Origin of the sequence: Kribbella sp. NPDC004875 (genome assembly GCF_042873375.1) — a bacterium.
GTDB lineage: Bacteria > Actinomycetota > Actinomycetes > Propionibacteriales > Kribbellaceae > Kribbella.
This window is the reverse complement of the sequence record NZ_JBIALI010000002.1, coordinates 1,237,369-1,285,247: the sequence shown is the minus strand read 5'-3', so window position 1 is coordinate 1,285,247 and position 47,879 is coordinate 1,237,369. Positions and strand designations below refer to the sequence as shown.

The 47,879-nt window shown below is 70.3% G+C and carries 45 protein-coding genes; 27 read left to right on the top strand and 18 right to left on the bottom strand.

Going from position 1 to position 47,879, the window contains the following annotated elements; genetic code table 11:
- Nucleotides 1–158 precede the first annotated feature (158 nt).
- The gene (locus ACFYRH_RS17230) at nt 159–911 is read left to right on the top strand and encodes a serine/threonine-protein kinase (RefSeq protein ID WP_387775233.1); all 753 of its coding nucleotides are present in this window, start codon (nt 159–161) and stop codon (nt 909–911) included.
- On the opposite strand, the gene ACFYRH_RS17225 is transcribed toward ACFYRH_RS17230, so the two are convergent.
- The gene (locus ACFYRH_RS17225) at nt 901–1,341 is read right to left on the bottom strand and encodes a YybH family protein (protein WP_387775230.1); all 441 of its coding nucleotides are present in this window, start codon (nt 1,339–1,341) and stop codon (nt 901–903) included. The genes ACFYRH_RS17230 and ACFYRH_RS17225 overlap by 11 nt on opposite strands.
- A 92-nt stretch (nt 1,342–1,433) precedes the next feature.
- Between ACFYRH_RS17225 and sigJ the strand changes: the two genes are divergently transcribed.
- Entirely contained in the window at nt 1,434–2,339 is a 906-nt protein-coding gene (gene sigJ, locus ACFYRH_RS17220) for an RNA polymerase sigma factor SigJ (protein WP_387775227.1), read from the top strand.
- On the opposite strand, the gene ACFYRH_RS17215 is transcribed toward sigJ, so the two are convergent.
- Both ACFYRH_RS17215 and ACFYRH_RS17210 read right to left on the bottom strand, forming a co-directional pair.
- Nucleotides 2,302–3,537 (bottom strand): FAD-dependent oxidoreductase, encoded by a 1,236-nt coding sequence (locus ACFYRH_RS17215; RefSeq protein ID WP_387775224.1) that lies wholly within the window; start codon nt 3,535–3,537, stop codon nt 2,302–2,304. The genes sigJ and ACFYRH_RS17215 overlap by 38 nt on opposite strands.
- A complete protein-coding gene (locus ACFYRH_RS17210) occupies nt 3,534–4,400 on the bottom strand; it encodes a diiron oxygenase (RefSeq protein WP_387775221.1) in 867 nt (288 codons plus the stop codon). The genes ACFYRH_RS17215 and ACFYRH_RS17210 overlap by 4 nt, the downstream gene beginning before the upstream one ends.
- A 102-nt stretch (nt 4,401–4,502) precedes the next feature.
- On the opposite strand from ACFYRH_RS17210, the gene ACFYRH_RS17205 reads away from it, so the two are divergent.
- Nucleotides 4,503–5,054: a Chromate resistance protein ChrB gene (locus tag ACFYRH_RS17205; protein ID WP_387775218.1), complete on the top strand. Its 552-nt coding sequence runs from the start codon at nt 4,503–4,505 to the stop codon at nt 5,052–5,054.
- 5 nt (nt 5,055–5,059) lie between these two features.
- Complete coding sequence (locus ACFYRH_RS17200) at nt 5,060–6,184, top strand: MFS transporter (protein ID WP_387775215.1); 1,125 nt, start codon at nt 5,060–5,062, stop codon at nt 6,182–6,184.
- On the opposite strand, the gene ACFYRH_RS17195 is transcribed toward ACFYRH_RS17200, so the two are convergent.
- On the bottom strand, nt 6,159–6,797 hold the full coding sequence (locus ACFYRH_RS17195; RefSeq protein ID WP_387775213.1) for an SAM-dependent methyltransferase: 639 nt from the start codon (nt 6,795–6,797) through the stop codon (nt 6,159–6,161). The genes ACFYRH_RS17200 and ACFYRH_RS17195 overlap by 26 nt on opposite strands.
- Before the next feature lie 182 nt (nt 6,798–6,979).
- Here ACFYRH_RS17195 and ACFYRH_RS17190 point away from each other — a divergent pair, with 182 nt between their 5' ends.
- Genes ACFYRH_RS17190 through ACFYRH_RS17175 form a run of 4 tightly spaced genes read left to right on the top strand, consistent with a single transcriptional unit; the run spans nt 6,980 to nt 9,678 of the window.
- On the top strand, nt 6,980–7,888 hold the full coding sequence (locus tag ACFYRH_RS17190; protein WP_387775210.1) for a DUF929 family protein: 909 nt from the start codon (nt 6,980–6,982) through the stop codon (nt 7,886–7,888).
- Between the two features lie 2 nt (nt 7,889–7,890).
- Nucleotides 7,891–8,370, top strand: a complete 480-nt coding sequence (locus tag ACFYRH_RS17185; RefSeq protein ID WP_387775207.1) for a vitamin K epoxide reductase family protein — start codon at nt 7,891–7,893, stop codon at nt 8,368–8,370.
- A gap of 28 nt (nt 8,371–8,398) precedes the next feature.
- Nucleotides 8,399–9,061 carry a DUF6766 family protein gene (locus ACFYRH_RS17180; RefSeq protein ID WP_387775204.1) on the top strand — a complete coding sequence of 221 codons (663 nt, stop codon included), beginning with the start codon at nt 8,399–8,401 and terminating at the stop codon, nt 9,059–9,061.
- Nucleotides 9,061–9,678, top strand: a complete 618-nt coding sequence (locus tag ACFYRH_RS17175; protein WP_387775201.1) for a UdgX family uracil-DNA binding protein — start codon at nt 9,061–9,063, stop codon at nt 9,676–9,678. The genes ACFYRH_RS17180 and ACFYRH_RS17175 overlap by 1 nt, the downstream gene beginning before the upstream one ends.
- Here the strand turns inward: ACFYRH_RS17175 and ACFYRH_RS17170 are convergent.
- Complete coding sequence (locus ACFYRH_RS17170) at nt 9,641–12,037, bottom strand: phosphoketolase (RefSeq protein WP_387775199.1); 2,397 nt, start codon at nt 12,035–12,037, stop codon at nt 9,641–9,643. The two genes, ACFYRH_RS17175 and ACFYRH_RS17170, sit on opposite strands and share 38 nt — an antisense overlap.
- Before the next feature lie 243 nt (nt 12,038–12,280).
- On the opposite strand from ACFYRH_RS17170, the gene ACFYRH_RS17165 reads away from it, so the two are divergent.
- Nucleotides 12,281–14,434 (top strand): DEAD/DEAH box helicase, encoded by a 2,154-nt coding sequence (locus ACFYRH_RS17165; protein WP_387775196.1) that lies wholly within the window; start codon nt 12,281–12,283, stop codon nt 14,432–14,434.
- Here ACFYRH_RS17165 and ACFYRH_RS17160 read toward each other — a convergent pair.
- Together ACFYRH_RS17160 and ACFYRH_RS17155 are read right to left on the bottom strand one after the other, a co-directional pair.
- Nucleotides 14,426–15,040, bottom strand: a complete 615-nt coding sequence (locus ACFYRH_RS17160) for a DUF1684 domain-containing protein (protein WP_387775193.1) — start codon at nt 15,038–15,040, stop codon at nt 14,426–14,428. The two genes, ACFYRH_RS17165 and ACFYRH_RS17160, sit on opposite strands and share 9 nt — an antisense overlap.
- An 11-nt stretch (nt 15,041–15,051) precedes the next feature.
- Nucleotides 15,052–15,717, bottom strand: coding sequence for a transglycosylase SLT domain-containing protein (locus ACFYRH_RS17155; RefSeq protein ID WP_387775190.1), 666 nt, complete (start codon nt 15,715–15,717; stop codon nt 15,052–15,054).
- A gap of 163 nt (nt 15,718–15,880) precedes the next feature.
- On the opposite strand from ACFYRH_RS17155, the gene ACFYRH_RS17150 reads away from it, so the two are divergent.
- On the top strand, nt 15,881–16,582 hold the full coding sequence (locus ACFYRH_RS17150) for a GAF and ANTAR domain-containing protein (protein ID WP_387775187.1): 702 nt from the start codon (nt 15,881–15,883) through the stop codon (nt 16,580–16,582).
- Here ACFYRH_RS17150 and ACFYRH_RS17145 read toward each other — a convergent pair.
- Nucleotides 16,579–17,523: a helix-turn-helix domain-containing protein gene (locus tag ACFYRH_RS17145; RefSeq protein WP_387775184.1), complete on the bottom strand. Its 945-nt coding sequence runs from the start codon at nt 17,521–17,523 to the stop codon at nt 16,579–16,581. The two genes, ACFYRH_RS17150 and ACFYRH_RS17145, sit on opposite strands and share 4 nt — an antisense overlap.
- Before the next feature lie 95 nt (nt 17,524–17,618).
- Nucleotides 17,619–19,019, bottom strand: a complete 1,401-nt coding sequence (locus tag ACFYRH_RS17140; RefSeq protein WP_387775181.1) for an alkaline phosphatase — start codon at nt 19,017–19,019, stop codon at nt 17,619–17,621.
- Nucleotides 19,020–19,175: 156 nt separating this feature from the next.
- Between ACFYRH_RS17140 and ACFYRH_RS17135 the strand changes: the two genes are divergently transcribed.
- The 6 genes from ACFYRH_RS17135 to ACFYRH_RS17110 all read left to right on the top strand — a co-directional run bounded on the left by ACFYRH_RS17135 (nt 19,176) and on the right by ACFYRH_RS17110 (nt 25,323).
- Complete coding sequence (locus ACFYRH_RS17135) at nt 19,176–19,820, top strand: VOC family protein (protein WP_387775178.1); 645 nt, start codon at nt 19,176–19,178, stop codon at nt 19,818–19,820.
- Between the two features lie 788 nt (nt 19,821–20,608).
- Nucleotides 20,609–21,343 (top strand): class I SAM-dependent methyltransferase, encoded by a 735-nt coding sequence (locus ACFYRH_RS17130; RefSeq protein WP_387775175.1) that lies wholly within the window; start codon nt 20,609–20,611, stop codon nt 21,341–21,343.
- Nucleotides 21,344–21,447: 104 nt separating this feature from the next.
- Nucleotides 21,448–22,023 carry a dihydrofolate reductase family protein gene (locus ACFYRH_RS17125; RefSeq protein ID WP_387775172.1) on the top strand — a complete coding sequence of 192 codons (576 nt, stop codon included), beginning with the start codon at nt 21,448–21,450 and terminating at the stop codon, nt 22,021–22,023.
- 21 nt (nt 22,024–22,044) lie between these two features.
- A complete protein-coding gene (locus ACFYRH_RS17120; protein ID WP_387775169.1) occupies nt 22,045–23,157 on the top strand; it encodes a hypothetical protein in 1,113 nt (370 codons plus the stop codon).
- The gene (locus tag ACFYRH_RS17115; protein WP_387775166.1) at nt 23,147–24,757 is read left to right on the top strand and encodes a RecQ family ATP-dependent DNA helicase; all 1,611 of its coding nucleotides are present in this window, start codon (nt 23,147–23,149) and stop codon (nt 24,755–24,757) included. Before ACFYRH_RS17120 ends, ACFYRH_RS17115 begins: the two co-directional genes overlap by 11 nt.
- On the top strand, nt 24,754–25,323 hold the full coding sequence (locus tag ACFYRH_RS17110; protein WP_387775163.1) for a GNAT family N-acetyltransferase: 570 nt from the start codon (nt 24,754–24,756) through the stop codon (nt 25,321–25,323). Before ACFYRH_RS17115 ends, ACFYRH_RS17110 begins: the two co-directional genes overlap by 4 nt.
- Here ACFYRH_RS17110 and ACFYRH_RS17105 read toward each other — a convergent pair.
- From ACFYRH_RS17105 to ACFYRH_RS17095, 3 genes are all read right to left on the bottom strand, one after another.
- Complete coding sequence (locus ACFYRH_RS17105) at nt 25,320–26,939, bottom strand: alpha-L-arabinofuranosidase C-terminal domain-containing protein (protein WP_387775160.1); 1,620 nt, start codon at nt 26,937–26,939, stop codon at nt 25,320–25,322. The genes ACFYRH_RS17110 and ACFYRH_RS17105 overlap by 4 nt on opposite strands.
- Nucleotides 26,940–26,981: 42 nt before the next feature.
- Nucleotides 26,982–28,103, bottom strand: coding sequence for an ROK family protein (locus ACFYRH_RS17100; RefSeq protein ID WP_387775157.1), 1,122 nt, complete (start codon nt 28,101–28,103; stop codon nt 26,982–26,984).
- A gap of 96 nt (nt 28,104–28,199) precedes the next feature.
- Nucleotides 28,200–29,915, bottom strand: a complete 1,716-nt coding sequence (locus tag ACFYRH_RS17095) for a cation:proton antiporter (RefSeq protein WP_387775154.1) — start codon at nt 29,913–29,915, stop codon at nt 28,200–28,202.
- A 179-nt stretch (nt 29,916–30,094) separates the two neighbouring features.
- On the opposite strand from ACFYRH_RS17095, the gene ACFYRH_RS17090 reads away from it, so the two are divergent.
- The 4 genes from ACFYRH_RS17090 to ACFYRH_RS17075 all read left to right on the top strand — a co-directional run bounded on the left by ACFYRH_RS17090 (nt 30,095) and on the right by ACFYRH_RS17075 (nt 32,494).
- Nucleotides 30,095–30,727 (top strand): VOC family protein, encoded by a 633-nt coding sequence (locus ACFYRH_RS17090; RefSeq protein ID WP_387775151.1) that lies wholly within the window; start codon nt 30,095–30,097, stop codon nt 30,725–30,727.
- Nucleotides 30,728–30,798: 71 nt separating this feature from the next.
- Nucleotides 30,799–31,245: a VOC family protein gene (locus ACFYRH_RS17085; protein ID WP_387775149.1), complete on the top strand. Its 447-nt coding sequence runs from the start codon at nt 30,799–30,801 to the stop codon at nt 31,243–31,245.
- Between the two features lie 66 nt (nt 31,246–31,311).
- Nucleotides 31,312–32,046: a helix-turn-helix transcriptional regulator gene (locus ACFYRH_RS17080; RefSeq protein WP_387775146.1), complete on the top strand. Its 735-nt coding sequence runs from the start codon at nt 31,312–31,314 to the stop codon at nt 32,044–32,046.
- A gap of 64 nt (nt 32,047–32,110) precedes the next feature.
- The gene (locus ACFYRH_RS17075) at nt 32,111–32,494 is read left to right on the top strand and encodes a VOC family protein (protein WP_387775144.1); all 384 of its coding nucleotides are present in this window, start codon (nt 32,111–32,113) and stop codon (nt 32,492–32,494) included.
- A gap of 83 nt (nt 32,495–32,577) precedes the next feature.
- Here ACFYRH_RS17075 and ACFYRH_RS17070 read toward each other — a convergent pair whose 3' ends face one another.
- The 3 genes from ACFYRH_RS17070 to ACFYRH_RS17060 are packed head-to-tail and all read right to left on the bottom strand — an operon-like array spanning nt 32,578 to nt 35,089.
- On the bottom strand, nt 32,578–34,257 hold the full coding sequence (locus tag ACFYRH_RS17070; RefSeq protein WP_387775141.1) for a hypothetical protein: 1,680 nt from the start codon (nt 34,255–34,257) through the stop codon (nt 32,578–32,580).
- Nucleotides 34,258–34,292: 35 nt separating this feature from the next.
- Nucleotides 34,293–34,712: a hypothetical protein gene (locus ACFYRH_RS17065; RefSeq protein ID WP_387775138.1), complete on the bottom strand. Its 420-nt coding sequence runs from the start codon at nt 34,710–34,712 to the stop codon at nt 34,293–34,295.
- On the bottom strand, nt 34,709–35,089 hold the full coding sequence (locus ACFYRH_RS17060; RefSeq protein ID WP_387775135.1) for a cupin domain-containing protein: 381 nt from the start codon (nt 35,087–35,089) through the stop codon (nt 34,709–34,711). Before ACFYRH_RS17060 ends, ACFYRH_RS17065 begins: the two co-directional genes overlap by 4 nt.
- A 118-nt stretch (nt 35,090–35,207) precedes the next feature.
- On the opposite strand from ACFYRH_RS17060, the gene pta reads away from it, so the two are divergent.
- Entirely contained in the window at nt 35,208–37,289 is a 2,082-nt protein-coding gene (gene pta, locus ACFYRH_RS17055) for a phosphate acetyltransferase (protein ID WP_387775132.1), read from the top strand.
- Nucleotides 37,286–38,473 (top strand): acetate/propionate family kinase, encoded by a 1,188-nt coding sequence (locus ACFYRH_RS17050; protein ID WP_387775129.1) that lies wholly within the window; start codon nt 37,286–37,288, stop codon nt 38,471–38,473. Before pta ends, ACFYRH_RS17050 begins: the two co-directional genes overlap by 4 nt.
- Nucleotides 38,474–38,483: 10 nt before the next feature.
- On the opposite strand, the gene ACFYRH_RS17045 is transcribed toward ACFYRH_RS17050, so the two are convergent.
- Nucleotides 38,484–40,157, bottom strand: coding sequence for a SulP family inorganic anion transporter (locus ACFYRH_RS17045; RefSeq protein ID WP_387775126.1), 1,674 nt, complete (start codon nt 40,155–40,157; stop codon nt 38,484–38,486).
- A 483-nt stretch (nt 40,158–40,640) separates the two neighbouring features.
- On the opposite strand from ACFYRH_RS17045, the gene ACFYRH_RS17040 reads away from it, so the two are divergent.
- On the top strand, nt 40,641–41,798 hold the full coding sequence (locus ACFYRH_RS17040) for a site-2 protease family protein (RefSeq protein ID WP_387775123.1): 1,158 nt from the start codon (nt 40,641–40,643) through the stop codon (nt 41,796–41,798).
- Nucleotides 41,799–41,800: 2 nt separating this feature from the next.
- Here the strand turns inward: ACFYRH_RS17040 and ACFYRH_RS17035 are convergent, their stop codons facing one another.
- Complete coding sequence (locus ACFYRH_RS17035; protein WP_387775120.1) at nt 41,801–42,505, bottom strand: CBS domain-containing protein; 705 nt, start codon at nt 42,503–42,505, stop codon at nt 41,801–41,803.
- A 210-nt stretch (nt 42,506–42,715) separates the two neighbouring features.
- Here ACFYRH_RS17035 and ACFYRH_RS17030 point away from each other — a divergent pair, with 210 nt between their 5' ends.
- The 4 genes from ACFYRH_RS17030 (at nt 42,716) to ACFYRH_RS17015 (ending at nt 46,363) form a co-directional block, all read left to right on the top strand.
- A complete protein-coding gene (locus ACFYRH_RS17030; protein WP_387775118.1) occupies nt 42,716–43,174 on the top strand; it encodes a pyridoxamine 5'-phosphate oxidase family protein in 459 nt (152 codons plus the stop codon).
- 19 nt (nt 43,175–43,193) lie between these two features.
- Nucleotides 43,194–44,942, top strand: a complete 1,749-nt coding sequence (locus ACFYRH_RS17025) for a GAF domain-containing protein (RefSeq protein WP_387775115.1) — start codon at nt 43,194–43,196, stop codon at nt 44,940–44,942.
- A gap of 96 nt (nt 44,943–45,038) precedes the next feature.
- Entirely contained in the window at nt 45,039–46,010 is a 972-nt protein-coding gene (locus tag ACFYRH_RS17020) for an Acg family FMN-binding oxidoreductase (protein ID WP_387775112.1), read from the top strand.
- Complete coding sequence (locus ACFYRH_RS17015) at nt 46,007–46,363, top strand: hypothetical protein (protein WP_387775109.1); 357 nt, start codon at nt 46,007–46,009, stop codon at nt 46,361–46,363. The genes ACFYRH_RS17020 and ACFYRH_RS17015 overlap by 4 nt, the downstream gene beginning before the upstream one ends.
- A gap of 3 nt (nt 46,364–46,366) precedes the next feature.
- On the opposite strand, the gene ACFYRH_RS17010 is transcribed toward ACFYRH_RS17015, so the two are convergent.
- On the bottom strand, nt 46,367–47,815 hold the full coding sequence (locus ACFYRH_RS17010) for an acetate--CoA ligase family protein (RefSeq protein WP_387775315.1): 1,449 nt from the start codon (nt 47,813–47,815) through the stop codon (nt 46,367–46,369).
- Nucleotides 47,816–47,879: the final 64 nt, after the last annotated feature.

The window sequence follows — 47,879 nt, the reverse complement described above, 5'->3', positions numbered from 1 at the left end:
GTTTTCACAACAACTTTTTTCGATTGCGCCCGGGGGGTTTTTTTTCGTACCGGGCCCCCCCCGCCCCCCCCCCCCCCGCCCGCGCGCCCCCCCCCCCCCCCCCCCCCCCCGGGCGCCCCCCCGCGGGCGCCAGGCTCCGTACCTCGAGGGAGAGTGCGATGCTCGTCGACACCGAGGACGGCCTGGCCGTCTGGAACTGGGCCGAAGGCTGCGAGCTGCCCGGCGGGACCTTCGCCATCGAGCGCCTCGGCGTAGGCCACCGCTGTGAGACCTGGCTGGTCTGGTCGGTGCCGCTCTGGAGTCCCGCCGTGCTCAAGGCTGCCCGCCCGCATCAGATCCACCACCCGCGGGCCGTCAAGACCCTCCGCCGGGAGACGGCCGCGCTGGCCGGCAACGTGCACCCGGCCCTGCCGCGGTTGCTGGCCGACGGCACGGAGGACCCGATCCCGCACATCCTGCTGGAGTACGTCGACGGTCCGACGCTCGCCGACGAACTGGCGGACAACGGCCTGCTCACCGTGCCGGAAACCGCACTCCTCGGAGCGCAACTGCTACCGGCATTGATGTCGCTGCACCGTCGCGGACTGGCTCATCTGGACGTGAAGCCCGAGAACGTCGTACTGCGCGACGGTCGCCCGGTCCTGATCGACTTCGGCAGTGCCCGGCCGCTGGGCAGCGAACAGCCGGCCGGTCACCCGGTCGGCACACTCGGCTACGCGTCACCCGCGCAGGAGGCGTGTGAACCGGTGTCCGCGGAGATGGACCTGTACAGCCTCGGCCGAACGCTCGCCGAGGCCTGCGCAGAACTCCCCACCGCCCTCCGCACCTTCACGACCGCCGGGGCCGCCCTCGACGCCCTGGCCGATGCGGCCGGCGAGCTCCGTCCCTGGCCGGGCTGGCTCAGGGTGTGAGGTCCATGGCGGCGCGGCCGTCCGGGAAGTGGGTGGGGACCGAAACCTGGTCGTGGACGATCATCCAGTGGCCGTCGAGTTTCCGCCACGCGGCGGTCCAGCGCAGCCAGTAGTCGATCTTCCCGCCGGTGGCGAGCGCGGCGTTCATGTGGTTCACGGCGTACACGACCGCGAGGTTGCCGCCGACGAGCACCGTCAGGTCGCGGACCTCGTACTCCAGGGGGATCTGGAAGGCGGTGAAGACCTGCTCCCAGTTGCCCATCTTGGTCGCGGCGCCGAGGTGCCGCAGCGGTGGCTGAATGTCGAACGAGACGATGTCCGGCGCGAAGATCGTCTTCAGGGTCTCCAGGTCGCCGGTCCGGACGGCGGTGACGAGCGCGTCGACGCGTTCCCGGATGTCGGCTTCGGCGGTGGCGTTCTGTGTGGTCATGATCGGTACGACGGAACACGCGGCCGAACTGTCAGACCTCACACTCGGCCGGACCGTTTCGTCGGACGGGTATGAACGAGGAGAGGACCGACATGACGGACCCGGGTCTGAGCGCGATCATGAGCGAGCGGCGGCAGCTGATCAACCTCGCCTACCGGCTGCTCGGCTCGCTCGCCGACGCGGAGGACGTGGTCCAGGAGACGTACGCCCGCTGGTACGCGATGACGTCCGCCGAGCAGGCAGCGATCGACAACCCGGCCGCCTGGCTGACCAAGGTCGCGAGCCGGATCTGCCTCGACCTGCTCCGCTCCGCCCGCTCGCGCCGGGAGCGGTATGTCGGTGAGTGGATCCCCGAGCCGCTCCCGGAGAGCACCGAGTGGACCAGCGGCCCGGCCGGCTCGGGCGAACTGGCCGACCCCGCCGACCGGGTGACGCTGGACGAATCCGTGAACATGGCGTTCCTCGTCGTTCTGGACGCGATGACGCCGGCCGAGCGGGTGGCGTTCATCCTGCACGACGTGTTCCGGTACCCGTTCCCGGAGGTCGCCGAGATCGTCGGCCGGACGCCCGCCGCGTGCCGGCAGCTGGCGTCCTCGGCGCGGCGCCGGATCCGGGACGCGGAGTCGCCGACGCCGCCGTCCGCCCGGCGGGCCGAGCTCGTCCGCGAGTTCAAGGCGGCCTGGGAGGCGACGGACATCGCCGCGCTGGTCACGCTGCTCGACCCGGACGTGCTGGCCACCGCCGACGGTGGCGGCGTGGTGAGCGCCGCGCTCGAGCCGGTCCGCGGTGGCACGAAGGTCGCCGAGTACTTCACCGGACTGCCGGTGTTCAACCTCGGCCGCTCGATCGTCGAGCGGACGGTCAACGGACAGCCCGGGCTGGTGATCGAGTTCGAGGGTGTGGTCGAGACCGTGATCGCGTTCGACGTCGCCGGCGACCGGATCACCAAGATCTGGGCGATCAGGAACCCGGAGAAACTGCACCCCTGGACGAACTGACCAGCGTCATCACGGTCTCCTGGGCGCAGGCCTTGTTCACGCCGATCCCGCCGCGCGCGCCGCGTTTGATCCAGCCCGCCACGTAGTGGCCCGGCCGGTCGACGACGGCGCCGCGGACGTTCGGGACGATCCCCCGCTCGGCGTCGAACGGCAGCCCGTCGATCGGCCGCCCCGCGAACCCGATCGCGCTGAACAGGTTGCCCGCCGCAATCGTCTCGCCGGTGTCCAGCCGCAGCCCCTCCTCGGTCCAACCAGTCGCCCGTGCGTGGTACCGCAGGTCCACCCGGTCACCGGCGGTGGCCAGCAACTCCTCCAACGCTGACTGCGTGTACGCCGCCTCCTCGGGCCCACGCCGGCCCAGCAGCACGACTTCCTTGATGCCGCTCGTCGCGAGGGTCCGCCGTACTTCCGGCGACACGTCCATCGCGTTCAGGCGCCGCTCGTCGCTCAGCAGCAGGCGCGCGAGGTCGAGCGCGACGTTCCCGTTTCCCACGACGACGGCCCGCGGTCCGGTCAGGTCGACGGGCAGCGTCGCGCCCGGTCGTCCGTTGTACCAGGCAACGAACTCCTCGGCTGTGCACTCGCCGGGGTAGCCGAGCCGACGGCTCTCGTACGCGCCGACGGCATGGATCACCGCGTCGTACCCCGTCAGTCCGGCGGCCTCGGTGCGCGGGCGCCAGCGAACCCGCGGGTGCTGGACGATGCGCTCGAAGGTGGAGATGATCTGCTTGGTCCGCGGGTGATCCGGCGCGACGCCGAACCGCACCAGCCCGCCGACGCGGTCGAACCGATCCACCAGCGTCACCTCGGCCGTTGTCCGCAGCAACAACTCGCGCGTCGCATACATCCCGGCCGGACCGGCGCCGACCACCAGCACGCGACGCGGCCCGCCTCCCCAGGTCTCGTACGACGGCGGTTCCCACGCGTCGAGGTCCAGCCCGTCGAGCGGTACCCGGTCGGCGAAGTACGCCGCGTTCCGCTCGACGTCGTCCGGCGCCGAACGATCGGCGGGTTGTGCCGCGTCGACCGGGCAGATGTCCGCACACGCACCGCAGTCGATGCAGGTCCGCGGGTCGATGAAGAGGCTCGCTCCGGTGCCGAACCCAGGCTCGCCCGGCGCCGGGTGGATGCTGTTCATCGGGCAGACCGCGACGCAGCTCGCGTCCGCGCAGCATTCCCCCGAGATCGCGTAGCTCACAGCAGCCCGGTCCGCCGATACACCCGCGCCGCCGCCGGCGTCAGCAGGCCGATCGACCCGAGGAAGTCCATCAGGTTCGCGCAGCTGGTCCGTAGCAGCGAACGGTGGTGCTCGTTCCCGCGCGCCGCACGGACTGCGCGGTCGACGTCCAGACCGACGTTCGCGTAGACCTCGCGGCCGACCATGCTCGACACGATCATGTCCGCGGCGATGGCGATCACCAGCGCACTCACCCAGCGGCGCCCGCGCCCGGCACCAGCCAGTCGCTCGCGGGTCTCCTCGCGCGCGAACACCATGTGCCGCGACTCCTCGACCACGTGGATGTGGTTGACCTTGCGGACCAGCGGCTCCACCCGGCGGTCGCGCATCCAGTCGCGTTGCATCACGTCGAGCACTTCCTCGGCGACCAGGATCGCGGCGTACGCCGACTCGCCGGTCGCGACGGTCTTGAACGCGCGCCCGAGCTCCCGGGCCAGCAGCCGCGGCCGGTACGACGGTTCGACCATCCGCTCGGTCGCCTTCGCGAACATGATCGAATGCCGGCACTCGTCGGCGATCTCGGTCAGTGCCCACTGGAACTCCGCGCTCCGGGCCGGCTTGTCGTAGACGTCGCGGATGATCAGCTGCTGCAGGATCAGCTCGAACCAGATCCCGGTCGTCGCCACCGAAGCCGCCTCGTGCCGGGTCAGCTCCCGCCGCTGGTCCTCGGACAGCTCGTCCCAGTACGGCGTCCCGTAGAGCGTGCTCCACTCCGGCGACAGCCCGTACCCCGTGCCGATCGGCGCGTCCCAGTCGATCTCGGTCTCGGGGTCCCTCGACAATCGGGTCGCGGACCCCAGCAACCGCTGCGCGGTCTCGTCCATCGCTCACCTCCGGGGCGATATGACATCGTCTATGTAACATAGACGATGTCCGAACGATCTGTCGAGCTACCTGCTGGCGTAACGCCCGCTACACTCACGACTGTGACGGATCGATGGCTGGTCTTGCTGGTGCGGATCCCGGCGGAACCCTCGCGACATCGCGTGGCGGTCTGGCGCGAGCTCCGGAAGGCCGGCGCGCTGTCTCTCGGCCAGGGCGTGTGGGCGGTGCCCGAGCTGCCGGTGTTCGAGGCCGCAGTGCAACGGACGACCGAGCTCGTCGCCCGCGCCGAGGGCGAGGTGACGATGCTCGAGGCGGCCGGCAAGGGCGCCGCCGACAGCGCCCGGCTGCGCCGCCTGTACGACGAGGCGCGGCGCGCGGACTGGACCGAGTTCCTGGCCGACTGCACGAAGTTCGAGGCGGAGATCGCCAAGGAGATCCGGATCGAGAAGTTCACCCTCGCCGAGCTCGAGGAGGAGGAACAGAGCCTCGAACGCCTCCGCCGCTGGCACCGCGACCTGACCGGCCGCGACGTCTTCGGTACGCCGGAAGCCGCCCGCGCGACCGCCCGGCTCAAGGACTGCGTCGCCTGCTGCGAGGACTACGCCGAACGGGTCTTCCGCGCCCTCCACCAACTCCCGGGCGCCGAGCAGTGAACAAGATGTGGCCGCTCTACGCGGCCGGCTTCACCACCGCCTTCGGCGCGCACGCGATCGCGGCGAACCTCGGCGGCTCGTCCTCCGACGCCGTCACCTCGCTGCTCACCCTCGGCTTCCTGCTCGCGCTGTACGACGGCGCCGAGGTGCTGCTCAAGCCTGTCTTCGGCACCATCGCGGACCGTGTCGGCGCGCGACCGGTGCTGCTCTTCGGGCTCGCCGGTTTCGCCGTTGCCTCCGGCACCTATGTGGTCGCGGACCGGCCGGGCTGGCTGTGGGTGGCGCGACTCGGTCAGGGTGCCGCCGCCTCGGCCTTCTCCCCCGCCGCGTCGGCCCTCGTCGCACGCCTGAATCCGTCGTCCAAGCACGGCCGGGCGTTCGGCAGCTACGGGTTCTACAAGAGCCTCGGGTACACCGCCGGCCCGTTGCTCGGCGGTGCGCTCGTGTGGCTCGGTGGATTCCGCCTGCTGTTCGGGGTGATGACCGTTCTTGCCGTCGGCGTTGCCGCGTGGGCGCTGATCGTCGTACCGGTCGTGCCGCCGTTGCCGAAGACTCGGCAGACGGTGGTGGATCTGGCCCGGCGGATCACCGACCCGGTGTTCTTGCGGCCGACTGCCGCGCTGGCCGCGGCGACTGCGGCATTGTCGGTCGGGGTCGGCTTCCTGCCGGTCACGGGCGCTTCGGACGGACTCGCGACGATCGCCACCGGGGCTGCCGTCTCGCTGCTGGCCGCCACGGCGGCGGTCGTGCAGCCGCGGAGCGGGCGCGCCCTCGATGCGGGCAAGCTGTCGACGCGGAACGGGATCACACTCGGACTGGCGCTGGCCGCGGCCGGCTTCGTCTGCGCGGCCTTGCCGGGTGTCGTGTTCCTGTTGATCGCGGCCGCGCTGATCGGCGCGGGCACCGGCGTCATCACACCCCTCGGCTTCGCGGCACTCGCGTCGAGTACGCCGCCGGAGCGGCTCGGGCAGACGATGGGCACCGCCGAACTCGGGCGTGAGCTCGGCGACGCAGGCGGTCCGATCCTGGTCGCCGCGGTCGCGACGATCGCCGTACTGGACGTCGGCTACCTGGCGCTCGCCCTACTGCTGGTGCTCGGGCTGTTCATGCTCCGCCCGGCACGAAACTGAACAGACTTTGCCCCGTCACCAGCGGCTGCGGTACGCCGGTGAAGCGATGCACGCCGACGCCGAACCCACTGTCCCGATCCGACAGCCACACCTGCTCGAACCCGCGCGCCTCGAACCACTCAGAGATCGCCGGCACGAGATCGGGCGCGCCGCGATGCCGCGTCCAGATCACCGTGGCACCGGTCCGGCAGAACTGCGGGGCCGCGTGGATCGTGCGCCGGATGTCGTCGCTGGTGATGTTCCCGAAGATGCCGCAGAGCAGCACCAGCTCGGCCGGCACCATCCCGTCGTACTGATCCGTCAGGGACGCATCGCCAGTGCGGACCTCGACCTGGTCGAGTCCGCGCGATCGCTCGCGGGCCGACTCCGCGAGCTCCGGATGCAGTTCGACAAGTCGAGCCCGTACGTCGTCTCTGCGCGGGTGATCCGCCAGTACCTCGATCAGGTCGCGGCCCTGTCCCGCGCAGAGGCTGACCACTGGCACCGGACCGTCGGGTGCCCGATCGAGTGCCGCCCGTACCTGCGCCTTCACCGCCTCCAGCCGGCGCGACAGTGCGGATTCGGGATCGTCGTACGGCGCATGCCACTGCCGCCAGTCCATCTCGGATTCCATGTCAGGAAAGGCTAGAGAAGGCTTCGTTGACGCCCGCGCCGAGGGCCTGTCCCCCGCAACACCGACCTCCTTCCCGCCGCTGACGAACGGATCTGTAATCTCTCGGTGACGGAGAGGCAGGAACTTCCGGGGGCGATGGATAGTTGTTCTTGGGGAGCACTTGGTGTGAGTGGAGGAGAGTCATGGCACGGCGCGTCGAACAGAAGGCTGCGGCCCGTGAGCGCATCGCGGCGCAGCTGGCGGCTCAGCAGGCGGCCGAGCGGCGACGGCGCCTGCTGCTGGCGGTCGGCGCGGTCGTCCTGGTGGTGGTGATCGTCGGCGGGCTGATCACGATCCGGCTGGCCGGCGGCGGGAAGAAGACCGCGACCGGCGCGTCCGGTTCCGCCGACGCGAGTCTCGTCACCGCGCTCTCCTCGATCCCCGACTCGACGTTCAACGCCGTCGGCGCCGAGGGCGTGCAGGCCGCGCCGTCCGCGATCACCGCGCCGCCGCTGACCGCGAACGGCAAGCCGAAGGTGCTCTACATCGGCGCCGAGTTCTGCCCGTACTGCGCCGCCGAGCGCTGGCCGGTCACGGTCGCGCTGTCCCGGTTCGGCACCTTCAGCAACCTCGGTACGACGCACTCGTCCGGGAGCGACGTCTTCCCGAACACGGCGACGCTGTCGTTCCACGGGGCGACGTACACGAGTCAGTACGTCGCGTTCACCGGTGTCGAGACGACGACCAACGAGCAGGTCGGGAACGGGTACAAGCCGCTGGACACGCCGACGGCCGAGGACCAGAAGACGTTCGACACGTACAACAAGCCGCCGTACGTCTCGAGTGACGGGTCGATCCCGTTCGTGGACCTCGGCGGCAAGTTCGTGTCCTCCGGGGCGACGTACAGCCCGCAGATCCTGGCCGGTAAGACCCAGACCGAGATCGCGGACGCGCTCAAGGACCCGTCGAGCCCGATCGCCAAGTCGGTGATCGCCTCGGCGAACGTCTACACCGCCGCGATCTGCAAGCTGACGAACAACCAGCCGGCCAAGGTCTGCTCGACCGAGGCCGTCACCGCCGCGGCCGCCAAGCTCGGCACCGGGAAGAGCTGAGCGTGAGCGACACGGCACAACGGTCCTCCCAGGCCTCCTCCACCGGTCTGGGAGTCATCCCGTGGGCGACGCTGCTGGTGTCGGTGGCCGGCGTCGCGGTCGCGGCGTACCTGACCTACGAGCACTTCACCGCCGGTACGACGCTCGCGTGCCCGGACACCGGCGTGGTCAACTGCGCCAAGGTCACCAGCAGCCAGTACTCGAAGCTCTTCGGCATCCCGGTCGCACTGCTCGGGCTCGCGTTCTTCGTCGGCATGACCGCGCTGTCGTTGCCGCAACTGTGGCGCACCTCCTCCCCCTGGCCCGGCCGCCTGCGCCTGGCCGGCGTGCTCGTCGGCGTCGTCTTCGTCTGCTACCTGATCTGGGCCGAGCTGTTCCAGATCGACGCGATCTGCCTGTGGTGCACGGTCGTCCACGCCCTGACGCTCATCCTGTTCGCCCTCGTGATCATCAGACAGGCCCTGGTACCGCCCACGTCATGAAGTAGCCCTGAGCGGGTACCGGACGGACATGCGATGGCTGAGACTCCGGGGGCTGCTGCTGGCGAACCTGGTGCTGTTCCTGGGGTTCCTGATCGGGCTCATGTTCGTGGGTCACGCCCAGCAGAACGCCGAGCTGACCGATCACGGGCGCGTCACGGAGAGCTTCACGCAGTACCTGGGCTCGTCGTCCTTCGGTGAGGCGGTCTTCGAGAACTGGGAGTCCGAGTTCCTGCAGATGTTCATGTACGTGCTGCTCACGGCGTACCTGGTGCAAAAGGGCTCGGCCGAGTCGCGACCACTCGACGAGCCGGCGCCCCAGGACGAGGATCCCCGCGACCACCGCACCGACCGCGACGCTCCCTGGCCGGTACGCCGTGGTTCCGCGGTGGTCCTGAAGTTGTACGAGAACTCGCTGGCGATCGCCTTCGGACTCGCGTTCCTGCTGTCCGTCTGGCTGCACGCGGCGACCGGCGCAGCGGCGTACAGCCAGGAACAGGAGTTCCACGGCGGCGGTGCGGTGACGACGTGGCAGTACCTCGGGACGTCGCAGTTCTGGTACGAGTCGCTGCAGAACTGGCAGAGTGAGTTCCTGGCCGTGGCGGCGATCATCGGCGGGTCGATCTATCTTCGCCAGCGGCGGTCGGCCCAGTCCAAGCCGGTGCACGCGCCGCATTCCGAAACGGGTGGGTGATGAACGACTACGCCGGGGCCGAGAAATGGGTGCCGCACGATGGCGGGATGCGGAAGGTCCGGGCCGTGCTCGGGGACTGCCGGGGGTGTGACCTGTGGGAGGACGCCGAGCAGGCCGTGGCGGGCGAAGGGCCGGTGCGGGCGCGGATGATGCTGGTCGGCGAGACGCCCGGGGATCACGAGGACAAGGAAGGACATGTCTTCGTGGGGCCGGCCGGGCACCTGCTGGACAAGGCGCTGGTGGCGGCAGGCATCGAGCGGTCCGAGATCTACCTGACCAACGCGGTGAAGCACTTCCGGTTCGAGCGCGAGGGGAAGCGGCGGATCCACAAGACCCCGTCCGCGGGCCAGATCGTTGCCTGCGCACCCTGGTTGCGGCGTGAACTGGAGATCGTGAAGCCGGAACTCGTGGTGGTGATGGGCGCGGTCGCGGCCCGGACGCTGCTGGGTCCGAGCTTCCGGGTCACGCAGCACCGCGGTGAACGCGTCGAACTCGCCGATGGTCGTGCCGCAGTCGCGACGGTCCACCCGTCGGCCGTCGTACGGTCCCAGGAGTTCCGTCGCGACTTCGACCGGTTCGTCAAAGACCTCCGAGGTGCGGCCGCGCTTCTCGATTAGCCCAGCGCCACTCGCGGACCTCCGGGAGGTCCTCGCCGTACCGCGTCACGTACGCGTGGTGACGCGTGCGCTGGTCGGCGAAGTACTGCCGGGTCGTCACCGCGCGCGAGCCGAGCGACGGCACGCGGTCGATCACGTCCATCGCGAGGTGGTACCGATCGAGGTTGTTCCGCACCGTCATGTCGAACGGCGTGGTCGTCGTACCCTCCTCGATGTAACCGCGGACGTGCAGGTTGGCGTGCCCGTGCCGGCGGTAGGTGAGGCGATGGATCAGCCACGGGTAGCCGTGGTACGCGAAGATCACCGGCTTGTCGGTCGTGAAGAGCGCGTCGTACTCCGGATGCGGCAACCCGTGCGGATGGTCGGTCGCGTCCTGCAACCGCATCAGGTCGACGACGTTCACGACCCGGATCCTCAGCTCCGGCAACTGCTCGCGGAGCAGGTCGACCGCCGCAAGCGTCTCCATCGTCGGTACGTCGCCCGCGCACGCCATCACCACATCGGGATCACCCTCGTCGTTGCTCGCGAAGTCCCACACGCCGACGCCCCGCGCGCAGTGCAGCGCGGCCTCGTCCCAGCTCAGCCAGTTCGGCTGCGGTTGCTTGCCGGCGACAACGACGTTGATGTAGTTCCGGGTCCGCAGGCAGTGGTCCATCGTGGACAGCAGCGTGTTCGTGTCCGGTGGCAGGTAGACGCGGACGACCTCCGCCTTCTTGTTCACCACGTGGTCGATGAATCCGGGGTCCTGATGCGAGAACCCGTTGTGGTCCTGCCGCCACACATGCGACGTGAGCAGGTAGTTCAGCGACGGTATCGGCCGCCGCCACTCCAGCCGGTTGATCGTCTTCAGCCACTTCGCGTGCTGGTTCACCATCGAGTCGACGATGTGCACGAACGCCTCGTACGACGAGAACAGCCCGTGCCGCCCGGTCAGCAGGTAACCCTCCAGCCACCCCTGACAGGTGTGCTCACTGAGGATCTCCAGCACCCGCCCGTCGGCCGCGAGGTGGTTGTCGCCGTCCCGCAGCTCGCCGAGCCACCGCTTGCCCGTCTGCTCGTACACGGCACCCAGCCGGTTCGACTCGGTCTCGTCCGGGCCGAACAGCCGCAGGTTGTCCGGGTTCCGCCGGAACGCGTCCCGCAGGAACGTCCCGAACACCTTCGTCGGCTCCCCGTCGTCCGCCCCCGGCACAGCCACCGGTACGGCGTACTCCTCGACCGCGGGCAACTCGAGATCCCGGCTGAGTACGCCGCCGTTCGCGTGCGGGCTCGCCCCCATCCGCCGCGCCGGATCCGGGATCAGCTCCTCGAGTCCCGCGACCGGCCGCCCGTCCCCGTCGAACAGCTCCTCCGGACGGTAGCTCCGGAGCCATGACTCCAGTTGATGCAGATGGTCCTCGTTCGTCCGGACACCCGACAGCGGCACCTGGTGCGCCCGCCAGGTGTCCTCGACCTGTTCGCCGTCCACGGTGTGCGGTCCGGTCCAGCCCTTCGGCGTCCGTAGCACGATCATCGGCCACGCCGGTCGCGTCGGCGTACCGGTCGCGGAGCGTGCCTCGCGCTGGATCTCGTCGATCCGGTCGAAGCAGGTGCCGAGCGTCGCCGCGATCGCCTGATGCACCGTCGCCGGGTCCGAGCCTTCAACCAGGTACGGCTCGTACCCGTACCCGCGGAGCAGCGCCGACAGCTCGTCGTCCCCGATCCGCGCGAGCACCGCCGGGTTCGCGATCTTGTACCCGTTCAGGTGCAGGATCGGCAGCACGGCGCCGTCGCTCACCGGGTTCAGGAACTTGTTCGAGTGCCAGGACGCCGCGAGCGGTCCGGTCTCGGCCTCACCGTCGCCGACCACACAGGCCACCACGAGGTCCGGGTTGTCCGCGGCCGCGCCGTACGCATGACTCAGCGAGTACCCGAGCTCGCCGCCCTCGTTGATCGAGCCGGGCACATCCGCGGCCACATGACTCGGTACGCCGCCCGGGAACGAGAACTGCTTGAACAGCCGCCCCATCCCGAGCTCGTCCCGCGTCGTGTTCGGGTACGCCGCGGTCCAGCTGCCCTCCAACCAGGTGTTCGCCACCAGCGCCGGCCCGCCGTGCCCGGGCCCGGTCACGAACAGCACGTCACGGTCACGCTGCCGGATCACCCGGTTCAGGTGCGTGTAGATCAGGTTCAGGCCGGGCGTCGTACCCCAGTGCCCGAGCAGTCGTGGCTTGATGTGCTCCGGGCGCAGCGGCTCCCGGAGCATTGGATTCGCGAGCAGGTAGATCTGCCCGACGGACAGGTAGTTGGCGGCCCGCCAGTACGCGTCCAGGGCCTGCAACTCGTCGTCGCCCAGCGGCTTTCCGTCGATGTGCTCCACGTTCGACCTCTCGTGATGTCGGGAGCTTTCCGGTGCGCCGACCTCGGTACCCGATCCCGGTCTGCAACATTCAGGCTAGTGCGGGTAGCATGGTTTCTCGATCGCGCACACAGGAGCGGTGCATTCTGAGCCGTGTTCCTGGGGGACCCTCTGGACGGCTCCGCGCGGCGTTTCGCCGGCGGGTCGGTTCTCGTGCGGTCTGGCATTCCGTCATGGCTCGGCCGTGGCACGACACAGGAGGAAATGTTGGCCCGACGAGGTCAGCGCCAGCCCGGCGCTACCCGTTCCGCTCCCCGTCGGAAGCGGCGCGTCCGCGACGGTGAGTCCGACGGTCTGATCCAGGTTCTCGCGCAGGCCGTCCGCGAGGTCGAGTCCGCGGTCACCCGCGGCGCGATCAAGCCCTCGACCCGGACGAAGTTCCAGATCGTCGCCCTGCTGGTCCGCGAGGAGCGGGCCCGGGTGAACGCGGCCGAGTCCGCCACCGAGGCGTACCGCACCGAGCAGCTCCGGCGGCTGGACGGGATCGCCACGATCCTCGCCAAGACCGCTGCGCTGGAGCCGTCGCTGCTCGGGCTGCTGGCCGAGGACGCGGTGATCTCCGAGGCGGCCGCCGCGCTCAAGCGGCAGATGCTGGAGGACGCCGGCCTGGAGGCTCCCGAGGAGCCGGAGCCGGTGCAACCGGTCGCTCCCCCGGAGACCCAGGCCCGCCGGGTGGTACCGCAGGCGGTGGTCTCGCGGCAACTGGCGAACCCGTTCCTCGCCCCGGACTTCTCCGCGGCTCCGTCCCGGCCGGCGCGTCCCGGGCGACTGGCGGGCTGGGAGCTGATCGGCCCGCTGCTGCGCTCCTTCGAGCACACGGCCGCCTCGGCGACCATGAGCCTTCCGGACCCGACCTCGCTCCGGCTGACCGGTGGGATCGACGCGCTCCGGCTGCGCGGCCTGGAGCTGATGCCACACCAGGCCGGCCTGGTCGCGGCCGCCGCGGCCGGCCACCGGACGTTCCTGCTCGCCGACGAGCCCGGCCTCGGCAAGACCGCCCAGGCGCTGCTCGCCGCGCAGGCCGCCGAGGCCTACCCGCTGCTCGCCGTCGTCCCGAACGTCGTGAAGACGAACTGGGCCCGCGAGGCGGGCCTGTGGACACCACGCCGTACCCCGACCGTGATCCACGGTGACGGGGACTCGATCGACGGGTTCGCGGACATCGTCGTGGTGAACTACGAGGTGCTCGACCGGCACGTCGGCTGGCTCGGCGACCTCGGCTTCCGCGGCATGGTGGTCGACGAGGCGCACTTCATCAAGAACAAGAAGTCGCAGCGGTCCCGGAACGTGCTGGAGCTGTCCGCCCGGATCCGGAGCCGGACGGCCAACCCGCTGCTGATGGCCCTCACCGGTACACCGCTGATCAACTCGATCGAGGACTTCACCGCGATCTGGGAGTTCCTCGGCTGGGTCGACGAGAAGGCGCCGCGGGCCGAGCTGATGGAGAAGCTCGAGGCGACCGAACTCACCCCCGCCGACCCGGGCTTCGCCGCCGCCGCGCGGGCCAGCGTGATCGACATGGGCATCGTCCGCCGCCGCAAGGTGGACGTCGCCGCGGACATCCCCGCCCGCCGGATCGCCGACCTGCCGGTCGAGCTGGACGGCGCCGTCGGGCGCTCGATCCGGGCCGCCGAGCGCGAGCTCGCCGACCGGCTGGTGGCGCGGTACCGGACCGCTCTGGAGACCCGCCGCTCCGGCGTCACGGTCGAGGGCATCGACCACGACCTGGTCCGCCAGGTGGCCGGTTGGGAGCGGGCCGAGATGGCCACCAAGAAGACCGGCGAGAACGTGTTCAGCCTGTTCCGCCGGATCGGTCAGGCGAAGGCCGGCCTCGCCGCGGACTACGCGGCGCAGCTCGCGCAGAACGTCGGCAAGGTGGTGTTCTTCGCCCGGCACATCGAGGTGATGGACGCCGCCGAGGAGCTGTTCGCCGAGCGCGGCATCCAGTACTCGTCGATCCGTGGCGACCAGACCGCGAAGGCCCGGCAGAAGAACATCGATGCGTTCGTCAACGATCCTGACGTGTCGATCGCGGTCTGCTCACTGCTCACCGCGGGTGTCGGCCTGAACCTCCAGGTCGCCTCGAACGTCGTGCTCGCCGAGCTGTCCTGGACGAACGCCGAGCAGACCCAGGCGATCGACCGGGTGCACCGGATCGGTCAGGACGAGCCGGTCACCGCATGGCGGATCATCGCCGCGCAGACCATCGACACCCGGATCGCCGACCTGATCGACGCCAAGGCCGGCCTGGCCGCGATGGCGCTGGACGGGTCCGACGAAGAGGTCGGCTCGTCGGCCGACTTCCAGCTCGAGGCCCTCACCGCGCTGCTCACGCAGGCGCTGGAGGCCTCAGCCTGACAGCTCGCCCACCGGCAACTCGACACCGACGGTGTTGGTTGCCGGTGCCAGCGGGCAGGTCCAGTCCGGGCTGTACGCGCAGGACGCGTTGTAGGTGAAGTTCAGGTCGACGACGACCCGGCCCGACCGCAGGTCACCGCCGAGGTCGGCACCCTTGACCGTGTCGATCAGATACCGTCCGCCGCCGTACGTCGACCTGCCGGCCAGCGCGTCCTTCACCGGGACGAACAGACCACCGCCGTACGACTCCAGCCACCAGACGTCGAGATCCCCCACCGCCGGCAGGTGCACGACGCCGACCCGCGAGAACGGGATCACCCCGTCGGTGGCCGACACGAACTCCCACTCGAACGGCTCCACGTCGGTGTCGATCTCCGCCTCGAACCGCAGCCCCGGCCGGTACGGCGCGACTCGCGCACCGGCGTACGCCTTCCGCTCGCCGGGCGGGACCGGCGAGGCGGGGTGGTTGATCAGCAGGTCGTCCCGGCCCGCTCGCCACAGCTCGTGGGCGACGGCCGGGTCGGACTCGGCCCGCACGGACCGGTACAGCGCGAACACCTGCCGCCGCCAATCGGCCACGGCCACCGTGGGCGTCCTGAATTCCACGATCTCTCCTGTCAGCTCTTGATGGCTTCGCCGGACTTCGCCCAGTTCCTGTGCAGGCGGTCGACGTACGACGACGCCTGCGGACCGGCCTTCCGGCCGCGGGCGAAGATCCGCATGTTCCCGCCGCCGGCGTTGTAGCCGAGGGCAAGCAACTCGTCCTTCGTGTACAGGTCGGCACGCTTGCTCGGCAGCCGTTCGGCGAGGTCGTGGAGATGCCAGGCCGCGGCCTCGATCGCCAGCGCCGGATTGTCCGGCAGCTCGTCCCAGCGGCGCTTCGCGAAGTCCCGGCCGCGCTTCGTCTCGTCGAACGCCGCCTCGTGCATGTTCGCGATCCCGAACGCCGGGTCCGAGTCGACCTGCGCCCATTGCCGCTCGAACTTCGGGTCGTGCGGTTTGTAGTCCTCGTTGTACAGGATCGCCATCAGCAGCTGCGGGTTGATCCCGGCCGCCTTGGCGTAGCGACGTACCTGTGGCGCGAAGTGCGCGGGGTCGTAGTCGTCGTACCACGGTGTCGGGCTGGAGGTGGTCGGCGTCGGCCTCGCGGGTGCTGTTGTCTTCGGTGTTGTCTTCGGTGCCGCTGCGGGTTTGGTGGTGTCGGACTTGTCCGAGCAGGCGGCCCACACCCCGACCAGGAGCACTCCGACGGCTACCCATGACCAGCGCTTCGGCACCTGCACCTCTCCAACTTATCCGTAGGGCGAACACGCCGCTGTCCGCAGAACGCCAATTCTGCGCCAATCGCGTTGATTGGCGCGTGAGCTCCACACCACCGACGCATGATTGACACCACGGCGGCCCACGGCGGGTTCACTCCGCCGCCCGACTGCCAGGAGAAGAGAGATGACCTTGATCGACCCGGTCAGCGACACCGACGCCTCGACCTTCGCGCGATTGGCGGTTGAGCTGCACGACGCGCCGGGTGTCGAGGAGACGCTGGACGCGGTCGTCCAGTTCGCTCTCCAGGCGCTGAACTGCACGTACGCCGGTGTCGCCTTCTCCGGCCGTGGATCACGGGTGGAGGTCGCCTCGGTGACGGATCCGGTGGTCACGGAGGTCTACGAGCTGCAGCTCAGCAACCAGGACGGTCCGCTCGTCACGTCACTGCGCCTCGGAACGCCGGTGCTGATCCGGGACACCGGCACCGACGACCGCTGGCCGCTGTGGGCTGCCAAGGTCGCTGCGCTCGGCGTGCGGAGCGTCCTCGACGTACCGCTGGTGACCGGTCAGCAGCACGCCCGGACGGTCGGTGTACTCGGACTGTACAGTCCGCTCCCGGACGCGTTCAGCGCCGATGACGAGGCGGTCGCACACATCCTGGCCCGGCATGCGTCGGTCGCTCTCGCATCGGCGAAGCACGAGGCCTCACTGGCGCAGGCGGTCGACGCGCGCAAGCTCGTCGGTCAGGCGATGGGCATCCTGATGGAGCGCTTCGACATCGACGCGGACCGTGCCTTCGCGGTCCTGAAGCGGTACTCGCAGGACACCAACACGAAACTGCGCGACGTCGCCCAGCAACTCATCGACACCCGCAAGCTGCCCTAGCGAGCCAACGTCGTGCTCGGCAGTTCGCCGTAGACCTCGTGGTACGCCGCGGACATCCGCCCGTGATGATGGAAGCCCCAGCGAGCCGCGACGCCGGCGACGGTGGACTCCGCCGGGTCGGCGGCGAGCAGCTCGGCCCGCACCTGCTCGAGCCGGAGGCGCCGCAGGTACGCGAGTGGCGACGTACCGAGGTGACGCTGGAACGCGGTTTGGACGGCGCGGACGCTGACTCCGGCAGCGGCTGCGATATCGGCGACGTCGACGGCTTTGTCCAGGTTCGATTCCAGGAATGCCAACGCGCGTTTGATGGTGGCCGGCCGGGCGTCCCGGCTGTCCGCTCTGTGGTCAGGCGTCGCAGTATTCGGAAATGCCTCCAGCACACTCGCGGCGAGCAAATGCGAGACCGACGCGATCAGCAATGGTGACGACCGGACGGCGGGGTTCGGCAGCATGTGGTCGCCCAGATACGCGATCGTGCGGGACAGGTGCCGGGCCGCCTCCCGCGAGCGCGGCCGGTGCGACAGCAGCCGGACCGGTGCGTTGTCCCGGCGGCTGACGCCGGCCACCCGAGTCAGCAGTGACTCGTCGAACATCGTGATGTTGTACGTCGACCTGCACACGGTGCCCTTGTACGGCTTGTCCGGCGGGGCGAAGTACACCAGGTCTCCCGGACCGAACGCATCCTCCCAGCCGTCGGTCGCGTGGTCGCCGATACTCCCCGAGTAGACCTCGCACAGGCAGACCTTGCCGAGCGGATCGGCGTCGTAACTCATCTCGAAGCCGATCTCGATCCGGTCGATGCTGATCGACTCGGCAGCCGCCCGCGAGATCCGGGCCCGGACGTCCTTCGGCGTACCGCCGATCTGCATTTTCGTGTACGCCCGGTTCAGGAATTCCTCGGTCCGTCCCAGGTCCCGGCTCTCGAATGTCACCGACTCCATGAGCACATTTTGACATTGCCGCCAGCGGATTCCACGACAAATGCGCGTGGCCCCCGGTCCGCGTGCACCGGAGGCCACTCGAGGTAGCTGCGCGACTACTCTCCCTGCAGGACGTCGAACAGGTGGGTGTGGTCGTTGGTGCCGAGGACGGCGTCCGCGCCCGGGCCGTTGGCCCAGACCGGGACGACCGCGCCGGTGTGCTGCTGGCTCGGGCCGGAGGCGACCGGGGCCTTGCCGTCGCCACCGAAACCGGCGGTGCCGTAGGTGAGCGTCAGGGTCTGACCGTCCTTCGTGGTCAGGTTCGTCGAGTAGCCGGTCGGCAGACCGGTGCCGGAGGCGTCTTCGCCGACGATCTGGCTGGTGTGCGAGTGATCGGCCGTGACGACGATCAGGGTGTCCGGGTGCGTCTTCTGGTAGTCGAGCGCAACGCCGACCGCCTTGTCGAAGTTGACGGTCTCACCGATCTGGCCGCAGGCGTTGGTGGCGTGGTCCTGCTTGTCGATCGAGGCACCCTCGACCTGCAGGAAGAAGCCCTTCTTGTTCTCCAGCAGGCTGATCGCCTTCGACGTCATGTCCGCGAGGCTGGGCTCGTTCGCCGGCCGCTGGTTCTCCTTGCAGGACTGCGCGGTGTTGCCCTTGCCGAGCGCCGCGGTCGGGCCGCTCCACTCCAGCGACATGTTGCTGCTGTTGAACAGGCCGAGCACCGGCTTGTCCCCCTTCACGGACTTCAGTCCGGCCGCGTCGGTGACGTACTGGATGCCCTTCGCCTTGGCCTGGTCGACCACCGTCTTGCCGGCGAACGGGCCACCGGTGATCTGCTGCTCGAAGCGGGTGCGACCGCCACCGAGCAGTACGTCGACCTTGTGGTCGACCTCCTGCTCCGCGATCGAGCCGAGACCGCCGGCCGCCTTGGTCTCCTTCGGGCAGTTCGCCATGTCGGCCGGGCCCTGGCAGCCGCGCAGCGACATGTGCGAGGCGAGCACCGCCGGCGTCGCGTCGGTGATCTCCGCGGTGGACACGTCGCCCACCTTCAGGCCGCGCTTCTGCGCCAGCTCGAGCACGGTCTGGTAGTTCGTGCCCGGGACGTTGTCGGCGTTGCTCGGACCCTGCGAGATCCGTTCGTCGATCGTCTTCCTGCCGGTCGCCCAGCTCGAGCCGGTGGACGCCGAGTCCGGGTCGTAGTCCGGCAGGTACGGCGCCTTCGCGGCGGGCTTCACCGACCACGTGGTGTCGAAGCCGGTGTAGCGGGCCCGGTCGACGTTCAGCTTGTTCCGGACACCCTGGTAGTACCGGGCGGCGGTGATCTCCTGCGTCCCCATCCCGTCACCGAGGAAGAAGATCACGTTCTTCGGGCCGCGCTGCGGCTGGTGGGCGGCAGCCGCGTCGCCGGCCTGGGCCGTGCTGAACGCTCCGCTCGCGGCGGCCGAGGCCATCCCCGCCGCGGCGATCACCGTGGTCGCGGCGAGCGCGGCGACAAAAGCCTTTTTCCTGATCATTGCGGGCCTTTCTGGTCGGACAAAACATCGGGAACGTATGTGTCTCCCCCGGACTCCAGGTGACCGGAACGTGACCACCAGGTGACGGCACACGCCGTCAAGTTCTGCGGACTCTCCGTCGCGACACGATCGGAAAGCGCTTGCTAGCATGGCCGGGTGATCTATGAGCTGAACCATGTCGGCGGCCCGGTGCGGGATCTCGAGGCGAGCTTGTCGTTCTACGGCGAGCTCGGGGCGGAGGTGGTCGACCGGCTGTTCATGCAAGGCCCCCGCGTGCATCGCGTGCACATCCAGCTCGCCACCGGCTTGGTCGAGCTGCTCAACTCCGAGCAGCCCGGCGCGCAGGCGACGTACGGGCTGAACCATGTCGGGTTCATGACCGACGATCTCGACGGGGACTACGCGCGGCTGATCGCGCTCGGGTACGCCGAGATCTCCTCGCCGCGCGTCGCGGGCAGCGGCCAGGGCCGGCTCGCGTTCCTCTCGGACCCGAACGGGGTGCGGGTCGAGCTGTTGCAGCGCTCCGAGGAGTTCCGCGTCCCGCCGATCACGACCGGGCCGGTCCGGCAGTTCTCGTACGTCGGCCTCGCCGCGCCCGATCTGGACGCGGCGGCCGAGTTCTACGGCACCCACCTCGGGATGGAGCGAGTGTCCGACGACACGTTCCGCCTGGGCGCCGACGCCGTCAAACTCTTGCCCTCAGCAACAACCACGATCGCCCAGCTCGGCCTCACCACCAGCACCCCAGCCCCCGACACCCAAGACCCCGACGGCACCCACCTGACCTTCCTCCCCCACTAGCCCAAGCCGCCCCACCACCAGCCCACCAAGCCCGCCCAACCATCACCACACCGCCCCACCACGCCGCCGCCCCACCACACCGCCGCCCCACCACGCCACGCCACCGCGCCGCCGCCCCACCACGCCACGCCACCGCGCCACGGCGCCACGGCCCCACGCCACCGCCCCAGCACGCCACCGCGCCACGACACCGCCACGACACCGCCACGACACCGCCGCCCCACCACGCCGCCGCCGCCGCCCCACCATGCCGCCCGACACCGCGGGCGCCTCGCGCCGACTCGCCGCGCGAGGGGATATCCCCTGCCGTGCAGGCTTCTCCCCTCCTGTGAGACGGAAGAACCCCCACTTCGAGGGGATATCCGTTCCTCCGCGTGAGGTGGCCGCGTGTGTGCAGGTGAGCGGGCAGCGGGTCGACGTGCTGCACCTGATCTGCGGGTTGAGCCGGCAGCTCGACAGGTAGTGCACCCGCGAGACGGCGTACGCGCGGACCGGTTCACCCTCAAGTGCACTACCCCACCACCCGACGCCTCCTGTCAAGACGCAGATCCGCGGCCGCGCCACCACCCACCCGGCCCGCGTGCCGGGGCCAGGCGGTGTGGCGCGCGAGGGGATAACCGTTGATGTTGGGGGTTGTCCGCTGGTGTACCACCGGAGAACCCCCACTTCGAGGGGATATCCCCTCGCGTGACCACCCCACGACAAGCCGGACATTGGTAAGGCGGCAGATCCGCCACGCCAACTCGCGCGACGCACGGGCCGAGGCTGCGGGTGCGTAAGCTCTGGCCATGTTCGACTACGACGCCGAGCTGCGGTTCTACCGGGAGCGCTTTCGGGCCGCTTGTGCGGTTCAGGCCGGCGATCGGGTGCTGGACGTCGGCTGTGGGTGCGGGCAGACCACGCGGGACGCTGCGAGCGACGCCGTACGTGGGAGTGTGCTCGGGGTGGACGTCTCGGAGCGGATGCTCGAGTACGCGCGTGGTCGGGCGTCCGAGCGGGTCAGCTATCTGCTCGCCGACGCGGCTACCTACGATTTCGGCGGCGCGTTCGATCTGGTGATCAGCCGGTTCGGGGTGATGTTCTTCGAGGACCTGATCGGCGCCTTCGGCAACCTTCGGCGGGCGTTGCGGCCCGGCGGCCGGTTGGCGTTGCTGGTCTGGCAGCCGCGGGCCGAGAACGAGTGGGCGCGGGTCGTTCCGGAGGTCCTCGGAGGTGAGTTTCGGGACGAGTCGCCGTTCGCGCTCGGCGACCAGGCGGTCACACGACAGATTCTCACCACTGCCGGCTTCGAGGAGCCAACTTTCACGGCAGTACGCGAGCCGATCTACTACGGGCCGGACCCGGAGGCGGCGTACGAGAACGTGCTCCGGCTGCGGGAGCCGCAGGCGCTCCTGGACGAGCTCGGCACTGTGGCGGCGCAGCGGGCGCGGGACGCGTTGCGAGCGACCCTGGCCGATCATGAGACCGATGACGGGGTGCTGTTCGGCGCCGCCGCGTGGCTCGTGCACACCCGGCGGAACTGAGTGACCTGGATCACACCACGATTCTTCGCGGCAGATGTCGAGTGCGCCCCAGACTGCTCGACGCGTAGGCAAAAGCGGCACACGATCGAATCAAGGAGCACCTCATGCGTACCCTCATCACCACCGCGTTCGTCTCTCTGGACGGCGTTGTCGAGGGCCCCGGCGGCGAGCAGGGCTACCGCAACACCGGCTGGACGTTCAAGGACATCCCGTTCGACGAGGCGGCGTACGAGCTGAAGGGCCGTGAGCAGGAGGCGGCGACCGCGCTGCTGCTCGGGCGGGTCAGCTACCAGTCGTTCGCGCCGGTGTGGCCGGGCATGGTCGAGGAGTTCGCGGGCTACAACGCGATGCCGAAGTACGTCGTCTCGACCACCCTGAAGGACAGCGACCTGGTGTCGAACTGGGGCGAGACGCACATTCTCCGCTCCCTCGACGACGTCGCGGCGCTGAAGCAAACCGAGGGCGGCCCGATCATCGTCAACGGCAGCGCCATGCTGAACCGCAACCTGTCCGACGCGGGCCTGATCGACCAGTACAACCTGCTGGTCTTCCCGGTCCTGCTCGGTGCCGGCAAGCGTCTGTTCAGCGACGCCGACCAGGACAAGCTGAACCTGAAGCTGATCGAGAGCGACTCGTACTCCAACGGCATCCAGAAGCTCGTCTACACCGTCCAGCACTGAGCCCTGTACTACCGTTCCTCCATGGGCGTTCTGGGGAGGACCAGGGACGACAACTACATGCCGGAGGACGGCATCCTCGTAGTCCGCGACGTGGGGGCAGGCGCGGCCGGTGACGAGTACGACGGGATCACCGCCGCGCATCCGATCGGGACGCTGGGACGGTCCGGGCGGAGCTGGTTGTACACGGCGGGCGGGGACGGGCCGGCGATCGTCGAACTGCGGGCCTGGGACGGCCCGCCGGCGGTGGACGCCGAGGACTGGACCGATGTCTTCGAGGTTCCGTACGAGAGCGCGACCGGCGTCGTCGCGCTCTCGGGGCTCACCACGGGTCCGGGTGCGGACGGGCTCCGGTTGGGTGATCCCGGCACGTACCGCGTGCGGGCCGCGTATCGGCAGTTGCCGCCCGCGGCGCGACCACCGGTCGACGAGGACGACCTCCAGCCGGAAGGCGTCTGGCAGCTCGACTTCTGGCCCGCCGCCGAATCTCTTGATCCGCCGCGGTGGCTGCGACGACGGCGCGCGCCCGTCAAGAAGCCGGACCCCGGCTGGCGGTCGCTGCTCGGAATGCAGGAAATGGAGGTCGCCGAGGTCGTCGAGTGGGCCGGTCGCTCCGACGGCATGACAGTCGACGACATCAACAGCTGGGGCGCCGAACACTACCGAGGTCCCGACTGGCTCAGTCAGACCTTGGGCCGCGACCTCTCCCGTGAAGGCTGGCCGAACCGCGCCGACATCGCCCGGATGGCCGGTTTACCGGAGCCGACGACCCGCCGCGACCTGCTCCCGGTGTACGTCGCCCTCGAGATCCTGACCTTCGACGGGACTCGGTACGTCGCGGTCGACGACAAACGCATGGCGCAGGACGTACTGCGGCTGCCGGCCGACGTGGCCGAATGGCTGAAGGGCTCCCAGGCGGTCAACCAGTTCACCAGCTTCGCTGCGGACCTCGTCTCCGTCGTGTACTGGGGTGGCCCCGAGCAGACGGTCGCGGGGTTGGCGGAGCGCACGCTCGCGTCGGAGGACGACGTACGACGGACGCTGCAGTACGCCGTCGATCGCAAGCTGCTCGAGGTCGAGTGGCGCACGCCTGACGAGTTGACATTGACCGTGGTTCCGCATCGCCATGTGTTCTGATGTCGCGGGGCTTGCGCGGGAGGTGCTTGGGTACGACGCCTTGCGGCCCGGGCAGGAGGAGGCTGTGCGGGCGGTGCTCGACGGGCGGGACACGCTCGCGGTGCTGGCGACCGGGACCGGGAAGACGGCGATCTATCAGCTTGCGGGGCTCGCGCTCGGTGGGGTGACGATCGTGGTCAGTCCGCTGGTCGCGTTGCAGCGCGATCAGCTGCGAGCGTTGTCGCGGCATCCGGCCGGCGTCGAGGTCGCCGAACTGAACGCGACCGATCACGCGGGGCGGCGGGCCGCGCACGACCTGCTGACCAGCAACCGCCCGGGGTTCGTGTTGCTGTCGCCCGAGCAGTTGACGCACGCCGACGTACTGGAGTTGCTCGCGGCGTCGCGGCCGCGGTTGGTCGCCGTCGACGAGGCGCATCTGGTCAGTGAGTGGGGCGAGGACTTCCGGCCCGACTACCTCCGCCTCGCCACCGCGATCCGCGCGATGGGGCGACCGCCGGTGCTCGCGCTGACGGCGACCGCCGCGCCGCCGGTGCGCAAGGAGATCGTGCACCGTCTCGAGATGACCGACGCGGCGGTCGTCGTCGGCGGCTTCGACCGGCCGAACCTGAACCTCGCCGTCTTCACCTTCGCCGACGACGACACCAAGAACCGGCGCCTGCTCAGCCACGTCCGCTCGTCCCGCGGTCCCGGCATCGTGTACGTCGGAACGCACCGCCACGCCGAGGAGCTCGCGAGCGACCTGCACACCGCCGGCGTGCCCGCGCAGGCGTACCACGCGGGGCTGTCGGCGAAGCAGCGGCGCGAGGTGCAGGACACGTTCCTCGCGGGTGACTGCCAGGTCGTGGTGGCGACGATCGCGTTCGGGATGGGGATCGACAAGCCCGATATCCGGTGGGTGAGCCACGCCGAGGCGCCGTCCTCGATCGACGCGTACTACCAGGAGATCGGGCGCGCCGGCCGCGACGGTGACGCGGCCGACATCGAGCTGTTCTTCCGGCACGCCGACCTCGGTCTGAACCGGTTCTTCGCGTCCGGCGGTGTCACCGAGGAGGACCTCGTCGCGGTCGCGGGCGCCATCCACGAGCACCGGCCTGCCGACGTACCCGCGCTCGCCGAGGCGGCCGGTCTCAGCGCGGCCAGGGTCGAGCGTGCTCTCGGCCGGCTGACCGACGCCAGAGTGGTTGCCATCGGCCACCAGTTCCACCTCGCCCGCGGCGTCGACGTGGACAAGGCGGTCGCGAAGGCGTCGGTCGTCGAGCACGATCGTCGCGAGGTGGCCCGGTCCCGGGTCGAGATGATGGCGACGTACGCGGAGTACGGCGGTTGCCGGCGCGAGTGGTTGCTCAGCTACTTCGGCGAGCAGTACTCCGGCCCGTGCGGCAACTGTGACAACGACCTGGCCGGCCGGACCGCGGCACCACCCGAGGAGCAGCCGTTCCCGGTCGGCAGCCGCGTCGTCCATCGAGCATTCGGCGGCGGTCTGGTCGAGCACTACGACGGCACCTCGATGACGGTGCTGTTCGACCGGGTCGGCTACAAGGAGCTGCGGACCGCGTTCATGATCCACAACGAGCTGCTGAAGGCCGAGGTGCCGCGGTGATCGACGTACGCCCGGCAACCGTTTTCGAAGACGTGCGCGCGGTGATCGGACCGAAGTCGCCGACCGCCACCGTCTGCTTCTGCCTCAGCTACCGGATCCCGTCGAAGCTCAACAACTCGCTGCGCGGCCCGGCCCGCGGCGAGTACGTCGCCGGGTTGTGCGCCGCGACGCCCGCGCCCGGCGTCCTCGCGTACGACGGTGACACGCCCGTCGGCTGGGCCGCGATCGCGCCCCGGGAAGCGACGACGTTCGCCCGGAACCGGAAGATCCCGCACGTCGACGATCTCCCGGTCTGGTCGTTGTGGTGCATCCGCGTCCGTCCAGGCCACCGCGGTCAGGGGATCTCGCACGCCCTGATCGCCGGCGCCGTCGACTTCGCCCGTGCCAACGGCGCTCCGGTCGTCGAGGCCTATCCCCTGGACAACGGCGCCGCCAAGGTCGACCTGACGATGGCGTACGCCGGAATTCGCAAGAACTTCGAGCGCGCCGGTTTCACCAAGGCGGCCGACACCACCTCCACCCTGTCCGGCCATCCCCGGATCTTGATGCGCCTCGACCTGCGTTAGCCGACGTCGAAGGACAGCAGCGTGATGCTGTGCGGCGGGAAGTCGTACGCCGCCTCGTCCAGCTCGACCGTGCCGAGATCCCGAAGAGCGACCTCGTCGGGCGCGCCGAGGCTGTTCGACGCGAGGACGTCGTCGGCCGCCAACTGCTTGACGACGGCCCGCGCCGGCAGTCCTTCCCGGCGACCGTCGAGCGTCAGGCCGGCACGGATCGCGGACGTCCGGTTGCGGTTGATCACCGCGATCCGCACGGACCGGCCGTCCTCGGTCTGCGCCGCGGACACGTCCAGATCCGGGACCGTCGCGGAGCGCGTCTGGAAGTCGCCGCGGTGATCGCGTTCGTCACCCTGCCGTACGGCGGCCAGGCGGCTCGGTGAGCGGACATCGGCGCCGAGCGCGATCGGACCGAGGTGGTTCTGGTAGAGATCCCAGACGTGGTACGTCGCCGCGCGTACCGCACCGCCGGGCCGGGCGACGATCACGCCGTTCGCATTCAGCAGGTTGACCGTGTTGGCCATCGTCACCGGCACCTCACGACCACCCGCGCGATGCAGCGCGTGGAAGACACCGGCGTAGAAGAGGGCGTCGGCCAGCGTCCGCGGGTTCCACCGGTTGACCCGGTGCGCCGGTCCGGTCGCGAGACCGGTGAGGTCGCGCTCGACGGTGCCGCCGTCGTCGGACGGCTGCGGTGCCGGCCAGCTCGCGGGCTCGACGTGCCGGATGTTCCATTCGTCCAGCGCGAGGCCGAGCGGCCGCTCGACCCCGGCGCGAGCGGCGATCCCGCCGACCAGCTCGGAGTACTCGACGATCTGCTGCTCGAAGTAGAGCGACTGGGCAACGATCGCGTCGTACTCGGCAGCGCCGTCGATCAGCTGGGTGGTAGCGCCGTACAGGTGGAACGACAGGTAGTCGATCTGGTTGCCGACGGTACCTAGCACCGCCTCGGTCCAGCCGTCGCGGTCGTCGGTCTTGCCGACCGCGACGAACTTCAGCCCGGGATCGACCGCGTGCATGAACCGCGCGTGCTCCGCGGCGTCGGCGGCGTAGGCGGCCGCGCTGCGGTGGCCCATCTGCCAGGCGCCGTACACCTCGTTGCCGAGTCCCCAGTACTCCACGCCGTACGGCGCCGGGTGGCCGTTGCGCGCCCGCTGCCGGGTGTACTCCGTGTCGCCGCCGTAGTTGGTGTACTCGACCCAGCGCACCGCGTCCTCGACGTCCCGGCAGCTGTGCGCGAGGTACGGCGTGGTGCCGACCTCCGCGCACCACGCCAGGAACTCGTCGGTGCCGAAGTGGTTGTCCTCCTCCGAGCCCCACGCCAGCTCGAGCCGCCGCGGCCGGGAGCCCCGCGGTCCGACGCCGTCCTCCCAGCGGTAAGGCGACGTGAAGTTGCCACCCGGCCAGCGGACGATCGGGAGTCCGAGCTCCTGGCAGAGCTTGATCACGTCCGTGCGCAGACCGTTGCGTACGTCGTCACCGCCGTACGCCAGGTGGGAGCCCTCCTCGAAGACACCGCCCTGGATGTTGCCGAAGAAGGCCGACTCCAGGAAGTGTCCGTAGATCATCGGGTCGATGGGATGGCGGCGGTCGCGCTGGATGTCGATCGTGGCGGCGGGTGTCACGGGTGGGAGCCTCCTGGTCAGATGTGCTCAGTCGGGGTCTGTTCAGTTGGGGGACGTGAGGACGAGGGCGATGCCCCCGCGGGCAGCGGCGTCGGCGCCGAGGGCTGCTCGGGTCACCTTCAGGTTCTTGTGCACCTGCGCGTGGGTGTAGCGGCGGAGTGTGGCGTTGAGCGGGTCGAGCAGGTGGTCGCCGGTGTCGGCGAGTTCGCCGCCGATGATGACGACTTCCGGGTTGAGCGTGTTGCAGGCGGCGGCCAGGACCTCGCCGATCCGAGTGCCGGCCTCGGTCAGCAGGTCGTGCGCCTGCGGACTCTGCGCTTCCAGGAGGTTGCCGCATCGTTCGAGCAGCGTTGCGAGCGCGACGTACCGCTCGAGACATCCGCGGCCGCCACAGGGGCACTCCGGTCCGTCGCGGTCGACGCTGATGTGCCCGAGCTCCCCCGCCGCGCCGGTGGCGCCGGCCAGCAGCCGGCCGCCGAGCACGAGTCCGCCACCGACGCCGTACGAGAGGCGGAGGTAGAGGGCGCTGCCGAAGCCCGCGCCGGCACCCCACAGGGCCTCCGCCAGCGCGGCGAGTCGGGTGTTGTTGTCGAGCTGCACCGGCACCCCGAACCGTTCGCTCACCGCGTCCCGTACTTCGGCGGGCCGGCCGCTCAGCACCAGGTTGCGTCCCGTCGGGACCGGGCCGACCATGCCGACCCCGACTCCGGCCAGCGTGCCAAGCGACAGCTCGTGGCGGCTGGTGAGTTCGTCGACGAGATCGAGGGCGAGCTTCACACGGCGCGGCCACGGCGTACGTTCCGCGCACGGGACGCTGTCGGAGGCGACGATCTCGTGCGCGACGTTGGCGATCGTCACCTGGATCCGCCGGTGCCCGAGATCCAGCCCGAGGGCCAACCCGCCCGCGGCGTTCAGGGTCAGTCGCGACACCGGCCGACCCCGGCCCCGCACGACCGGACCGTCGGTCTCGTCCGGAAACGACTCGGTGACCGCCTGCCGGGCCAGCAAGGACTGGATGATCACCGACAGCGTCGCCCGCGAGAGCCGCGTCTGCTCCGCGAGCTGGGCACGGGTCAAGGCACCTTGCGTCCGCAGCGCCGCGATCACGCGTTGCTCATGCGTCTCCCGCAGCAGCTTCAGCGGCCCAGCCGTCTCCTTACCCACGACAACCGACCCTGGCGCCGCCGAATATTTTTGTCAAGACAATGAATTAAATCGCCGGTCGTCGTCGGCCCGTGCCTTGGTGTCCAACTCAGGACCCTAGGCGGTGCTGAAGCGTTGCTCGACCGTGTCGAGGAAGCGTTCGACCTGGCGGTAGGTGTCGGAGCTGTAGGCGCCGATGCTGCGCTCGGCGCCGAGGGCTTCCCGCATCGCGTCGAGGTAGCGGCGCTGGACGATGCTCATCTGTTCGCGGGTGTCCGCCTTGGTCTCCCGAAGCTCCTGGCTCCCGGAGACCAGGCGGGGCACGATCCGGTCCTTGAGGGTGCTCACCACGACCGGATCGAGATGCTCGCCGTCGACGGTCTGCTCGCTCAGCGGGCCGACTGCGTCGATCGCGGCCTCACCGATCTGCCGCATCAACGCCTGGACGGAGTCCCGTTTCTCCTCCGCGGTCTCGGACGAGAAGTGCATCCGCGCGATCACCCAGGGCAGCGACAGCCCGAACAGCACCAGGGTGATCAGCGCGACGACGAACGCCGCCAGTACGACGGTCGCGCGGTGCGGCGTACCGGCCGGGATGGTCTGGGCGGCGGCGACCGTGACCACGCCGCGCATCCCGGCCCAGGCCAGCACCAGCAGACCGCGGCCGGTGATCGGCTCGCGTTCCTCGAAGTCGACGTCCGCCTGGCTGCGCGCGAGCCGCTTGCGGGCCCAGGCGAGCCGGTTCTCCTCGCGCTCCCCCGACGGCTCCACCGAGTCCAGGTGTTCCTCCATCTGGCTCAGCCTGGCCCGGACCTGGTCGTTGCGGTCACTCGATCCCATCCGGCCCTGCAGCGCGGGCCAGGCCAGCCCGAGGAACCGCAGCGCGATCAGCAGGCCGACCACGAGCAGGACCAGCGTGCTGATCTCCCCGGCCGTCGTCTCGGCGCGGGCGTCGTTGACGAGCTGCGGGAGCTCGTAGCCCATCGCGAGGAAGACGCCGCTCTCCAGGATGAAGCTGATCGTCGTCCAGGTGGTCGCCTGGGTCTGCCGGTCGCGAGCGCTGAACTTCCGGCTACCGAGCGCACCGGTGAGCAGGCCGGCGACGACCACGGCGAGTACGCCGGACGCGTGCGCCTCCTCGGCCGGGAAGTAGGCGAGGAACGGGACGGCGAACGAGATCGTGGTGTTCAGGACCGGGTCGTCGAGCCGCTGCCGGAGCAGGACGGTCAGCAGCCCGACGACGGCCCCGATCAGGATCGCGCCGACGACCGCCCAGGCGAAGTCGAGGACGGTGCGGCCGAGGCTGAAATGGGTGGTGACGGCGAGCGCGGCCACCGCGGTCCGCAGGACCACCAGCGCTGACGCGTCGTTGACCAGACTCTCACCTTCGAGCACGGTCATCAGGCGTGGCGGCAGACCGACCCGGTGGCCGATCGCGGTCGCGGCGACCGCGTCGGTCGGGCTCACGACGGCGCCGAGTGCGGTCGCCAGCGCGAACGGGATGCCGGGGAACAGCGCGTGCACCAGCGCCCCGATCACCAGCGCCGAGACGATCACCATCACGACCGACAACCACGAGATCAGCCCGAAGTTCCGTCGTACGTCGAGCACCGGGAGCTGCACCGCGGACGCGTACAGCAGCGGCGGCAGGACGCCGGCGAGAATGATCTCGGGCTCGATCGGGATCGCCGGCGTACTCGGGAGGTAGCTGGCTCCGATGCCCAGGGCAACCAGCAGCAGCGGCGCCGCGACGCCGGTCCGCCGCGCGAACACCGACGCCGCGATCATGATCGCTAGCCCCGCACCGGCAATCAGAACGAACTGGTGGTCCACGCGACCGCAGTTTAGAGCGTTCCGGCCCTCCGGAGGCCGATAACGGCGCCGATGTCCCCAGGTGGTTCGCGCCGACGGCCCGGGGCCAGGGCACCGACCAGGGATTCCCACTGGTGTAACGGGGGTCGCCGACCGGCAGATTGGTGGTCAACGAACCACGCTGATCCCTGGAGGACGTCATGAGCAGCACCGACCTGAAACTCGAAGCCATCGTGATCCCGGTGACGGACGCCGATCGCTCCAAGGAGTTCTACAGCGGCCTCGGCTGGCGGCTGGACGCGGACTTCGCGTTCGACAACGGTTTCCGTGTCGTGCAGTTCACCCCGCCGGGCTCCCCCGCGTCGGTGCAGTTCGGCACCAGGATCACCTCGGCCCAGCCCGGGACGGCGCAGGGTCTGTACCTCGTTGTCACCGACGTCGAGGCGGCGCGGAACGAGCTGCTCGCGCAGGGCGCCAAGGTGAGCGAGGTCTTCCACCCGGGTGCGCCGGGTGCCCAGTTCGAGGTCGGCGACGGCAGCGGCCGGGTGACCGGGCCGGCGGACGACCGGTCGAGCTACGGCTCGTTCGCGACGTTCAGCGACCCCGACGGCAACACCTGGCTGTTGCAGGAGGTCACCACCCGGCTCCCCAACCGGGTCGACCCCGCGGAGTCGACGTACACCTCCGCCGACGACCTGGAAGGCGCGCTGCGGCGGGCCGCGGCCGCGCACGGGGAGCACGAGGCGCGCACCGGTGAGGCGGACGCGAACTGGCCGGTCTGGTACGCCGCCTACATGGTCGCCGAGCGCACCGGGACCGAACTGCCGCAGTAGCGCGTGTCGAAAACGCCGGCGTGGCTCCGTCCTCGGGTCGGCTGACCGCTGACCGGAGGAGAATCGCGAGCATGGCGATCAAGCGGATGGACCACGTCGGCGTCGCGGTGCACGACCTGAAGGCGGCGATCGCGTTCTTCGAGGAACTCGGGATGGAACACGTCGGCGGCTCGCCGGTCTCCGGCGACTGGGTGGACTCGGTGAACGGTCTGCAGGACGTCCGGCTCGAGATGGCGATGCTCCGGACCCCCGACGGCCACAGCCAGCTCGAGCTGATGCAGTTCGAGAACCCCCCGGCGAGTACGGCGGAACCGTCCGCACCGGCGAACACCATCGGGTACCGCAGCGTCATGTTCGCCGTCGACGACATCCACGACACCGTGGCCCGGCTGGAACCGCACGGCGGCGAACTGATCGGCGAGATCACGCAGTTCGAGTCGATCTTCCTGCTCTGCTACCTCCGCGGCCCGTCCGGCGTCATCGTCGCCCTCGCCGAAGAACTCGACGGGAAGAACTGAGTGGTCTCCTGACGCGACCGTGGCCGGCACGCAAACTTGTCCATGGTCGCGCCTAGCCTGCAAGGCATGAACCGGATCGATCGGCTGTACGCCCTCGCGGAGGAGTTGCGCGCGGCGGGACCGCGGGGGCGTACGGCGCGGCAGTTGGCGGCACGTTTCGAGGTCAGTGTCCGGACCATCGAGCGAGACCTCAGTGCGCTGGGACAGGCCGGCGTACCGCTGGCGACGAAGCAGGGGCGCACCGGTGGGTACTCGGTGGACCGAGCGATGAGCCTGCCGCCGCTCAACTTCACGGCGCGGGAGGCGATGGCGGTCGCGGTCGCCCTCAGCCGCAGCGATCACGTGCTGTTCGCGCGGGACTCACGGACCGCGCTGCAGAAGATCGTCGCCGCGATGCCGCAGCGCGATCTCGACGAGGCGCGGACGGCGGCCGCGAAGGTGCGGTTGCTGGTCCGGCCGGTGCCCGATCCGGACGGCGAGGTGGCCGAGCAGATCTGGCGGGCGGTCCGCGACAACCAGGTGCTGCGGATCGCGTACACCGACGTCGGCGGCGTCGGCACCGAGCGCGAGATCGACCCGCGGCACGTCGTCGTCGGGCCGAACGGGTCGTACCTGACCGCCTGGTGTCACCTGCGTCAGGAGGAGCGCGTCTTCCGGATGGACCGGATCACCCGCGCCGAGCGGACTGCGACCCGGCCACAACGCCCCGCGCCGGCCACCGACCTGCGGGTGGACGGCTACGAGACCAAGCTCCCCGCCGCGGCGCTGCGTCCCGAAGATCTTTTCCCAACTCCGACATAGGGCTGTCGCGAACCGCTGACAGCGTGGGCCTCGTTGCACCAACCAACCTGTGAAGGAGAGACAAATGACTACTCCGGCCCCTGGGACGCTGGCCTGGTTCGAGGTCGCGAGCGACGACCCGGAAGGCACCCAGAAGTTCTACGGCAACCTGTTCGACTGGACGTTCGAGTCGTCCGGCAGCCTCACCAACGGCGGTCTCGACTACCGCAACATCACCGCCTCCGGCGCGGACACCCCGATGGGCGGCGTCTTCGGCACCGGCGGCAAGCTGCCGAACCACGCGGTCTTCTACATCCTGGTCGCCGACATCGACGCCACCTGCGCCGATGCCGAGCAACTCGGTGGCAGCGTGATCAACAAGAGCCCCGCCCGCCCGGGTACGCCGGCCTTCGCCTACCTCCGCGACCCGTCCGGCAACCAGTTCGGCATCTTCACCCCCGCGTCGTAACACCGCCGCCGCGCTCCCCGGACAAGGCGGTCTGGCACGCGCTCTTCGGGGAGGCGGTCGCCCTTCGGGCCGCAGAGCGTCACCTAGCCGGACAGCAGCCAGGCGGGGTGTTCGTCGGGGCGCGGACGGTAGCTGCATTCGGCGCCAGTGCGAATGGCGTCGCGAAGGTGGGTCGCAAGCGCGGGGTCGACGGCCTCGATGTGGGTGATGGCGGTGGCGATCGCTTTCGTGGCGGCGACGCGGGCCCGTTCGGCGGTCGAACCGGTGGCGCGGGAGCGGCCCGCCAGGCCCGCGGCCGAGCTCAGTTCGGCGAGCAGCGCCTCGCGCTCCGCAGTCAGTGACTCGACACGGGCCAGGTCGGACCAGTCGGTCGCCTCGTCGAGTTCGCGGGCGAGCTCGTTCAGGCGTTGGCGGTACGCCGTAGCGGCCCGGTGATCGAGATGCGGCCCCACATCGGGCTGGATCACCGTGGCCGTCCCGCCCGTGACGAGATCGATGGCCGAGACGGTCCGGCCCGGCTCCTCCAAGAGCCGGTGCAGGTAACCGAACCCACGCAACGCACGCATCGGGCGAGCAGCCGCCCCAACCAGCCACAATCCGTCATGGGCAGGGTGGAAGTGCACGACCGTCGACGGCCGGGCAGCTGACGACCGCAGCCGCTCGTGCCACCAGGTCGCACCAAGCTTCAGGTACGTCGCCAGCGCCCGGGAGCGAAGCCGCTCGGCGCGCTCCACGTCACCCGTCAGCGCGGCCGCCCGGGCGAGGGTGTCATCAGTGACCCCGTGGAAGTACACAGCGCCCGCATTCACCACAGCCCTGTTCTCGTACGGCGTGAGCAGGCGGGCCGCCGTACGGACGATGTCCTCGTCGGCGACGACCAGGGCTGCTTCGAGGACGCAGTGCAGATTGAGGAGGTAGTTCACGTCCCGGGGCAGGTTCTCCAGGACGTCCGGGCCGAGCTGGTCGAGGAGGGCTCGGGCTCGGTCGGGGTGTCCGCTCAGCGCCCAGACCGACGCGGCCTCGGCCGCGACTTCGGTGACGCCCTCGTCGTGAGCGAACTTCTCCATCCGCTCGGCGGTCTCGATCGCCCTCGCCCCGTCGCCTGTGTGCAGTGCGGTGTAGCCGCGCATCAGGCCGGTCACCATCCACGCATCCGCGAGCCCGGCTTCGGCGGCCGCGGCCTCGGCCACCTCGATGAGTTCGCGAGCTTCGAGACCGCGGACATGCTCGTACATCCATCGGCGCGAGGCGGCGAAGAACCTGGCGCGTGGCGACTCACCGGCCAGCACTTCGAGCGCTCGCAGCTGACGCTGGATCGTCGGCACCCGGAGGGTCTCCCACCCGACCTGCAGCCCCCACAGATGACCTCGCAGCCGAGCGTCCGGGTCGAGAACGTGCGCCGACACCTCGTCCAGCCGGGCGGCGGTCGCCTGCCGCAACCGCAGCTCGTCCGGCCCCCAATGCGCCGCGAGCACCGCGTCGAGACAGTTCGCGATCAGTTCGGGGTCGCCGGCGCGCTCGGCGTGCGCCAAAGCTTCGTCCGCGAACGGCGCGGCCCGGTCCGCGTGACCGCCGTACACCCAGCAGCGCGCGAGCGCCGCGGCGAGCCGGGCCCGGTCGGCGTCCTCGGTCGTTCGCGCGAGTACGTCGTACAGCTCGGCGGCGAGCCGTCCGGGTTCGGTGCCGAAGACGTGGCCCGCCGCAGCCTCGAGAACCGCCCGGGTTCGCGCCGCCAGCTCGGTGTCACGCCGACTGCTCGCCACACCGATCACGGTACTGCGAACCCGGGGGGTCACCTCTACGGCCGAAGCAGGCCTACCTCGCGGGCGTGTTCGGTCTGCACCGCCTCATCCCAGTCGCCGGTGCAGTAGACCCGCGCCTCGCTGATCTCCCCCGCCGTGTTCACCTCCGCGGCGATCTGCTCGCGGCAGTACCAGTTCTGTCCCTCGTGCCGCCAGCGCTCCTCGAATGCGATCACGAACCCGCCGGCCGTCCGGCTCACCCGCTCGACCCGGACAGCCCCCGGGAACGGGTGCAGCTCCCGCCGGCCGGCGATCGTCGCGGCGCCGGATCCGTACTGCAGCCGCCAGTGCGGCATGCTCACGTCGGTGAAACAGTCCGCCGCGAAGGTCCCCTCCGGCGGCACTCCGGTCTCCAGCCACTCCACCAGCCGCGCCACGGCCACGTCGACCTCGGCCCGCTCCGCGACGCTGGTCACGCTCCCGCTCCCGCCCGCTCGAGGTTGGCGCCGATCACGGCCATGGTCTTCTGCAGCTCGGTGGTCGGGCTGAACTCGACGAGGCTCGTCCCCGCCGTGATCAGCGGCAGATGTCCCGGACCGGCGTAGTACGCGTCACCGGTCCGGTACGTCTCGCTGTGGTCGGCCCACCGGAACGTGATCGCCCCGGCCGTGACGAAGCCCCAGTGCGGGCACTGGCACCGATCGTCGGGCAGGCCGGCGAAGTACTCCGCCGGGTCCCCGTCCAGCGGGTAACTCTCGAACGCCACCGTGTAGTCGTCCAGCTCGGCGTACTTGCCGATCAGCTCCGGGATGTCGATCGCCACCGGCGTGGTGGCAAGGTTCGCACTGGGCATGATGTCCTCCTCCGATTGGTCCTGACACCCGTACGGCGTGACTCCCGGCGGAACGATCGTGACGCGGCCCGGCCACCTGCGCACCCGGTCCCGGCGGCCGGTTCCGTAGGGTTCAGACATGGGAAGCAGCGTCTACGTCGCCTCGGTGGAGGGAACCACCGGGAAGTCGACGGTGGCTCTAGGGGTCCTCCATCAACTCTCTCGCCGGGTCGGTCGGGTCGCCGTCTTCCGGCCGATCGTCCGCGCGGACACGGCGACGCACGGCGGCCGGGACTACGTCCTCGACCTGCTGATCTCGCAGGACGCCGTGGTCTCGTCGTACGAGGACGGCGTCGGCGTCACGTACGACGAGGTCCACGAAGACCCTGACGCGGCGCTGGACACGATCGTGCAGCGGTACCACGCGGTGGCCGAGCAGGCCGATGCGGTGGTGATCGTCGGCAGCGACTACACCGATGTCGGGACGCCGACCGAGTTCTCCTTCAATGCCAAGATCGCGGCGAACCTCGGCGTACCCGTGCTGCTGGTGCTGAACGGCTTCGGCCGGACGCCGCACGACGTCCGCGCGCTCGCGGACATGGCCGTGGCGGAACTCGTCGCCAACCACGGATCCCTGTTCGCGGTGATCGCGAACCGGGTCGGCACCGGCGAAGGCAAGCCGCTGGTCGCCGCGCTCGACGGGATCGGCGCGCCGGCGTTCGCGATTCCCGAGGAGCCGGTGCTGAACCAGCCGCTCGTCGCGGACCTGATGGCACCGATCGACGGCCGCCTGGTCAGCGGTGACCCGCAACTGCTGACCCGCGAGGTCACCGGCCTGATGATCGCCGGGATGACGATGCCGAACGTCCTCGACCGGCTGTTCGACGGCGCCGCGGTCGTCACCGCGGGCGACCGGCCCGAGGTCGTACTGGGCGTACTGATGGCGCACGCCTCGCGGACCTTCCCGCAGATCGCGGCCATCGTGCTGAACGGCGGCTTCGAGCTGCCACCGCAGGTGCAGCGGCTGATCGAGGGCCTCGGCGCCACCCTGCCGATCATCGAGACGAGCCTCGGTACGCAGGCCACGTCGGCCAAGCTGACCGCCGTCCGTGGCCGTCTGACGAAGGACGCGCCGCGCAAGATCGACACCGCGCTCGCCTTGTTCGACCAGTACGTCGACGGGCAGGCGCTGCTCGATCAGCTCGCGCTGGCGCGCAGCAGCGCGGTGACGCCGCTGATGTTCGAGCACCAGTTGGTCGATCGTGCTGTGTCCGACCGTAGGCACATCGTGCTACCGGAGGGCGAGGAGGAGCGGATCCTGCGCGCGGCCGACGTACTGCTGCGGCGGGGTGTGGCCGACCTGACGCTGCTCGGCGACGCGACGACGATCAGCGCGAAGGCCGCGAGTCTCGGCGTGGACGTCGCCGCGGCCCGCGTCGTCCACCCGGAGAGCAGTGAGCTGACCGAGCAGTTCGCGGCCGAGTACCACCGGCTGCGGCAGCACCGTGGCGTCGACCTCGACCGTGCGCGTGAGCTGGTCCGTGACGTCTCGTACTTCGGCACGATGATGGTCCAGCTCGGACTCGCGGACGGGATGGTGTCGGGCGCCGTCCACACCACCGCGCACACGATCCGGCCGGCGCTCGAAGTGGTCAAGACGGTCCCCGACCTGTCCGTCGTCTCGTCGGTCTTCTTCATGTGCCTGCAGAACCAGGTGCTCGTGTACGGCGACTGCGCGGTGAACCCGGACCCGACCGCCGAGCAACTCGCCGACATCGCGATCTCGTCGGCGGCCACCGCGGTCGCCTTCGGCGTCGAGCCTCGGGTCGCGATGCTGTCCTACTCGACCGGCTCGTCCGGCACCGGCACCGACGTCGAAAAGGTGTCCAAGGCAACCACCATCGTCCGGGACCGCGCGCCGCGGCTCCCGGTCGAGGGACCGATCCAGTACGACGCCGCGATCGACGCCGCCGTGGCGCGGACGAAACTGCCCGGGTCCCCCGTCGCCGGCCGGGCCACCGTCTTCGTCTTCCCGGACCTGAACACCGGCAACAACACCTACAAGGCGGTCCAGCGGTCGGCGAACGCGGTCGCCGTCGGGCCGGTGCTGCAGGGTCTCCGCAAACCGGTCAACGACCTGTCCCGCGGCGCCACTGTCCGGGACATCGTCAACACGGTCGCCATCACCGCGATCCAGGCCCAGCAGGGAGAGACCCGATGACCGGCCACGTCCTGGTGATCAACGCCGGCTCGTCGTCGCTGAAGTACAGCCTGGTCGACGCCGCGTCCGGCGAGGCCGCGGCGACCGGGCTGGTGGAGCGGATCGGCGAGGACCAGAGCCACCACGTGCATCATGGGCCGGACGGCGACTTCGACGACGACCAGGCGGTGCCGAATCACGAGGCGGCACTGGAGGCGGCGGTGCGAGCCTTCGAGACGCACGGTCCGGCGCTTGGTGACCTGGACATCGTGGCGGTCGGGCATCGGGTGGTTCACGGTGGCTCGAAGTTCGCGGCTCCGGCCCTGATCGACGACGCCCTGGTCGCGGAGGTGACCGATCTGGTTCCGCTGGCGCCGCTGCACAACCCCGCCAACCTCGAGGGAATCAAGGTCGCGCGCAGGCTGCTCCCCGACCTGCCGCACGTCGCGGTGTTCGACACCGCGTTCCACCAGACGTTGCCGCCGTACGCGTACACCTACGCGGTGCCGTCGGAGTGGCTCGACGAGTACGGGATCCGGCGGTACGGGTTCCACGGGACGTCGCACGCGTTCGTGGCCGGAGAGGCCGCGCGGCTGCTCGATCGCGAGCCGGACGACCTCAACGTGATCGTCCTGCATCTCGGCAACGGATGCTCCGCGGCCGCCGTACGGCGAGGGCAGTCGGTCGACACGTCGATGGGTCTGACCCCGCTGGAGGGGCTCGTGATGGGGACCCGATCGGGTGATCTCGATCCGGCGATCCACGGGCACCTGGCGCGGGTCGCGGGACGCTCCGCCGAAGAGACCGACCAGGCGCTCAACTCGGAGTCCGGCCTGAAGGGGCTGACCGGAGCCAACGACTTCCGGGAGGTGTCGCGGCGTCGCGCGGCCGGCGATGAGCGTGCGCAGCTCGCGTTCGACATCTACTGCTACCGGTTGAAGAAGTACATCGGTGCGTACTACGCCGTCCTGGGGACTGTGGACGCGATCGTGTTCACCGCAGGGGTTGGGCAGCACTCGGCCGAGGTCCGTGCGGCAGCGCTCGACGGACTCGAAGGGCTCGGCATCCGGCTGGACCCCGAGCGGAATGCGCAGCGTGCGGATGGCGTCGTCTCGACGGCGGACAGCAAGGTCGCGGTGCTGGTGATCCCGACCAACGAGGAATGGGAGATCGCCCGGCAGGCCGTTGAAGTGACGCAGGACTAGTGTCAGGACACTAGGTCTCTTCGCGGGTCTCTTGGCGGAACGCTTCGACGGCGGTCGGGAGGGTGTAGAAAACCCGGTCGGCGCCGAGCCGGTCGATGAATCCGGCCGCTTCCAGGTCGTCGCGCAGGTCTTGTTTGACCCGGGCCAGGGCGAGCACGATGCCGCGGGCCTCGAGCTCCTTCCGGAGGGTGTCGAGGGCGTCCAGCGCGGTGATGTCGATCTCCACGTTCGCCTCGGTGTTCAGCAGCAGCCAGCGGACCGGCGTCGGCGCGTCGTCGACCGCCTTCAGCGCCCGGCGGTGGAAGTTCTCGGCGTTCGCGAAGAACAGCGGCGAGTCGTAGCGGTACACCACCAACCCCGGGACCGGACGGGCGTCCGGGTAGTCGTCGATGTCGTGCATGCCGGCGATCCCCGGGACGTAGCCGAGGATCCCGTCGTGCGGCCGGGCGACCCTCCGGAGTACGTCGAGCACGGACAGCCCGACAGCGACGAGGACCCCGTTCAGAACGTCGAGCGCGACCACGCCGATGGTCGTCGCCGCTGCCAGTACGAGCTCGCTGCGCCGGAACGACGCGATCCGGCGGAACTCGGCGAGATCGATCAGCCGCAGAGCGGCGTACACGACGAGGGCGCCGAGGGCCGGGATCGGGAAGGTCGCCAGGAGTGGCCCGGCGAAGAGAAGGGTGGCAACGATCGCCGCTGCGGCCACCAGCGAGTAGACCTGACTCTTCGCATTGGAGGCCTCGGCGAGGGCGGTCCGGCTGCCGCTGCTGCTGATCGGAAATCCCCGGAACAGACTCGCCGAGACGTTCGCGAGTCCGAGGACGAGCAGCTCGCGGCCCGCGTCGATGCGTTCCCCGGTGCGACCGGCGAACGCTCGAGCCGTGAGAACCGTGTCGGTGTACCCGACCAGGGCGACCCCGACCGCGGGCAGCGCGAGCAGACCGACATCGTGGACGGTGACAGCCGGCAGATGCGGCACCGGAAGCCCGCTCGGCACCGGGCCCACCACATCCACGCCCTTGGCACCCAGGTCCGCCACCCACGTCACGAAGGCGGCCAACGCGACCACGATCAGCGGCCCCGGCAGCCGCGGCGCCCAGCGCGCGAGTGCCAGCAGTAGCGCCAGCGCCGTCACCGACATCACCACCGGCGCGAAGTCCCACTGACCGATCAATCGCAGCGCCGAGACGACCTCGGCGGGTGGCGAGTCGCCCTCCACCGGCGCACCGGTCAGCCGGCCGAGCTGACCGGTCATCATGATGATCGCGATCCCGGTGAGATAGCCGACCAGCACCGGCTTCGACAGCAGATCCGCGAGGAACCCGAGACGTGCGGCCCAACCCACCACGCAGATCACACCGACCAAGAGCGCGAGTACGGCGGCCAACGCGGCGTACCGCACCGGGTCCCCGGCGGCGAGCGGGCCGATCGCGGCGGCGGTCAGCAAGGCGGTCGTCGACTCCGGGCCGAGGGACAGCAGGCGTGACGAGCCGAGCAGGAAGTACAGGACGAGCGGGCCCAGCGCGACCCACAAGCCGGTCACTGCCGGCAGACCGGCGAGTTGGGCGTAGGCCATCACCTGCGGGACGAAGTACGCCGCCACCGTCAGCCCGGCGAGCACGTCGAACCGCAACCAGCCGCGCTGGTACTGCCTGAGCGTCTCGACACCGGGAACGACCACCGGTCCCCCTTCCGAGACCGACTGTAACCGCGCGCTGCCCGAGGCGGCACGGAACACGCAGAAGCAGGTGCCGCGCAGCGAACGCTGCGCGGCACCTGCGGGCCGAGGCCAACACCCCTCTGTGGCCTCGACCTCCCGGGGGTGGCGCGCGACACCTGACCCCCCGGTCGTCGGGTCACCGGTCCCCTGATACCGGTTCCCGCACAACCCACAGTGCCCGAGCGGGCGCGGGCGACGGCAGGGCCAAAGGTCCCGAACCCGGTCTCGGCGCGTGGCCGTCGGGTTTCGGTCCGAAAGTCCCGCGATCTCGGGACCGAACGCCCTTCTGTCCGGCGCCGCCGCGAGGTCCACTGGTATCAGGGCGGAGGAAGCCTGGCACGCAGGTACGGAGAAGCGGACCCCAAGCCGCGCACCGTACAGCTCGTCCCGCTGCATCAGCGGCGGTGGACTTCCTCCGCTCCCCGGCGCCCAGCAGGAGGGCAGATGAAGCAGACCGTGAGGTTCGGCCGGATCTCGGGCGTGGAGGTCGGGGCCAACTGGTCGCTCATCGTGCTCGTCCTGCTGGTCGCCTACGGGCTGGCGACAGCCGTCCTGCCGGAGCTCGCGCCCGGACACCAGGCCGGCGTCTACTGGGTGATCGGCATCGTGGCCGGTCTCTTGATCGCCGGCTCGCTGCTGCTGCACGAACTCGCACATTCGGTGGTCGCACTACGGGCTGGGATACCCGTCCAGCGCATCACCCTGTGGATGCTAGGAGGGGTGTCCGTGCTCGGCGGCGAGCCGGCTTCGCCGCGGACCGCGTTCTGGGTGTCGGCGTCCGGGCCACTGACCAGTCTCGGGCTGGGGCTCGGATCCGGCGTGCTCGCGCTCTTGCTGAACATCGCCGGCGCGCCACAACTGCTGGCGGCCACCCTCGTGTGGCTCGGCGTGATGAACGTGTTCCTCGCGGTGTTCAACCTGCTGCCAGGTCTGCCGCTGGACGGCGGCCGGATCCTCCGCGCCGCGCTCTGGTGGCGCACGGGCGACCCGAACCAGGCCGCGCTCTCGGCCGGCCGGGCCGGCCGGGTGATCGGGGTCGTGATCGCGGCCATCGGGCTCGCCGAGTGGGTCACCGGCCGCTACACCGGCCTGTGGCTGGTGATGATCGGCTACCTGATCGTCACCTCGGTCGCTGCCGAGTCGCGGACCGCCCGGTTACGGATCGCGCTCGATTCGACGCCGGTCGCCGCCGCGATGTCGGTGCCGCCGCTGACGGCGTACGCCGCGATGCCGATCGACCGGTTCGCCGCGGACGTGATGACGCGGGCCCACGACGCCCGCGACGTGGTGTTCGCGGTGGTCGATCTCGACGCGCGCCCGACCGGCACGGTGTCGCTACGCCGACTGGCCAGGGTTCCTGTCGACCAGCGGGCCGGTCTCACGGTCGGGGCCGTCCAGCGACCGCTGAAGGACGTACCTGTCGGGCATCCTGAGGATCAGCTCGCTGATCTGGTCGTCCAGATGGGATCGGGCTCCGACGAACTGGCACTCGTCGTCGAGCGCGACGGCAGGCTGGTCGGCGTCGTGCATGGATACGACGTGACGCGTCTGGTGCAGCTCGCGGCGCTTCGACCGTCAGGTCAGCCGACGACGTCTGCCTGACCTCACGAGGGACGCCGGAACTCCGGCGAGGGCAGCGGATCCGGCTTGGCCGCGAGATCGTCGAACCCCCAGGTCAGCAGGTTGTCGACGCCGACGACACCGTCGACCGCGGCGGTCAGCTTCTCCGCGACCACGGCGGTACTGCGTTCGTCGACCTCACCGGACAGCGTCACGACACCGTCCTTGACGACGATCTCGATCTTCGCCGGGTCGGCCCAGAGCCCGCGCTCGATGATGTCGTGGCGGATCTGGTGCAGGATCCGGTCGTCCGGGGCGAGGAACGTCTTCAACAGGTCCGAGCGGGTGACGATCCCGGCCAGTCCGTCGTCGTCGCCGGTCACCACCAGCCGCGTGATGCCGTGCGCCGCCATCGCCCGGGCCGCTTCGGGAACGGTCGCGGTCTGCTCGATCGTCACCGCCGGCCGCGACATGAAGTCGCCGGCCAGCCGGCCTGCCGCGGCCGCCGAAGCGCGCCGCTGCCGTCGACGTGCCAGCCACGACCGCTTCGCCTGTTGCTGGAACTCCTCCTTACGGAGCAGGTCGGTCTCGGAAACCACCCCGGCGATGCCGCCCCGGCGGTCCAGCACCGGTACGGCGCTGATGTGCTGCCCCGCGAGCAACTCCACCACTTCCTTGTACGGCGCGTCCTCGGCCACCGTGACGACGTCACGGGTCATCACGTCCGACACGTGCAGCGAACTCGTCATCGCGACCGGCCTCCGATCCCTCCGGGTCTCACCTCCAGGCAACGCCTGGCCGGCCCGCCCGGGCAGGGCCGCGGGTCCCGGAAGCGCCGGTCCAAAAGTCCTTCCCGAGGCGCCCGCCGGTTGAGGACTTTCGGCCCTGGCTCCAACCCGCCACCACCACCAGGGTTGAACCGTGGCCGCCCCGGCCCCACGGTGCGTGGAGGATGTTCGATGACAATGCCCCAGCAGTTCGACCGCTCCCGGCTCGAGATCCTCGGTCCGGCGGAGTGCCTCCACCTGCTCGGATCCGTGCCGCTCGGCCGGCTGGTGTACACCTACGCCGGGCTCCCCGCGGTCCGGCTGGTCAACTTCGTCGTCGACGACGACACGATCGTGTTCAGCACCGGACCGGGTGACAAGTTCCGGGCCGCCGAGCGCGGCGACGTCGTCGCCTTCGAGGCCGACAGCGTCAATTCCGAGCGGCACACCGGCTGGACCGTGACCGCGATCGGGCACCTGTCGGTCGTCACCCGCGACGAGGCCGACGCGTTGCGCCGCAACCTGCCGCTGCATTCCTGGATGCCGATGGACGAACCGCGTCTCATCCGGCTGGGTGTCGAATCGGTGCAGGGCCGTCGCCTGGTGCCCTGGGGGCAGCGGCCCAGATTCGGGAGTTCCCACACGGTGTGAGCGTACGTACGCTGGTTGGGTGGTCGATGGCTCACGGGGAGGACGCGGGAGCTGGGACGAGGGGGCGCTGGAGTACGCCGGGTTGTCCCGGGTGCGCCTCGATGCCCTGCTCCAGGAGCTGCTCGGCCGGGTCGACGAGATCATGGAGCACCAGGACCGGCTGCGCGCCCTGCTCGACGCGGTCGTCGGCATCGGCGCGGATCTCGACCTGAACAGCACCCTGGACCGCATCGTCACCGCGGCCTGCGAGCTCGCCGGAGCGCGCTACGGAGCGCTCGGCGTCGTCGGCCCGGACGGCAAGCGGCTCGTCCGGTTCATCACCTACGGCGTCGACGACGAAGAGATCGCCGCGATCGGGCCCTACCCGGAGGGACACGGCATCCTCGGCCTGCTGATCGAGCACCCGGAACCGATCCGGCTGCACGATCTCGCCGAGCACCCACGGTCCTACGGCTTCCCGAGCAACCACCCGCCGATGAAGAGCTTCCTCGGCGTCCCGATCCGGACCCGCGAGCACGTCTACGGCAACCTGTACCTCACCGAGAAGACCGGCGACGCCGACTTCACCGAGGACGACGAACGCACGGTCACCGCACTGGCCGCCGCGGCCGGTGTGGTGATCGACAACGCCCGCCTGTACGCCGACACCGAGCAGCGCCGCCGCTGGCACGAGATCACCGCGGAGATCACCCAGCTGATGCTCGGCGAGTTCGACGCCGACCAGGCGCTGCAGCTGATCGCGCAGCGCTCCCGCGAGGTCTCCGGTGCGCATGTCGCCGCGGTTCTGCTGGTCGACGCCGACGAGCTGGTCGTCCGCGCCGTCGACGGTCCCGCCGCGTTCACGAAGTACCTCGGGCGGCGCATTCCCGCCGATCTGCCGGTGCTGGGCCGGGTCACTTCCGGGACCAGCGAGCAGGTCGTGATCGAGGATCTCGCGCAGTTGCTGAAGGACTCGGGTGGGGGGACCGAGTTCCCCGAGGGCGCGGCCCTGGCGCGTACGACGCTGGCGCCGTTGCCGTCCGGCAGCACGCGTACCGGCGGCGTGCTCGTGGTCGCGGCCGAACAGGGCGCCAGCACGCGGGTCGCCGAAGGTGCCGACCTGGTCCGGATGTTCGCCGGCCAGGCGACCCTGGCTCTCGAACGCGCCCAGGCACAGCTGGATCGCGACATGCTCGCCGTCCTCGAGGACCGCGACCGGATCGCCCGCGACCTGCACGACCTCGTCATCCAGAGGCTGTTCGCGACCGGGCTCCAGCTCCAGGGCATGCATCGGCTGGTCCGGCCCGAGCACCGCGATCGCCTCAGCCGCGCGGTCGACGACATCGACACGACCATCCACGACCTGCGGGCCGCGATCTTCGAGCTCCAGCAGCCATCCGACACCAGCTCGCTACGCGCCGACCTCCAGAGCCTGGTCGCGGAGTACGCCGGACCGCTCGGCTTCCGCCCGCGGCTGGTGATCAGCGGCCCGATCGACACCGTGGTGCCGGCGGCCGTCCGCCCGCAGATCCTCGCCGCCGTCCGCGAGTCGCTGTCGAACATCGTCCGGCACGCCCAGGCGTCGGCGGCGACGGTCGAGATCGGGGTCGACGGGGACGAGGTCGTCGCCCGGATCTCCGACAACGGGATCGGCATCAACCAGCGCAGCCGCAACAGCGGGCTGCGCAACCTGGCCGAACGCGCCGAGTCACTCGGCGGCGCCGTGGACGTGACGGACAACGAGCCGAACGGCACCGTGGTCGAGCTCCGCGCGCCGCTCGACGACTGACGGCCGAACGGCCTCCCCGATCGGGACTCTTGCCTCCACCGCCGCGACCTCGCACCGGCGACGCTGGAAACGGAGAACCAGTGGGAGGAGCATCCCGTGTCCGATCAACTCCCCGCCCAGGTCGTCGAGGACCTGCTCACGGCGGCCGTCGCCGCGCCGAGCATGCACAACACCCAGCCGTGGCGCTTCGAGATCGAGGACCACGTGGTCGACATCTACCTGGACGGATCCCGGTCCCTGCCGGCCGAGGACCCGACAGGCCGGGCGATGCGGATCGCCGCCGGCGCCGCCACCTTCAACCTGCGGTGCGCGGCCGAGAGCCTCGGGTACGGCGCCTGGTTCGGGCTGGCCCCGTATCCGGAGGAACCCGATCTGCTGGCCCGGATCGTGCTCGAACCCACCGCGGCCCGCAACGGCGAGCTCTGCGATCTCGCCGAGTACATCCCGCACCGCCATACCGACCGGAATCCGTCTGACACGACCCCGCTCGACGAGACCGTCCGGGTGGCGTTGATGCGCGCCGCGTACGCCGAGGGCGCCGAGCTCACGTGGCTCGGCAGGGACGGGGTCCGTACGGTGCTCGACCTGGTGCTCGACACCGATCTGCGCGAGATCGGCGATTGGCACCGGCGAGCCGAACGGGCTCGCTGGGTCGGCGGTGACCGGGCCGCTGACGGCGTACCCAGCTCGGCCCTCGGGCCGCGGTCGGTCAGCTACCCGGCGATCGTGCGGGACCTGGCCACCAGGCCGACCGACCGGAGCCGGGCGGAACGGAAGTTCGAGGAACATCCGGACATCGCCGTGCTGTCGACCGCCTTCGACGAGCCGAGCGACCAGGTGACGGCCGGGGCGGCGCTGGAGCGGGTGCTGCTGACGGCGACCCGGGCCGGGGTGAGCGCGTCGTTCCTCAACCAGCCGCTGGAGTTCGACGACCTGCGGCCGCGGGTCCAGCTCCTCACCGGGCGGCCCGGGCACGCCGACATGATCATCCGCTTCGGCCACAGCCGGCCGCACAGCGGTGCCGCGCGCCGGCCGCTCGCCGAGTTCCAGGCAAAGGAGCAGTCATGACCACGTTGCGCCAGGAGATCGAGCGCTGGGAGGCCGATCTCGCGGTCATCGCCGACACCAGCCTGGCCGACAACTGGTTCCTGGAGGAGCGCCGGCTGGCAGAGGCGCAGCACACGATCGTCGCGTTCCGCGGCCGGATCCTGCCGATGATCACCGCTGAGCAGCCGCACGACTCGATCGTCGCCGACGAGATCGAGCATCTGGTCGACGCGCTCGAGGACCTGCGCAACGACCTGTTCCGGACCGTCCACCCGGCCGAGTCGCACCGCGAGATCGCCGAGTCGGTCGCCGCGCTGCGTGCGCTCAGCCGGGTGGCGCTCCGGTTCGAGCGGACCTACGAGAGCGCTTCCTGAGGATCACACGTCGACGCTGCGGAGATGACGCCCGTACCAGTCGGGCTCAGGCTCCGCGGGGGCGAGCCGGATCCGGGTATCCACGGCGAAAGCCCCGGACGGACCCGCGATCAACGGGTTGATGTCGAGTTCGGCGAGCTCGGGTACCTGACCGGCCAGCCACGCGATCCGGTGCACGACGTCGAGTACCGCCTCCTGGTCGGCGGCGCGTGCGCCGCGGTAGCCGGCCAGCAGCAGCGCACAGCGCAACGAGTGGATCATCTCGCGGGCGTCCAGATCCGTCAGCGGCAGGCCGCGCCACTGCCGATCGGCGAGTACGTCGGTCAGTACACCACCGCTCCCCGCCATCACGAGCGGCCCGAAGCGCTGGTCCCGCACCACGCCGATGACCAGCTCGGTCCCCTCCGGCGCCATCGCCTGGACGAGCACCTGTGGATCCCGCACTGCCCGAGTGATCTCGTCGTACGCGACCCCGATCTGTGCGGAGTTGGTCAGCCCGACGCGCACGCCGCCGACGTCGGTCTTGTGCAGTACGCCGGGTGCGCCCGTCTTCACCGCGACCGGATACCCGGCCGCCTCGGCAGCCGCGATCGCCTCCGATCGGGTCAACGCCGACACGACCGGGATCACCGGCACGCCCGCGCAGTGCAGCAGCAGACTCGCCTGCCGCGGATCCAGCCACCCGCCGTCCGGCATTCGCTGGAAATGACGCTGCACGACCGCCCGTGCCCCGACCGTGTCGACCCGCGCCAGCTCCGGTACGGCGCCCTGCGGCCGCGCCCGCCACTCGGCGTACCGCACGGCCTGCGCGAGCGCGCGGACAGCGCTCTCGGGGAACGGGAACACCGGCAAGCGCCGGCCGTCCGCGAGAGCGATCTCGGGTGCAGCGTTGGCGGCGCCAACGCAGTTCACGACAAGTGGGTGCACCGCCTCGTTGCCGGCCGCGGCGATCGCGGCGTAGATCTCGTCGATCTTGCCGGCCCGGGTCGCGGCGTAGTTCACCACGATGCTGTCGACCTCTGCACTCGCCTTCAGCACCTGCAGGGCCTTCGTGAGCGACGCCGGCGACGCGGCCGCTCCGAGATCGACCGGGTTCGCAGTTCCCACCGCTCCGACCGCCGCAAGCCGTTCCTGAACGGCAGGACTCAGTTCCGGCAGCTCCAGCCCGAGTCGACCGGCCGCGTCCGCTGCGAGAATCCCCGCCCCACCGGCATTACCGACGACAGCGAGCCGACGGCCATGCGGCAGCGGCGGTACGGCGAGCACGCGGGCGGTGTCCACCAGTTCCTCGACCGTGTCCATCCGCAGGACGCCGGACTGTGCGAACAGCGCGTCGACCGCGGTCTCCGGGGTGGCGGCCGCCGCGGTGTGCGAGGCACCGGCGCGGGGGGCGCCGGCCCCGCGGCCCCCCCCGGTGAAACCCCCCCCCCCCCCGGGGGTGGGGCAGCCCAAGCAGGCGGCGGTGGTTGAAAGGGCGGTTGTGAGCGACCCCGGCGGGGCGGGGTACGGGGGGGCG

Bases quoted from the DNA above. Each gene is read 5' to 3' on its own strand.
- ACFYRH_RS17130 (WP_387775175.1), top strand. From the start codon at position 20,609: ATGTTCGACTACGACGCCGAGCTGCGGTTCTACCGGGAGCGCTTTCGG.
- ACFYRH_RS17175 (WP_387775201.1), top strand. From the start codon at position 9,061: ATGAACGACTACGCCGGGGCCGAGAAATGGGTGCCGCACGATGGCGGG.
- pta (WP_387775132.1), top strand. From the start codon at position 35,208: ATGGGAAGCAGCGTCTACGTCGCCTCGGTGGAGGGAACCACCGGGAAG.
- ACFYRH_RS17230 (WP_387775233.1), top strand. From the start codon at position 159: ATGCTCGTCGACACCGAGGACGGCCTGGCCGTCTGGAACTGGGCCGAA.
- ACFYRH_RS17080 (WP_387775146.1), top strand. From the start codon at position 31,312: ATGAACCGGATCGATCGGCTGTACGCCCTCGCGGAGGAGTTGCGCGCG.
- ACFYRH_RS17120 (WP_387775169.1), top strand. From the start codon at position 22,045: ATGGGCGTTCTGGGGAGGACCAGGGACGACAACTACATGCCGGAGGAC.
- ACFYRH_RS17145 (WP_387775184.1), bottom strand. From the start codon at position 17,523: ATGGAGTCGGTGACATTCGAGAGCCGGGACCTGGGACGGACCGAGGAA.
- ACFYRH_RS17225 (WP_387775230.1), bottom strand. From the start codon at position 1,341: ATGACCACACAGAACGCCACCGCCGAAGCCGACATCCGGGAACGCGTC.
- sigJ (WP_387775227.1), top strand. From the start codon at position 1,434: ATGACGGACCCGGGTCTGAGCGCGATCATGAGCGAGCGGCGGCAGCTG.
- ACFYRH_RS17060 (WP_387775135.1), bottom strand. From the start codon at position 35,089: ATGCCCAGTGCGAACCTTGCCACCACGCCGGTGGCGATCGACATCCCG.
- ACFYRH_RS17195 (WP_387775213.1), bottom strand. From the start codon at position 6,797: ATGGAATCCGAGATGGACTGGCGGCAGTGGCATGCGCCGTACGACGAT.
- ACFYRH_RS17125 (WP_387775172.1), top strand. From the start codon at position 21,448: ATGCGTACCCTCATCACCACCGCGTTCGTCTCTCTGGACGGCGTTGTC.
- ACFYRH_RS17075 (WP_387775144.1), top strand. From the start codon at position 32,111: ATGACTACTCCGGCCCCTGGGACGCTGGCCTGGTTCGAGGTCGCGAGC.
- ACFYRH_RS17090 (WP_387775151.1), top strand. From the start codon at position 30,095: ATGAGCAGCACCGACCTGAAACTCGAAGCCATCGTGATCCCGGTGACG.
- ACFYRH_RS17190 (WP_387775210.1), top strand. From the start codon at position 6,980: ATGGCACGGCGCGTCGAACAGAAGGCTGCGGCCCGTGAGCGCATCGCG.
- ACFYRH_RS17050 (WP_387775129.1), top strand. From the start codon at position 37,286: ATGACCGGCCACGTCCTGGTGATCAACGCCGGCTCGTCGTCGCTGAAG.
- ACFYRH_RS17210 (WP_387775221.1), bottom strand. From the start codon at position 4,400: ATGGACGAGACCGCGCAGCGGTTGCTGGGGTCCGCGACCCGATTGTCG.
- ACFYRH_RS17200 (WP_387775215.1), top strand. From the start codon at position 5,060: ATGTGGCCGCTCTACGCGGCCGGCTTCACCACCGCCTTCGGCGCGCAC.
- ACFYRH_RS17165 (WP_387775196.1), top strand. From the start codon at position 12,281: ATGTTGGCCCGACGAGGTCAGCGCCAGCCCGGCGCTACCCGTTCCGCT.
- ACFYRH_RS17015 (WP_387775109.1), top strand. From the start codon at position 46,007: ATGACCACGTTGCGCCAGGAGATCGAGCGCTGGGAGGCCGATCTCGCG.
- ACFYRH_RS17085 (WP_387775149.1), top strand. From the start codon at position 30,799: ATGGCGATCAAGCGGATGGACCACGTCGGCGTCGCGGTGCACGACCTG.
- ACFYRH_RS17150 (WP_387775187.1), top strand. From the start codon at position 15,881: ATGACCTTGATCGACCCGGTCAGCGACACCGACGCCTCGACCTTCGCG.
- ACFYRH_RS17030 (WP_387775118.1), top strand. From the start codon at position 42,716: ATGACAATGCCCCAGCAGTTCGACCGCTCCCGGCTCGAGATCCTCGGT.
- ACFYRH_RS17035 (WP_387775120.1), bottom strand. From the start codon at position 42,505: ATGACGAGTTCGCTGCACGTGTCGGACGTGATGACCCGTGACGTCGTC.
- ACFYRH_RS17140 (WP_387775181.1), bottom strand. From the start codon at position 19,019: ATGATCAGGAAAAAGGCTTTTGTCGCCGCGCTCGCCGCGACCACGGTG.
- ACFYRH_RS17040 (WP_387775123.1), top strand. From the start codon at position 40,641: ATGAAGCAGACCGTGAGGTTCGGCCGGATCTCGGGCGTGGAGGTCGGG.
- ACFYRH_RS17180 (WP_387775204.1), top strand. From the start codon at position 8,399: ATGCGATGGCTGAGACTCCGGGGGCTGCTGCTGGCGAACCTGGTGCTG.
- ACFYRH_RS17115 (WP_387775166.1), top strand. From the start codon at position 23,147: ATGTGTTCTGATGTCGCGGGGCTTGCGCGGGAGGTGCTTGGGTACGAC.